The sequence below is a fragment of the Seonamhaeicola sp. genome (assembly GCF_028281565.1).
In the GTDB taxonomy this organism is placed as follows: domain Bacteria; phylum Bacteroidota; class Bacteroidia; order Flavobacteriales; family Flavobacteriaceae; genus Seonamhaeicola.
The window spans coordinates 1-57671 of record NZ_JANQJQ010000004.1; the positions used below are offsets into that span (position 1 = coordinate 1).

The following is a 57671-nucleotide window of genomic DNA, read 5'->3' on the forward strand; positions in this document are numbered from 1 at the left end:
GAGTTAATGTGGGAAGAGCAGGATTCGAACCTGCGAAGGTAAAAACCAACAGATTTACAGTCTGTCCTCGTTGGCCGCTTGAGTATCTTCCCAAAACCGTGGGCAAATATATTATTGTTGAATAATTAAACCAAAGAAAAAAGCGATTACTTTATAGAATCCTACTAAAGCCTGCAAAAGCAAAATTTTGTCATGCTGAACTTGCCTGTGCTGAATTAATTTCAGTATTTCAGCATCTCATGTAACTAATAAAAAAACTACCCGAAGAGACTCTGAATCCAATAGCTATCGGGACAGAGTGACAAATTCATTATAACATGCCACTTTGAAAAAGGGACTATTTTACAAGCAACCCGCTTTTATTTCTTACAATTCATATCGCAACCTGAATGTTACAAACCTGGGCTGTATAAAATACTCTACGGCACTTACCGAAACGTTTCCGGTATTACTCCTGTTTTGTGCTTGGGTGTCTAACAAATTGGTAGCCTTAACTTCAAATTCCCATTTACTATCCTGGTCTTTTCTATACGATAAGGAAGCATTCCAAAATTCAAAATCATTAATGGTTCTATCTTCATCACTAAAGTTGTTATAAGAATAATCCGTTTTAAAGGTAAACTTCTTAAAAATTAAGGCGTCAAACTCTACAGATGGTGCTTTGGTAAAGAATTTGGTTCTGTTGCTCCCCTGGTCATTATCCTGAATGGTATGCCTGTAGCTTATTTCAAAATTAGGGGCGTCCCTAAAATTGGTACTTAACCCGGTTCTGTAAGTATAGGTGTAATTCTCATTTACAGAAGGCATATTATTAATGATCTGGTTGAATTTGTTATAGTTAAAATTACCACTGACCCGCGCTTTGAATTTCCCCAAGGTTTTTTCCAAACGCCCCATGGCGGTGGCACTTTCATCGGCAAAATCTGAATTAAACGGCGTGCTGACTCTAACTACACTACCCGGTTGGAATTGGGAGGTTGTTCTAATTCTATCAACCGTTTTGGAATAACTAAGCCTGGCCATCACATTAGTATAGTTAAACATGTTAAAACTGAAATAGGATAAGTTAAGGTTATGAGCCAGGGCAGCTTCCAACTCCTGATCGCCCGAGAAAATAGCATTGTAATTATTTAACACCAAACCTCTTGCCAACTGATTAACATCTGTAAAGTTTGTTGACATGCGGTAATTAAAAATAACCTGCTCACTATTTTTTAATTGAATACGCGTGTTGAAATCCGGTAGCAACCTGAAAAAATTGTCCTTATAGTTCACATTAAACTGATCGTTCTTGGCACTATACGCATGTGCTGAAAGTCCCGGGGTAAATGTGAAAATTCCCAGTTTTAAACGATAGTGTAACCCTAAATATACATCATTAAATGTATAAGCAATATCATTACCATCCAAACCGTTGGGAAGCGTTGTGGCCGGTTGGAATATGGTTCCATTATCCAAATATTGGAAGATATTGGAGTTGAAATCCTGTTTACTGTAAATAGTTCCCAACGTGAAATTAATATCACTTTTATTATTTAAAATATTCCAGTAATCCAATTTAGCATCAACCTGATTCGATCTTACACGTTTCTCCTGGGCCACATTATAATCTATTTGCGCATTATCCAACCCCAGTGCGTTTGCCGTATTATCATAATTTGCTTTATCTTCTAAAATAGCGTTGTAGAATGGGTCTTCATCCTGTAATAAATGCTGCACTTCCAAAGCAAAAATATTGTTGTCGTCAAGCGTATAATAGTAGTTTAAGTTCTGATTGATGCTGTAGGGCGATGTGTTTTCAAATTGATCTATATCCCCTAAAACAGAAGAAAAATACATTTGATCTTGGGACTCTTTCGAAGTTCTTGCCAATACATCATAATCTACCTGGTTATTAACATTGGGTTTATAGGAGGCACTCAATTTTAGCATTCCCAAATCACTACGCTGTGTGGTGTTACTTTCGGTATCTTCATCGGGAATATTCAAATCGGGATCCGTGTAAGTAATTGACCTGTTTTCCTGTAGATCCGTTCTGCTGTTAGAGAAAATAGCAAATCCGCTTAAATCCAGAGTCTTTTTGGGGGAATAACTAAAATTAGCGGCTCCAAACTTGGTGTTAATGTATTTTGCCCTGTTATTTTGAAGCGTTAAAAAGCCAATATCATTACTCCCTAAATTAATGTTGGTACCACTGCTTCTGCTGGGCGACCTAAATCCACCTGTAAACTTAAAATAGTCCCGTCTTGTAAAAGCAACTTCACCAATATTGTTTAGATCGCCTATAATATTGACACTGTATTCCGGGCTGTAATAAAACAATTTTGGTTGCACCAGGTACAGCGTTTCCTCATCTGAATCTCCTACACCTCCCGTAACCGTGCCGAACCAAAACTTCTTTTTACCTTCTTTAAGTTTGATGTTGATAGCAATATTATCCTGGTTATCAGTCACGCCTCTTAACTGGCCAACCTCAGCATAATTCTTTAGCACTTCAACCTTATCAACCGCATTAGCAGGTATATTTTCCACTGCCAACTTGGAGTCACCATCAAAAAAGTCCTTGCCCTCAACCATCACTTTCCCCACAGTTTTCCCTTCAACTTCTATCTCACCATCATCATTAAGCTCTACCCCTGGAAGTTTTTTAAGAACATCACCCAATTTGCGCTCTGTCCCTGATTTAAAGGAATCGGCATTATAAACAATGGTATCGCCTTTTACGGTAACTGGCATTTCATACACCAGTTCAACGGCATCCAGTGTATTATCATTTTGAAGTGTGAAATTCTTTATTATGGGCTGATCTGTAGTTTCAACTGCAGCCTGGGCTGTTTTCATCCCTACATAACTTACCTGGATAGTGTATAACGTATTTTTTTCAAGTGATAATCTATACCGCCCTTCATCATTAGTAATTCCATAAGAATCCAGTTTTTGGGTTGCCTGGTTTATCGCAATGACATTGGCCAGTTCAAGTGGCGTCCCTATGCTGTCTTTTACAACACCTTCCAGTCGTACTTGCGCAAAGGCTGAGCCTGCTACTAACAGTAGCCCTAATAAAATGAGTTTCTTCATTGGTTGGTAATTATGCTTTGCTTTCTATTGAATTATCCTCTTCTGCCTCCACCTCCCGGGCGACCGCCTCCTCTTCTAAAGTTTTCACGCATCTCTTCCATTTTCTTCTTTGAAATGGCGTCAAACTCCTCCCTGCTTACTTCCTTCCCCTTTGAAGGCACTTTTATAGTATCTTTTTCATCCGGATTCATAATAATTTTGGAACATAAAATGGTGGTTCTGCCTTCATTGATCTCCAAGATCAACCCCGGAAGCCCCCAGTAATCACTTGGACCCTGACTCACCGGAATTTGCGGTGTGTACCATGCTACAACTTCAACAATATTTTGTTCTGTTTCCGGCTGTTCTTCTTTCTTTTCCGTTGTTCCGTCTCCTGTATTAGCTTCTTGTGGCCTTTGCCTTCTGAAATTAATATCCAAACCGTATTTGATCTTTGTCCCGATGGCTTTAAAACAGGTATACTGTCCTATTTGTTTGCTTTCTCCGGTCATTTTCCATTCAAAAGCTGGAATGGAATCCTTTATTAGAAATTTCTTCCCGAAGACTTCCTGCTCCTGTAAAAAAGTTTTGCTTTTAATGTTTTTATATTGATTTCCTACCACAAAGTTTCCTGCCATCATACGTCCAAAACCACTTCTTCCTGTTCCGGGAGCTTCTAATTTTTCATCCTCCTTGTAAATGGACTCTGATTTATTAAAGGTGAGGATATATGTTTTTTCCAACATGCTTTTCATTCTGGCAGCAATTCTCTTTTTCATGTCTTCATCCATTCTTCCGCCACCAAAATTGGCCATATCTATAGTTGTTTTTGACATGTAATACGCTTTTCCCTGAAAATCCTGTGCCTTAATTACATTAGAGATCAATAACGCAAGGCACACTATTGAAAATTTTAGAACTGATGTTTTCATTATGGAAATATTATTTTGGTTAGTTAAGGTTTAATACCCCCTTTAGACCAAAATACTACGTTATAGTTTAAACAGGATTCGTTAATATTAAGTTAAATTATACTTTAATGTTTTACAGTCAAATAGGCTATTTTACCTGGTTCTTCTTCCTAATCTATTAGCTCTGAATTCACGCATTTTTCCGAAAATAATCTGACTGTATTCTTGCTTCGACACAAGTTTTCCCTTATCCGGTGCTTTGATCTCTATCTTTTCTTTTGGATTAATGACAACCTTTGAACACAAAACCGTGGTACCATTATAGCTCACCTCTAAAATAAGCCCCGGTAAACCTGAAAATTCCAATGGACCATGACTAACCGGGATTTGAGGTGTATACCAAGCTACAATTTGTGTCATATCCATAGCTTCAATCTTTGGTTCTTCACGCGTCGTTGCTTCATGGTTACCAGTGGTTTTATTTGCTTGTTCCTTAGCATCTTTGCGTCTCATCTTACTCCATGAAAAAGACCACCACTCTAATTCTGAAGAAGGGACCAGACAAACCGCCTTATAACATGTATATTGACCTATTTGCTTTGTCTCTGTTCCCAAGTTCCAATTAAATGTTTGAATGTTATCATCTATTACAAAACGCTTTCCGTAAAACTCCTGACTTTGAATGAGTCTGTTTTCTTTTACATTCTTATATTGATCACCAGCCCTAAAGTTTTTTCCCCATGAGTCAGTTGCTCCTGAAATCGCATCCAAAACCGCTTCTTCCTTATAAATAGATTCACTTTTGTTGAACTTTAAAACAAAGGTCTTCTCCAATCTGTTTTTCAATCTTGCTGCAATTTGTTTTTTCTGCTGTTGGCTCATCGTGGCACCCCACCTACCCAGTTCCAGAGTAGCTTTAGACTGATAAACTGCTTTTCCCTGAAACTCCTGACCACATGCAGACGATACATAAAATGATACCAGGTAAAGCGCTAAAAATTTAAGTATTGCTTTCATTATAAATATATTTTGTTTAACAAATATACAAAATAATTAAACAAAATATATTTTCCCTGTAATACCTGATTTAATTGGAAAGCTCGTTTTTAAATTAACCCCCTATTCTGATCTCCATTCGGTGTCCGCCGTCATCGCCTCTTCTATGTTCATATTTTTCGGCCTGTTCCTGCATTTTCTTTTCAACCACGGCTTCAAAATCTTTTTGGTTTATTTCTTTACCTTTTGTGGGCTCTTTAACAGCTACTTTCTCTTTTGGGTTGAGCACTATTTTACTACAAACTATGGTTTCTTCACCATTGTTCACTTCCAGGATCAAACCCGGTAACCCATGATATCTGGCCGGACCGGAATTCACAGGGATTTGCATGGTGTACCAAGCGGTAACCGTTACTTCTTTCATTTCCGGTGCTTCGTCATTCAGATCGTTTAGGTCCCTATCACCGTTGATACTAATGCCACTTTCAACAACTGGGACCATGCGTTTCATGGTAGCTTTATGGCAGGTGTAATCGCCAATAAATTTGGTGTCCTTTTTGAGCGTCCAGTCCTGTTTTTCAAGTTGGTCTTTTACCAGGAAGATCTTTCCCAATACTTCACTTTGAGACACATACCTGTTTTCCTTAATGTTCTTATACAGAATGTCAGACCCTCCGGCAGTCATCACCACCATACGCATACCACCGGTTTGAGGCGCTTCCAAAGCTTCATCTTCCTTATAGACTGATGCTTCTTTGTTAAAGGTTAATAAATAAGTCTTTTCAAATTGCTTTTTCAGCATAGCGATCATACGCTGGTGCATCTCAGAATTCATCTGCGTACTATCCAATTGTACATCTAATTTTCTTTTGGTTTTATAGGTGGCAACCCCTTGAAAATCCTGTGCTGTTGCCGATATAAAAAAGGCAGAAAGGATACCGAATAAAATGATTGTTTTTTTCATACGTTTAAATTTTAGTAATTATCTGTTAATAAATTAATTATAAAATTGAGAACGTATGTAATCACTCCGTTCTCACATTAAAATTTTTAAACATTCCCATTTGTAAAAAATGTTTAAAATTTATTAATGTTCGTTTCATCTGTTTTAAATTTTTCTAAAATTCTTTCCGGACATTAAGAATAAAAAGAACTGGCTTATTTATTTTTCAGTTCTATATGCTCCTCCTTTCAATTCAGGAAGCCCTATTTTTTTTCGTTCTATGTTTGTACTGTCAATGTTCTCAATAAATGGTGGAACAATTGAGTTGGTTTTAGGGTCGAATTCATCTCCTGTTCCATAAAGTTGATATTTTCCAAGAGCTTTTTTTCGCATATTGTCAACATACATGGCAAACTTGTTGGGTTCCATGCGTTTTGCCTTTACTTCCTCAAAAAGTAATGTCTGCATTTTTTCAATAGTTTCTTTAGGCGTATGAAACAGAAATAACATGGGGTCAATAACCGAATCTAATTGGGTTTGATTTAACCAACCATAGCTTTTCACTATGTCATAAAGTTTATTTGTATTCTTTAAATCAATCTCTTTTTGAATAGTCCAAAGCGAGTCTTCCTGCTTTTTAGTTAATTCCGATTTATGAGACTGCCTAAAATTTAAATATTCCTGTGTTGGCATATTTTTAGTACTATCAATCAACTTCTGATCAAATGTTCCGATTGAAATATACGACCTGTTAAGTTGGTCCGCTTGTTTCATAGCCTTAAGCTCGGCTATTAACTCTGCTTTAACAGATTCGAACAATTCCAACTTTTTGACTTCCTTAATTTTCTCCTGACAAGACATTACGAAAATTAAAGTGCCTAATACCAAAAGTGTACTTTTCATTCTTTTACTATTGAATTTTATAAAATACTAGTGCTGTACGCTTGAGTTTTTTAAGCCACTTATCGAAGTCTTCTTTTTCATCTGAATTTCCGCTAACTTTCATTGAAAATGAAGACAACTCACCATTAGCCATTGGTTTTCCGGTACATTTCAACGCTATTGAAATAGGGGTGTTTGATCCTACCATTTCAAATATATCTTCTAAACTTTCAATATCTAAAGTATTTAAGTCTTCTACCGAATTAACCGATACACTTAAACTCAAATTTTCAATCGTTACCTTTTCCTTAGGTAAGTTTTTGTTTTGTGCTTCAGCAGCAATAACAAATGCTGAAAGGATACCGAATAAAATAAGTGTTCTCTTCATTTCAATTAGTTTTAAATATGTTATCTGTTCGTTTTTTGATGATGATGAATTTCTATCGCAAATATGAAACATATAGCCCAAACTTAGAGTTAACTAGTGTTAACGTGTGTTAACCGATTGGTTTTTTATAACTGTAACCCATACTTTTGAAATATGAATGAGCAGAAATACAGGTGGTTATTGTACGCAATTATTGTGGTAATTGTTTCTACCATTGGTATTCAGGTGTATTGGAATTACAAAAATTACCTTACCAATAAACACCAGCTTGTAAATGATGTTCAAAGAAGTTTGGATAAAGCTGTTGATGATTATTATGCATTACTTGCTGAGCGCACTACGGTTGGTTTTGCTTTTGAGGGAAACGCCGGAAATCATTTTTTTAAAAAGGACAGCACCTTCCAAAGCGTCATAGACCAAATTGATAAGATTGATAAAGATTTTAAAAACCTGGACAGCATTGATGTTTCGGAGTTGAATGGCGTTACGGTTCTAAGAGGAAGAAAGGTGGATTCGTTATTCACCAAAATTAGCGTTGATACCGCAAAGCATAACCATGACTCTATTATTCAGAGGTTTCATTATCCGTCAAAGCTTGATGATATAAAAATGCTGACCTCCAAAGTGGTCATCTCCATTAAAAATGACACCCTGGTGCTCAAAGAAGTAGATAGTCTTTTAAATCTTGAACTGAACCGAAAAAATATTGAGGTTAAATACAAATTGAGTTTTAAAGATGCCAAAGACAGTATAAAACATTTTAATCGGTTTAAAATACTTAAATTTCCTAATGGCGATCATACTTTAAAGACCTTTTCAAAATCGACTTTTTTACCGGACGGCAGTGAGCTCAAAATAAGTTTTACCAATGAAACCAGAATCATATTAAAGCGTATTTTAGGTGGTATTTTAGTGTCTTTACTACTCATTCTGGCGGTTATTGGCTGTCTGTTTTATCTGTTAAAGATCATAAGACAGCAAAAGCAATTAGCCGAAGTTAAAAACGATCTGATCAGTAATATCACCCACGAATTTAAAACACCCATTGCCACTATTGGTGTTGCCATTGAAAGCATCAAAGATTTTAATGCTATTGAAGATAAGGAAAAGACCAAAGCGTATTTAGATATATCTAACGACCAATTGTCTAAACTTAACGTCATGGTTGAAAAGCTTTTAGAAACCGCCACTTTAGATAGCGATAGCTTAGAATTAAACAAAGAAAGTTACAATCTTACTGAGTTATTGGAACAAATCGTTGAAAAACATAAAATGCAAACCGAAGCCAAAGCCGTTGGTTTTAAAACGTCGTCAGACACCATCCTGGCAAACGTCGATGCGTTCCATTTTGAAAATGCATTGAACAACATTTTAGACAATGCCATTAAATATGGTGGCAACCACATAAATGTCGATATCACTAAGCAGGCATCAAACATTGTTATTACTATATCAGATAACGGCAACACCCTGACCAAATCCAATAAGGATAAGATCTTTGAGAAGTTCTACCGGGTTTCAAAAGGCAACACACACGATGTTAAGGGCTTTGGTATTGGTTTATATTACACCAAAAAAATTGTTGAAAAACATAACGGAAGTATTCATTTAGACCTGAATAACAACCTTACAACCTTTAAAATCTCAATCCCAAATGGCTAAAGCTGTTACCATACTGCTAGCAGAAGACGAACCTGCTTTGGGTTTGATCATTAAAGAAAGTCTGGAAACCAGGAACTTTAAGGTATTACTTTGTGATAATGGCGATAAAGCTTTTGAAACCTATAAAAACTCAAATCCGGAATTACTGGTTTTAGACGTGATGATGCCTAAGAAAGACGGTTTCACATTAGCAAAGGATATCAGGGTCCTTGATGATACCATTCCCATTATTTTCCTAACAGCCAAATCGCAGACACAGGATGTAGTTGAAGGCTTTACCATTGGCGGCAATGATTATTTAAAAAAGCCTTTTAGTATGGAAGAGCTTATTGTTCGGATAAATAATTTGTTGAACAGAACAAAAGTTCAAAAGGCATCAGATTTCCTTCAAATAGGTGATTTTCAATTTAACTTCCCCAAGCAAACGCTTCAGTATAAAACAGACAAATTACAACAGCTCACCCATAGAGAAGCTCATTTGTTGTTTCATTTAATTAAGAATAAAAACCAGGTATTAGACCGTTCTTTGATCCTGAAAAAGCTATGGGGAAATGATGATTTTTTCAGTGCCCGAAGTATGGACGTCTTCATTACCAAACTCAGAAAAAAATTGAGTGCCGATGAAAATCTTCAAATTATAAATGTTCGCGGATACGGCTACAAATTAATTTGCTAAAACCACCTATTTTGTCATGCTGAACTCGTTTCAGCATCTAAAATTCACTAGTCATATTTTAAAAGAAACTCTGAAACAAGTTCAGAGTGACAAATTCATTCATGTTTTTTTAGTGATACTCAAATTGAAATTATTGTAAAGAAAAATGGTTTGATTTTTGTATTTTTCAAACCGCCATGAAACATACTATCCTGTTTTTTTTACTATTTCCGCTTTCAATATGTTCTCAAAATACTATTGAAGCTTCGCTTGTAAAAACTACTGACTTCAATGCAGACCATATCGTTTCTGTTGATAATTTCGGCACTGTTTATTATCTCACCAATAATACGTTCTATAAAAAGAGCACGTCTGAAACCATTTCATATAATAATTTACAATTGGGAGAGGTAACAACAGCGAATGCTTTCAATCCTTTAAAGATCAATTTATTTTACCAGGATTTTAATACGGTTATCATTCTTGATAACAGGTTAGCAGAAATATTTAAAATAGACTTCAACCGTGTACAGCCTTATAAAAACATCACGCATATTTCAAGCGGATTTGACAATACGCTTTGGGTTTTCAATCTGGACAATCAACAACTGGAATTATACAATTACAAAAACAATACAACCCAGGCACGGTCGTTGCCCATTCAAAGCAAGGTGTTAGATCTAATAAGTAATTATAACAGTGCCTGGTTGCTCACCCGGGACTATCTCTACGAGTATAATTACTTTGGAAATTTACTTAAGAAAACAAAAAATGAGGGGTATACGGCGTTAGCAGAAAACAACGGAAACATCCTGTTAAAAAAGGACCAGGCTTTATTCTATTTAAAGAAAGATGCAGATAAAATAATTCCTGTTTCGCTATCAAATTTGTTGATAAATCAGTTTTTTGTAACCAATGAAACCTTGTATATTTACCAGAATCAAAAACTACAACAATTTCAATTAAAAAATTAATTAAATATGCATATTGCGATTGCCGGAAATATTGGCGCTGGAAAGACTACCTTAACTAAATTACTAGCGAAACATTATAAATGGGAAGCCCAATTAGAAGATGTTGTAGATAACCCGTATTTAGACGATTTTTATAACCAAATGGAACGTTGGAGCTTTAACCTTCAGGTTTATTTTTTGAATAGCAGGTTCCGTCAGGTGTTACAAATTCGCCAAAGTGGAAAAGACATTATTCAGGATAGGACCATTTACGAAGATGCCCATATTTTTGCGCCTAACCTGCATGCCATGGGGTTAATGACGAATAGGGATTTTGAGAACTATAAATCGCTTTTTGATTTAATGGAATCTCTGGTTAAAGGACCGGACCTTTTAATTTATTTGAGAAGTTCCATCCCAAACCTGGTATCTCAAATTCACAAGCGCGGGCGTGATTACGAAAACTCCATTAGCATTGATTATTTGAGCAGATTGAATGAGCGTTATGAAGCCTGGATACATGACTACAAAGGAAAATTAGTGATCATTGACGTAGATAATCTGAACTTCGTTGATAAGCCGGAAGACCTTGGAATTGTTATAAATACTATTGATGCAGAAATTCACGGGTTATTTTAGACATAGAAAATATAGCAAATAAAAAAACCACGCTTAAAAGCGTGGTTTTTTGTTAGTTAGTTTTATTTAGTTTAGGTGGTAGTATTAACTCTTTTTTATGGCCTCAATACTGGCTTTTACTTCAGATTCCGGGCCTTCAAGCGTTTCGTAACTTGTAGATTGTTCTCCGTTTTCTGTCGTCACCATAGTCACAACCGCTTTTACGGTGCCATCATCATTATTGGTCATATCCACTTTTATTTCTTTTGAAACTTCAACCATTTCAACTTCGCTTCCCTGATCGTTATAAGCCTGAACTGCTTCATCTGACACCAAACTCGGCGCAATTACTAAAGCCACCACACTCATTAACTTCAATAAGATATTTAAGGAAGGCCCTGAAGTATCTTTAAAAGGATCTCCAACCGTATCACCTACAACAGCCGCCTTATGAGCATCGGTACCTTTTCTACCTTGTTCTTCAACAGTCTTTTTAGCGTTATCCCAGGCACCTCCGGCATTAGATTGGAAAATGGCCATTAATACGCCACAGGTAGTAACCCCGGCCAATAAACCGCCTAACATTTCGGCACCGCCAATGAATCCAACAGCAACCGGAACCGCAAGAGCTAATAACCCAGGCAACACCATCTCTTTAATAGAAGCCGTTGTAGAAATTTCAACACATTTTTCATATTCTGCATATCCATCGGCCTCGTCAAACACCTTTCTATCGGCTTCATTAGCCTTTGTCATATCAGAATCATACTTACGCATAATTTCTAAAGCGGCACGTAATTGAGGGATATCCTTAAACTGACGGCGCACCTCTTCAATCATGGCCATAGCTGCTCTACCCACAGCTTTCATAGATAAAGCTGAAAAGACAAATGGCAACATACCTCCAATTAATAAACCGGCCATAATATCCGGTTGAGAAACATCAATTGCTGTTACACCGGCTGTTTTCATAAATGCAGCAAACAATGCCAGGGCAGTTAAAGCCGCTGAAGCAATAGCAAATCCTTTTCCAATGGCAGCAGTAGTATTTCCAACGGCGTCTAATTTATCAGTGCGTTCTCTGACTTCGCTCGGTAATTCTGCCATTTCGGCTATACCACCGGCGTTATCAGATATTGGTCCGTAAGCATCTACCGCCAACTGGATTCCTGTATTAGCTAACATACCTACTGCAGCAATAGCTATTCCGTATAAACCGGCAAAATGATGCGACACTAAAATTGCTCCTGCAATCAGTATAATTGGACCCGCAGTAGACATCATCCCTACGCCTAACCCGGCAATAATATTTGTAGCTGAACCTGTCTCCGATTGTTTCACAATAGAGTTCACTGGTACCGTACCGGTTCCGGTATAAAACTCTGTTATTTTACCAACACCAAATCCGGCAATTAAACCTGCCAATACGGCCCAAAAAACACCTATTGCACCAAAGGGCAAGCCTTCAATTTGCTCCGGAAGCATTGCTTTAATAATAAAGTAAGAAGCTAATATCATTAAGGCACCTGATCCAAACTCACCCAAATTTAATGCCTTATGAGGCGAACCTCCATCCTTAACCTTAACAAACAAAGTTCCTATAATAGACATGATAATACCAACGGCAGCCAGCACCAATGGCAAATAAACAGCTCCTAAACCTCCAAAGTCCGGGGTCAAAATAAATGCTCCAAGTACCATAGTACCGATAATAGACCCAACAAACGATTCGAATAAATCGGCTCCCATACCGGCAACATCCCCAACGTTATCACCTACATTATCCGCAATTGTAGCAGGATTTAAAGGATGATCTTCAGGAATACCGGCTTCAACCTTACCTACCAAATCGGCTCCTACATCGGCTGCTTTAGTATATATACCTCCACCAACACGGGCAAATAACGCAATAGACGATGCTCCTAAGGAAAACCCGGATAATACATTAAGTACCATAGGAACGTTTTCAGTCCCAGGCCACATCATTTGGTAAATCATAAACAAACCACTCAGGCCTAAAACCCCTAAACCAACAACTCCCAGTCCCATAACGGAACCTCCTGCAAAAGCAACTTCCAATGCTTTGCTCAAAGATGTTCTCGCAGCTTGCGTGGTTCTAACATTGGCTTTTGTAGCCACACGCATCCCAATAAATCCGGCTAATGCCGAACATATTGCTCCAATTATAAATGATGCGGCAACTAATCCGTGAGAACCTTCCTCGGAATTACCTTTAAAGAATAACAAAACAGCTACAGCTACCACAAAAACCGCTAAGATCTTATATTCAGCTTTTAAAAAAGACATGGCACCATCTGCAATGTGTTTTGCTATGTTTGCCATTTTTTCATTACCAACATCCTGCTTAGAAACCCAAACGTTTTTTATAAAAACGAATAATAATGCTAAGACTCCAAACAGCGGTAAAAAATCAACAATATATTTCATATTTTATTAGTTAGTTTTAATTAATATATTTTTTTTGAGGCGCTAAAAATAGCAAAAATAAACCTGATAAAAAAAGCTATCTCAAATTTAAGATAGCTCATTTTTTATATCACATTTTTATCAAATCAATAATCAGATAACAAATGTACGTTTTTTCTTATGTTCGCTGTTTTCATAGCGTTTTACACACTCGTGATAGATCTGAACAGCCTCTTCGGCATTTCCCCAGCCACCAACGTCAACTTTCTTTTCTTCAAGGTCTTTATAAACCTGGAAAAAATGTTCAATTTCCTTCAACCTGTGCGGGTTCAAATGCGATATATCACTTCTGTGACTCCAAACAGGATCTGATACGGGTACGCATATAATTTTCTCATCCGGTCCTTTTTCGTCGGTCATATGAAAAACACCAACAGGCCTTACCTCCATTACTACCATTGGATAAGATGGCTCAGTAGATAATACCAATACATCTAAGGGATCCTGATCCAAAGCTAAAGTTTCAGGTACAAACCCATAATCTCCGGGATACATCATAGAAGAGAATAAGGTGCGATCAAATCGTATTTTATTCAGTGTAAAGTCGTATTCGTATTTATTTCTACTACCTTTGGGTATTTCAATTAATACGTCAAATGTTACGTCTTCTTTCTTACTCATAGTATATAAATTTTGGGCTACAAAGGTACTGAAGAACCCTGCTTTTAACAACTATAAGCTATGGTCTGCTTCAATTTTTACAAAAGCTTAAACTTAAGGTAATTTATAAAGCAATTTCTTAAAAAAACCTGCCAATAATTGCTATATTGTGAGCATTTCTTATAAATGACTAACTCTTTTTTATGCGACTTTCATTATCCCTCCTGATCTCTTTTGCCTTTTGTTTATGTCTGGGCGCTCAAACCCAACCCTGGCAGGGTAAGTTTGAACCCATTGATAATTTGATAGCACCACCAAATAGTTACAGGACTGCCAGTGGTGCTCCGGGAAAAGATTATTGGCAACAACGGGCCGACTATAAGATTAAAGCCGAATTAGATGAAAAAAGCAACATCCTTTCCGGTGAAGAAACCATCACTTATTTTAACAATTCACCTGACGACTTAAGTTATGTATGGATCCAGCTGGAGCAAAACGTTAACAAAAAAGGGAACGAGGATTTTGGATCCATAAATAACAACATGAGAGAAGGCATCAATGCCCGTCAAATGCAATTCCTTACCAGAGCCATTAATTTCCCTGCCGGCTACACCATTAAATATGTTAAGGATGGTAATGGTGATAACATAAGAACCCTGGTAAACAACACCATGATGAAGGTAAAGTTGAATACACCTTTAAAATCGGGGGCATCTGCGGTTTTAAATATCGGATGGTCTTATCACATAACAGACCGCAGTATGTTTTTACTTTCCAGGGAAGGGTATGAGTATTTCCCGGATGATGACAATACGGTGTACCTGATTGCCCATTGGTTCCCCAGAATGGCCGTTTATAATGATACGGAAGGCTGGCAGAATCAACAATTTCAAAAGTTGGGGGAATTCGCTTTGGAATTTGGCGATTATGAGGTTGAAATCACGGTTCCCGCAGACCATGTAGTGGCATCAACGGGAGCCTTACAAAATCCGGAATCGGTTTTAACCAGAAAGCAGCGTAACCGGTTAAAAGAGGCCGAAGCATCATTTGACAAACCAGTCATAATCATCACCAGAGAAGAAGCTGAAGCCAATGAAAAAGAAAAGTCAAACAAAACAAAAACCTGGAGATTTAAAGCCGAAAATGTGCGTGATTTTGCATTTGCCTCGTCGCGTAAGTTTTTATGGGATGCCCAAAACGTAAAACTCCCGACCAATACGGTTATGGCCATGTCTTTCTACCCTAAGGAAGGGTTACCGGTATGGCAGGAAGAATCTACCAAAGCCATCATGCATGCTTTAGAAGTGTATTCCGAAGCCACTTTTGATTATCCGTATCCGGTCTGTATTTCGGTTAACACCTCTAATATCGGAATGGAATTCCCCATGATCAGTTTTAATGGCGGAAGACCCAAAAACGGCCACATGAGCCAGGGGGCTAAAGCCGGTATGATTGGCACTATTATCCATGAAGTGGGACACAACTGGTTCCCCATGATCGTTAGTTCAGACGAACGTAAATGGATGTGGATGGACGAAGGCCTGAACACATTTTTACATCAGCGCACCGTAGCCGAAAGGTATCCGGACTTTAATAGTACCACGCCTAAAAGTATTGTCCCGTTTATGAGTGGTGATAAAAATATTTTACGCCCTATCATGACAACCTCAGATAATGAATTATTAAGTCAATTTGGTGCTAATTTCTACTTAAAACCAACCGTAGGTTTACAAATGCTCAGACATTCTATTATCGGTAAAGAACTGTTTGACGAAGCTTTTAAAGAATATGCTAACCGTTGGAAATACAAACACCCGAACCCATCCGATTTATTCAGAACGTTGGAAGATGCCACGGCTACTGATCTGGATTGGTTTTACAGGGGCTGGTTTTTCACTACGGACCATGTGGATATGGAATTAAGCGATGTGAAATGGTTTAAAGTGTATGAGGAAAACAATAATATTGAAGACCAGCAAAGATCTTCCCAGGTAAAGATCGAAGCCAATGGTAATAGTGCTGAAACCGAAGCCAAAGACTTTTCAAACGGCCCTGAGGTTATTACCATGACCTCAACCCCGGATGCCGCTTATGGCGGATTTTTATCCCGACTGGACGAAGCCGAAGTTAGAAAACAACTATCCGGTAAGAACATTTATGAAGTAACCATTAAAAATGTTGGCGGATTGGTCATGCCCGTTACCATTGAATGGGTTTATGCTGATGGCACTAAAGACATAGACAGGCTTCCTGCCGAAGTATGGCGCAGAAATGAATATGAGATCAAACATACTTTTGTAAAAGAAAAAGAAGCTGTTAAAGTCAACCTGGACCCTAATTTTGAATTTGCGGATACCAACACTAAAAATAATAGTTTTCCTAAAGTTAAATCCGATTCGGATTTTGACGCTTTCAAAAAGAAACAATCGGGTAGTTAACCAATGCCATGTTTGAGCCTATGTTGAAGACCAGTGTTTTAACCGTTTTGATATCGTTTTGCCTCTTTAACTGTAAAGACGCTAAGACTAAATCGGATGTGATTGCTCAAACAACTGCCAGAGTCAGTGCATTGCCAAGAACAGTTAAATCCCCGGTAAATAATCCGTCAACAAAAGCGAAAATCAATTTAGGGCGTTTATTATTTTTCGACCCTGTTTTATCAGGCAATAAAGATGTGGCTTGTGCCACGTGCCACCACCCAAAAAACGGATATGCTGAGTTCAGGGATATTTCAATCGGTGTCAACGGACAAGGCTTTGGAAACAGCAGGGTTTTTAATCAGCCCAATGCTATTCCGTTTGTTAAACGAAATGCACATACCGTTATAAATACTGCTTTTAATGGTATTAATATGTCTAACCATTACGATCCGGAAGAGGCGCCCATGTTTTGGGATTCCAGGGTAAATAGTTTAGAAGCACAGGCTCTGGAGCCTATAAAATCATTGGAAGAAATGCGCGGCACCCACATTTCCGAAACCGATATTTTGAATGAAGTCGTTAAACGCCTCAAAGCCATTCCGGAATACCAAACCTTGTTTAAGGCTGTGTTTGATGAAGCCGAACCCATCACCAGTGAAAATATCGGTAAAGCAATTGCAGCCTACGAAAGAACCCTGCTAACCAATAATTCTGATTTTGATAAATACATGCGTGGTGATGATACGGCCATTTCCCTGGCCGAAAAAGAAGGCTTTGAACTCTTTAAAAAAGTGGGCTGTATTAATTGCCATAATGGCCCTATGTTTTCCGACTATAAAATGCATGTGTTAAGCGTTCCTGAAAATGACAAATTAGATAGCATTGACAGAGGTTTTGAAGACCAATTTGGTTTTAGAACACCTACCCTTCGCAACTTAAGATTTACGGCGCCGTATATGCACAACGGGACCCTGGTGTCATTAGAAAAAGTATTGGAGTTTTATGAGGATCTGAGCTTTAAAAAGTCCCGAAATCCTCATATTGAAGCAACACAGGTAGATACTTTAGCACAAAACCTCACCTTGAAAATGAAAGATATGTCGTTGATCATCTCCTTTTTAAACACACTGAACGATGACACGTTTGATAAAACGGTTCCGGAACGCGTACCAAGCGGATTACAAGTTGGCGGAAATATCAATTGATTATGTGAGAAAAATTTCTATATTTGAAAAGCGTATAAAGCAACCACTATACGAAGAAAAATAATGTACTTTTTGTAAAAGCAAACTTCCCTACAAACGCTTTTAAGACAATAAGTACTGAAAATCCCTAACAGGAACCCATTAATAAATTTTATTTCACTAAAACTTTAAATCATGAAAAAATTTAAACTTATGCTTTTTGCCGCTTTTTTATTTGTAACCGTATTTGCTAATGCCCAAACCGAATATGTCTGGGATGATTACGGGGTTGGTTTCGCTGTAACGGAAGACTTTGATATCAGAGTAAGCAATCGGGATAAATTCTCAGCGGTTAGTAGTGATGGGCTTATTGATATTGAAATTCTTCCCTGGTTAGACGGAAGCATCAATGAAGCCGATCTGGAGGATGCTGTTATCGATTACGCTTCGGATATCTGTCCTATTGCTGATGATATCCTGGTTGACGATTTGAGAATTGATGATTTTACGGGTAAATATTTGGCTGCGCAACTGGTAGACGGCGAAATGATCCTCGTAGCCTGTATGCTTGATACACAAAGCCGTACCAATATTATAGTATTAATAACATTTGAAGAAGGGAACGAAGACGAAGCTGTGGATATTCTGGAAAGCTTCTATGCCTATGATTAATATAAATATCTAACATACTTCTTTTTTATATAAACTGTGCGAAGTTTTCCTCCACTGAGCTTGTCAAAGTAAAACTTCGCACAGTTTATATTTGTATCAGTCGGATTACTAGTAAACCAACCACAAAATCGACAATAGTGTTTCGCCTAGCAAGAAATTGTGCAGCATTTAATTACTAAATGAAAAAACATTATTCTGACAATATCAATTATTTTATTTATTATAATTGAGTTGTATTTATTCTTCTATATAAGTCCTGATAATGAAACTTTCGTTATGAAATATGAATTCAAAGACTTTATATACATCGGGTTGTTTTTTTGCTTCTTGTTTACCGAAAACAAAAAACTTGGATTATTATTCATAGCTTCATATCAAATTGTTATAGGAATGATATACTTTTCTCATACACCTGGAATGGAAAATTGGATTTTGGCTATATTACATCTATTAATAGCTCCTACAATATTTTTCCATAATTGGATTGAAGAAAAAATTCAATTCAAATAACATTGTACGGCGTTGCCCATAATTCGTTTAGTGTTTAATTAAGAGTTCGTACACCTTCGATCACTCCAATTTTCGCACGGAAAATCCTCGCAGCTTTGTTATTTTTGGTTTATAGCATAAAAAACAAATTTTGTATTATGAAAAGATACTTACTAGTGCTGCTTTTTTTAGGTTTTGGTATCCAAATACTACAGGGTCAGCAGATAGATATTCCTTTAGGAAACAAATTCACCATCCATTCTGATATCCTGAACGAAGACAGGGTTTGTTTCATAAATCTTCCTGACACATACAACAACCCGCCCCATACTGAAAAGAAATACCCGGTTTTGATCCTATTGGATGGCTATACTTTTTTTAAAACAGCTACCGGTATTATACATCTTATGAGTTCTGACAGAAACCGCAATTATTTTATGCCGGAAACCATTACGGTGGCTATTGAAAATGTGGACCGTGAAAGAGACTTTACCGTTACAAAACTAAAGACGAAACGCGTCAACACTATGGGAGGCGGAAGGCGCTTTTTAAACTTTATTGAAAAGGAACTCATCCCCTATATTGACAAACATTACAGAACAGAACCTCACAGAACTTTGGTGGGGCATTCGCTTGGGGGCCTGCTTACCTTAAATGCCTATATGGATGCACACAGTATTTTTGATAAGTATCTTTCCATTGATCCCAGTTTATGGTGGGACGAAAAAACCATGCAAAACAAGGTGGATTCCATAAGCCCCGAATGCTTTAACAAAAGACTTTATATCGCTACTGCCAACCAGCAAACCAGGAGGTACGAGAGGAACAAAAAAAGGCATGACCGTTTTTATACTTTGATGAAAGCGAAATCAGATGGACAATTGCACGTCAAAGTTGAATCTTTTGATGATGAAAACCATCGCTCTGTTCCATTGATAGCTTTGTATTACGGGTTAAAATATTTGAATCCGTAGAATTAATTATCTTTAAGAACATAAGACCGGTAATAATAATTTAACGAACAAGAATATGGCAGGCCTGGTAAACAAAGAAACCAATAAAAGCGTCACTGAATATATTGACAGCATAGAGAATGCTTCTAAAAAAGAAGATGCCAGGACATTATTATCAATCATGCAGGAGATCACGGGAAACGACCCCAAAATTTGGGGTGACCATTTTATTATCGGATTTGGAAAATATGAATATAAACGGAAAAACGGGAAAGAAACATTTGAATGGTTTCATGTTGGTTTTGCTCCCAGAAAGACCAAATTGACCGTCTATCTGACTTTTGATATCAGCCAGGAGGAGAAACTTCTTAAAGCATTAGGGAAATGCAAATGGGGCAAAGGCTGTCTGTACATCAATAAGTTAGCTGATATAGACCTGGAGGTTTTAAAAAAATTAATTGAAAAGAGTAAAGACGCCAGGTGGCATTGATAGAATATTTATTTAATAGCCTCACCTCTTATAAACACCGTTTCAACCTGGTTGTCCCCAAACGCATAAGGTATAAAGCCATAAGAATTAATGGGTTTTGTCACTATTAAGTTAGCTAGTTTCCCTTTGGTAATGGAGCCAACCTTATTCTGCAACCCCATAGCATAGGCCCCATTAACAGTAGCAGCATTAATGGCCTCTTCGGGTGTCATGCTCATCTTTACGCAAGCAGCCGACACCACAAAATTCATATTCCCGGAAGGCGCCGACCCGGGATTATAATCCGTTGCCAAGGCCAATGGCAAACCGGCATCCATTAGTTTTCTTGCCGGCGTATAAGGGATCCCTAAAAAGAACGAGCAGCCTGGTAATGCTACCGGCATGGTCTGCGTGCCTTTTAAAGTCTCAATATCTTCATCACGCATTTCTTCCAGGTGGTCTACAGATAAGGCTTTATGCTTAACACCAACCTGAACGCCCCCAATAGCGGTGAATTGGTTTACATGAATTTTAGGGATCAAGCCATATTGTTTGCCTACCTCCAAAATACGGTCGGTATCGTCTACCGAAAAATAGCCGGTTTCACAAAATACATCAATATAGTCCGCTAAGTTTTCTTCAGCTACTTTTGGGATCAGTTCATTAATGACCATATCTAAAAAAGCTTCTTTGTTTTGCCTGTACGCTGCCGGAATAGCATGTGCTCCCAATAAAGTGGCTTTTATTTCAACAGGATAATTTTCCTGCAATCGTTTAATAACCCGAAGCATTTTTAATTCGGCTTCCACAGTCAACCCATAGCCCGATTTGATTTCCACAGCTCCGGTTCCCAACCGTATGACCTCCTCTAACCTGACTTTACTTTGATCGTACAGATCATTCTCTGAAGTTTCCTGTAATACCTTTGCCGAATTTAAAATCCCACCGCCTCTATTGGCAATTTCTTCATAAGTTAGCCCATGGATCCTATCCACAAATTCGCTTTCACGATTGCCCGCATAGACCAAATGGGTATGAGAATCACACCAGGCGGGCAGGACCATTTTTCCGGTGCAGTCAATAACCTGATTAAAATCCCCTTCCGGACATTCGTTCATAGTTCCGAAGTCTGCTATCAGTCCATTGTCCACTATTAAAAAAGCTTCTTTAATAGTTGGTAGAGTTTTCATATCCTGTCCGGCAACAAAGGGAACAGTTTCGGTCCTGACCTGAAGTAATTCTTTGATGTTTTTGAATAGTATTTTCATTAAACCAAATTATTTTGTCATTACAAAATTTTTGAAATTGCTGTGTCTAACCCTCCGAATCCCGATTACCATCGGGATCCACCTCCCTTTAAAAAAGGGAGGAGCCATTAAAATAACTCATTTAAAATAGTGTCGTCTACTAAATTAGGTAAAGTTACTTTTAAATTAGGCGTTCGTTCCATTTCACGTTTAATTGCAAATAAAGCTTCATCATTCCTTGCCCAACTTCGGCGTGCAATGCCGTTATTGACATCATAAAACAGCATACTTTTTAAACGTTCTTCGGCTTCTTCGGTACCATCTAACACCAACCCGAAACCCCCATTGATCACTTCTCCCCAGCCAACGCCTCCTCCGTTGTGGATGGATACCCAGGTAGCCCCTCTGAAACTATCTCCAATCACATTATGTATGGCCATATCTGCCGTAAACTTACTACCGTCATAAATATTAGAGGTTTCTCTAAACGGTGAATCGGTACCGCTTACATCATGGTGGTCTCTACCTAAAACCACCTGTCCAATTTTACCCAGAGCAATAGCATCATTAAACGCCTTGGCAATTTTCATTCTACCTTCGGCATCCGCATATAAAATACGGGCTTGCGACCCCACGACCATCTTATTTTGTTTGGCATTTTGTATCCAGGTGATATTATCCTGCATTTGTAACCGGATCTCCTCCGGGGAATGTTCCATAATGCCCTGCAACACGTCCGCAGCAATAGTGTCGGTTTTATCCAAATCCTCAGGCTTCCCCGATGTGCATACCCAACGGAACGGTCCGAAACCATAATCGAAACACATGGGCCCTAAAATATCCTGCACATAGGACGGATATTTAAAATCAATACCATTTTCAGCCATCACCTCTGCTCCTGCCCTGGAGGCTTCCAATAAAAAGGCATTGCCATAATCAAAAAAATAGGTACCTCTTGACGTATGTTTATTGATCACTGCGGCATGTCTTCTTAAAGATTCCTGCACCTTTTGTTTGAATAGTTCCGGTGCTTCCCGAATCATTCTATTGGATGCCTCATAAGACAGCCCAACCGGATAATAACCTCCTGTCCACGGAATATGCAACGACGTTTGATCTGACCCAACGTGTACAAAAATATCATCCTCATAAAAACGCTCCCAAACTTCAACTACATTCCCAATGTAGGCTATAGAAACTATATCGTTAGCCTCTTGAGCTTTTTTTACCCGGTTAACCAAATCATCTAAATTATCAACCAACACATCCACCCAACCTTGTTCATGCCGTTTGGTAGCTGCTTTAGGATTTACCTCAGCAGCAATAGTAATACAACCGGCTATATTCCCGGCTTTTGGTTGTGCTCCACTCATACCGCCCAGTCCGGCTGTCAAAAAGATCTTCCCGTTGGGATTTTCATCTTTATTTAAAATTTTACGGAACGCATTCATCACTGTAATAGTGGTGCCGTGTACAATGCCTTGCGGACCAATATACATAAACGAACCCGCTGTCATTTGCCCATACTGCGTCACCCCAAGGGCATTGAATTTTTCCCAATCGTCCGGCTGTGAATAATTGGGGATCATCATGCCATTGGTTACCACCACTCTAGGCGCATTCTCAGAGGATGGAAACAAGCCCATAGGGTGGCCAGAGTACAAATGGAGGGTTTGCTCCTCGGTCATAGTTGCCAGATATTTCATGGTTAGCAGATATTGCGCCCAATTTTGAAACACCGCACCATTACCTCCATAGGTAATCAATTCCTCAGGATGCTGCGCCACGGCGGGATCCAGATTATTCTGGATCATCACCATAATGGCTGCAGCCTGCACAGACTTAGCAGGGTATTCCGAAATCGGTCGCGCATATATTTTGTAATCCGGTTTAAACCGGTACATATAAATTCTACCGAATTCCTTCAACTCTCTGGCAAATTCTGCAGCCAATTCTTTGTGCCACGTTTTGGGAAAATAACGCAAGGCATTTTTGATAGCTAACTGCTTTTCTTCAACGGTCAAAATATCTTTTCGCCTAGGTGCTTTGTTAACCCCTTCCGGATAGGTTCGTTTTGGTGGCAACTCCTTAGGAATGCCTTGTAATATCTGCTCTTTAAATGTCATCCTCTTTATATTTTTTAGACCTGCCAGGTTTTTAAAACCTTGCAGGTCTTTTGAAACTTTCACTACCTTAAATTAAACGCCCGGGTTCTTACCAACTCAATCATGGCATCGATGTCCGGTTTTAAAGCTCTGTCGTCTTCCAGTTTTGGTACTTTAGCCCTTATAATTCTAAAGTTCTCTTCTATGATATCTGAAAAGGTATTGGGTCTTCTAAACTCTAAAGCCTGGGCACCGTACATCAATTCAATGGCCAGGATCTTTTCCAGATTTTCAAGGATCTGATTGAACTTTCTACCTGAAATACTTCCCATAGACACATGGTCTTCCTGCCCTAATGAGGTAGGTACACTATCTGCCGAAGGTGGAAAACACAACGCCTTGTTTTCAGTCACCAGGGCTGCCGTGGTGTATTGTGGTATCATAAACCCGGAATTCAATCCGCCGCCACCTGTCGTTAATAATCTGGGCAAACCATACTGGCCTTCCAATAACAAATAGCAGCGTCTATCTGAAATGTTCCCTAATTCGGCGGCAGCCACCGAACAGTAATCAAGCGCCATAGCTAAGGGCTGTCCGTGGAAGTTGCCACCGGAAATCGCTTCGGTATCACTTAACACAATCGGGTTATCGGTCACCGAATTCAGTTCAATTTCGGCCAGTTCATTTAAGTGATAATAGGCATTCCTGGAAGCACCGTGCACTTGTGGAATACAACGCATGGAATAGGGGTCCTGCACACGTCCGCAGTTTTCATGGGAATCGACATTTTGTGACCTATAGAGTAACATAAACATCCGTTCTGCCACTTCAATAGTGCCTTTATAAGGCCTTATTTTATGGAGCTCGTCTTTAAATGGTGAAAAGCTGCCCTGATACCCTTCAATACTCATGGCCCCGGCTACATCGGCCATATCCAACAGATATTGCATCTTATGAAGTCCCACAATGGCATGTGCTAAAATAAACTGGGTACCATTTATCAAACCAAGCCCCTCTTTAGCATGTAACTCCATAGATATTAACTCATGAGCCTTTAACACCTCCGTGGCCGGCTTAATTGTATCTCCAATCCAAAATTCTCCTTCCCCAATTAATGGTAAGAACAGGTGTGACAGGGGCGCCAAATCACCTGAAGCACCTACCGACCCTTGCTCCGGGACAACGGGCAACAAATCATTCTCAATAAAATAAATAATACGTTCAATCAACTCTAGGCGCACCCCTGAAAATCCCTGACACAAGGCATGCACTTTGCAGATCATCATGATTTTCGACAATTGCTTATCAATCGGTTTTCCAACCCCTACGGCGTGCGTTAACAATAAATTTCGTTGCAGAGCTTTTGTTTCTTCCGGCGTGATCTGTACTTCGCATAAAGGGCCAAAACCGGTATTAATACCATAAACCGCCTTATTGCCGTTTGCCATAGCCTCCACCTTTTGCCTGCAAGCCATCACCTTATCCTTAGCTTCCGAGGTAATTTCTGCCTTCAGTGTGCCTCCTGCAATATCCAGAACTTTATCAACCGTAAGTGGCTCTATGCCGTATTTAAAACTCATATCCATTATGCATTTTTCTTTCTTCAAAGTTATTCCTAATTTTAATGCTTAAAAAGACTATCTTTGTTACAAATTGATAACTATGAGTAATCAATTAGAATTAAGACATCTGAAATATTTTCTGGCTGTGGCCGAAACCCTGCACTTTAGGCGCGCCGCAGAAAGACTCTATATTTCTCAACCCGGATTAAGCCGACAAATCAAACAAATGGAAGCGGATTTGGGCGTCACCTTATTTGAAAGACATAACCGAAAAGTGCTATTGACTAAAGCAGGGACATTTCTAAAAAAAGAACTGACCCTAACCTTAAAAAATTTAGATCAAACCTTACAACATGCCAAACTATTGCACGATGGTAAAAAAGGCGATCTGAAGTTAGGCTATGTGGGTTCGGCCATGCAGCAGATCATTCCTGATTTGTTATTGGCATTTGAAGAGGCACACCCCAACACCGTTTTCAACTTAAAAGAATTAGACAACCAAACCCAGATACAGGAATTGTTATCGTTTGACCTGGACCTGGGCTTTGTAAGACTAGAACGCGTTCCGAAAGGCCTGGAAATAAAACCCGTTTTAAAAGAATCCTTCTGTTTGGTTCTGCCCAAAGACTACCCCGTCAGTTCCGAAAACTTTAGAAATCTATCAGCTTTTAAAGAAGCCTCTTTTATTTTATTCGATCCAAAATACAGCGCCTCATATTATGAGCGTGTCATGCAAATTTTTGATGATAGCGGGTTTACACCTATAGTCTCTCATAATACGGTTCACGCCGGTTCCATATATAAATTGGTTGAAAACGGGTTTGGCATTTCCATAGTACCCAAATCTTTAATTACCGAAAACAAAAACATACGATTTATAGAATTAAAAAAGATCCGGCAAAAAACCACCCTTTCTGTGGTCTGGAATAAAAACAACCGCAATCCCATATTGAACGATTTTTTAAATTTGATAAAATAATTCATACAAAATGAAACTAATAGACCTATCCAAACCTATTCAGTACAACAAAGAAGACCCCTGGTTTATGAAAGTTAAGATCAAACATAAGCCTCATAAAAAGGCCAAATGGTTGCTCCGTATTTTAGGCTTACCTTTTAAATTATTTCCCAAAGGGTTTGAAGGCTGGGCCGATGATACCATAAAGAAAATGGGCGTGCATGCTACCACACATATCGATGCGCCCTGGCATTATGCCCCTACCGTAAACGGAGAAAAAGCAAAGACTATTGATGAAATTCCATTAGATTGGTGTTATGGTGATGGCGTTGTAATAGATATGAAACACAAAGCCGATTTTGACCCGATAACGGTCAACGATATAGAAGCGTTTTTAGAAGCACATAAGCTCAAATTGGAACATGATATGATCGTGCTTATTAAAACGGGGCGTGATATCTATAACGGCACTAAGGACTTTCATAAAAAGGGTACCGGTATGAGCGCTGAAGCTACAGAATGGTTAATTGACAAGGGAATCAAAGTGATGGGCATTGATTCCTGGGGTTGGGATCTACCCTTACCTTATATGATTGAAAAGGCCAAAAAAGATAATAATCCCGACTTCTTCTGGGAAGCCCATCTGGTAGGGAACCGAAAAGAATATTGCCATATGGAGCAATTGGTAAACCTGGACGCCCTGCCCTATTCCGGCTTTAAAGTGGCGGTATTTCCGTTAAAGATTGTAGGTGCTTCTGCGGCTCCTGCAAGAGTTGTGGCTTTAATGGAGGATTAATACAAGTTATTATTTGTAAGAATATTTTTGTTTTTAAACACAAAAAAGCTAACTTTGTAATATCAACACCTCCCGGACCTCTCAACGATGTGCACTTTTGGGGGGTTTTTTGTTTTTATAAGCATGCTTAAAGTCACATATAGCAAACTACCTAAAACATTTGAAAACCAAGTAAAGCTTTTAAAAGACAGAGGACTATCCATACCAAATGAAGAAAAGGCGGAAAAAATATTAACTTATATTAGTTATAATAGATTGAGTAATTATTGGTACCCAATGCTTAAAACTCCGAAAGAGGAAGAACTTTTTAAAAGCGGGGCATCTTTTGAAACAATTTTTAAGCTTTATCAATTTGATAGTGAATTAAGAGCTATTACTTTTCAAGCAATTGAACAAATTGAAATTGCTGTTAGAACCCAAACAATTTACCATTTATCGCATCATTATAAATCTGGTTTTTGGTACCAAAAAAAAGAGCCTTTTCGTAATTTCCCGAATTATATTCAATTTTTATCCAAAGTCACAAAAAATCTTCAGGAGACAAAACAAGAATTTATTTTAAAATATCAAAGAAAGTATATACAGTATTTACCTCCTTCGTGGAAATCATTCGAATTGCTAACTTTTACTAACCTACTTTCCATTTTGAAAAACATAAAAGACAATAAACAACTCATTCCCATTTCAAAAAGTTTAGGTATTCATCATAGTTTATTGATTTCCTGGTTAGATAATTTGATTTATATTAGAAATATTTGTGCTCACCATGGTCGATTATGGAATATTATTTTAACCATAAAACCAGAATGGTTAAAATCCCCGAAAGGAAATTGGGTAGATAAATGGGAGAATAATTATGATCCCACCGGGCACACATTAGAAAACGTCGATGAGAATGATAAGATTTTAAAAATCTATGCTTCAATCTGTGTAATCCTATATTGCTTACAATTTATAAACCCTTATAATAAATATAAAAAGCAATTACTTGAACTTATAAATAAGTATCCAGAAGTTGACCTTTATCATATGGGATTCCCTGAGGATTGGAAAAATCAGTCTCTTTGGAAATAAAAAACCTCTTAGAACAAAAGCCCAAAAGCATCTTACTAAGAAACTTTTGGGAACCATCTTAATAGCCATTAATTTATAAGAAAGCGATCAAAACTACTCTGATCTTTCAACAATCTCAGTGATCACAAAAGGGGCTTTATTTCCAGGATGCATAATTTTTACAGCCTTATGCACAATCTCACCTTTTAGGGTTTTTAGTTTTAAACGCACCGGTTTTCCATACTCAGGCGGAATAGGAATTTTAATTGCCTGTGTTTGTTTGCCGCCCACCTTGTAAGTATTGATCTTAATACCTTGCATTGAGGCTTCCAAAACAGCGTCTTTTGAAGTAGATCTAAATGAAAGTTCGGCATCCCATGTATTTACATACACACCCGGGTCTACAAACAGAATTTCATATTTAACCCAGTCAAATGATGTATCATCATCCTGATTTTTTTCAGCACTTCCAAATGTGTTATTTTGATATAAATAATCCCATGGTTTTGTTCGATTCTCATCGGTGGCATCAAAATAACCACTCTTTTGCCCCACACGAATTTTTGGGATCGATCCGTTGTCAACCTTTACAGTTTTTACCGCTACGATCTTTTCACTCGACTGCCCTATCATAATCTCGAAGTCGCCGGCTTCAACCTTGAACTGTTTTGAGTTTGTATCGTAATGCGAAAATGCTTCGTAGGGCAATTTGATGGCCACCGTTTTACTTTCTCCGGCAGGAATATGTAATCGTCTAAATCCTTTTAACGCTTTGGCCGGTACTATGTCCGAGGATGCTACATCACGAACATACACCTGTACAATTTCATCACCGTCCATTTTGCCCACATTAGAAACTTTAGCGGTTAAAACCACATCTTCCATCACTTTTATATGGCTTCTGCTCACATTAACATCCCGAATCTCAAATTGTGTATAGCTTAACCCATAGCCAAACGAATACAAGGGTCTCACTTTGGAATACATATAAGTGCGTCCTGTTTCCGGACCGTAATCATCTTTCCAGGTCTGGACGTTGTAATCATGCATATGTGGCAGGTCATTTTCTGATTTAACCCAGGTCGTACTGAGTTTGCCACCGGGATTTACGTCGCCAAACAATACGTTTGCCAATGCGGTACCTTGCTCCTGTCCGTTAGGCCATGCGCAAATGATACCGGGAATGTTTTCCTGCTCCCACCCTATGGATGTGGATCCACTTGGTATAAGCACAAGGATAACATTTTTATTTACCGCCTGAACTGCTTTAATAAGCTGATGCTGTTTCCCCGGTAGTTTTAGTGACATCCGGTCCCGGGTTTCCGTGGCGGTTGATTCGTCGTTTCCAACAACCAGTATAACATAATCGGAGTTTTTAGCCAAAGCAACGGCTTCGCTAATCTTTTGTTGATCACTAGCATCTCCGGTAACCGAACAACCTTCGGCGAAACTTACTTCTCCTGAGGTACTTTTTTGAATACCCTCAAGCGGTGCTATCTTACTTTTTGGATTCCCGGAATAGATTCCCAACCAACAGCGATTGGCAAAAGGGCCAATAACGGCCAGTTTACCACTGTCTTTTTTAAGTGGTAATATATCATCTTCATTTTTTAATAGCACTATAGATTGTTCCGCAGCTTCTAAGGCCAGTTGCTTATGGGTGTCACATTCCAAAACGCTTTTTGGAATTTTTGAATACGGATTAAGGGACGGGTCATCAAAATCGCCGGTCATAAATCGAAGCCTTAGTAATCTTCTGACTGAAACATCCAATTCCGCCTCAGTTAATAACCCTTGTTCGATAGCCGGTTTAAGAGCTCTTACAAAAGGGGCCGATTTGGTTTTATGCCTAAAACACTCCTGATCTACGCCCGCCTTTATGGCCATGGCAGCCGCTTCTTCCTGGGTTTGTGCATATCGCAGGCGCTTTTCTACGCCCTGGACCGCTGCCCAATCGGCAATGACATAACCCTCAAATCCCCATTCGTTTCGTAACACGTCATTTACAAGCCAGTCATGTGCTGAACACGGAATGCCATTTAAGCCGTTTAAGCCAGTCATAATACCGGTAGCTTCTTCATCAACAATACAGGTTTTGTATGCCGGAAAATAATATTCGTATAGATCTTTCATTCTAACCAGCGAATGGCTGTATTCTCTTCGGGTATCCACATTGTTGGCCACGTAATGCTTAACGGTGGTGACTGTTTTTACATAGTTAGGATCGTTACCCTGCATGCCTCGAATGTACATGCGGGCGATTTCCGACATAAGAAAGGGATCTTCGCTATAGCATTCTTCGTTTCTTCCCCAGCGTGGATCTCTGGCCATATTCACCGTTGGCGCAAACATCATCACTTCTTTTTGTCCTGAGTTTTTTAAAGCTCTGGCTTCATTAGATATGGCGGTTGCCACATCAAACATCAGATCGGGGTTCCAGGTAGCACCCATTGCTATATTTTGCGGGAACTGCGTACAATTCCAGGCTTTAAGTCCGTGAAGCGCTTCACCGTACCATTCAAAATACGGAATATCCAAGCGCTCTATTCCCGGTATACGCGACCCGCAGTAACTTATTTTTTCATCCAGCGTCATTTTAGACAATAGATCTTCCACTCTGTCATCAATACTAGCATTGGGATTTTTCCATACTTGTGCGTTAAAAAAGGCGATGCTTACAAATATTAACAGCGTACTAAACAAGAACTTTTTACTCATTGCAAATGGGGGTTTTAAATAGAATTCTCAAAGATACGATACGGACAAAACATATCTTAAAAAATGAAAAATTTACCAATAAAAAAATCATTTATCTACGAAAACTTTTCGTAACTTTTTTACAAGTTTTAGCAACTAAATATGGAGCAATTTATGAAGCTTGATTTTGCAAAAAATTCCAGCTACTTTTATACTGAGCAACAAAGCATATTAATAATTCTTATTATCTCGAAATAATTAATGGTAATACGCATTTTTATTCCACAAATAAAAAGTTAGTCGCAATTAATCAATGAAATAAGTAAAAAAATGAACTTTAAACCAAATGACTTTTTTATTGGCTTACAAGATTTCTTCACTATCCTGGTTCCAGGTGGAATACTTGTTATATTTCTAATATTTAATACTCCGGAAACAGTAGAGGGCGTATTTAATAAACTTAGTGAATCCGACAACAAATTTCAATTAGCGGTTCTACTATTCTATTCATACATATTCGGACACGTACTCAAGAGAATCGGAAGAATTTTAGATAAAATTTATGACAAACTAATGTCATCTAAAAATTCAGATTTATTGGAGGAAGTCAAAAAGCATAAAAAAGATGATTACCCAAATTTATCAAATTATGAGTGGGCAAGGTTCCTGTTGTTAGAATCTAATTCAAGTTATGTTAATGAAGTAGAAATAGATATGATTAGTTCCAAATTTTTCAGGACCTTGGTAATATGTATTATACCAATTCTGATTTATTATATAGTAGTTGATAATTCACAGACTTCAAAACTCCTAATAATCATAGGTTTAGTTATGCTTATATTGTTCTCATTTTATCAATACCTGTATCTTAGAAAAAAGTCTGTTGAAAAAACGTATAAATATGCTATTTACAGTATAAAGAAAGCCAAGGAAAAAAATGATTAACAATGCAATGAGGCAATGCTTCACTCCTCTCGAACATACTCATACACCAACCGTTAGACAAACTTCCCTAAAAATGAAACCCAAAGGTACCGGTCACCCCAAACTTTCGGGCACCGGGATTATCCAGGTAGTTTCCTCTGAAATTAAAATCTAAACGGAAGACCTTAAAAATATTGCCAATACCAAGTCCATATTCATAATAGACTTTATCACTCGGGGCTATCAAAGGAATATTATAGGGATGGTTTGTGGTGCTCAAGGCTACATTTTCATCGGAGATCTCACCCCAAACCCCACGAACACTGATAATTTCACGTAAATTGAATTTTCTAAGGAAAGGAATTCTGGAGAATAAGCGTCCGTTAAAATTGTGTTCTACATGAAACGAGGTATAGGTATCTGACACAAACTCGTAAAAGTCCAGTTGTGAAAAGGTATTATAAATTGAAAAGTATGACTGATTTCCCGGAATGACACTTAACAATCCAAGTGGCACTTCCCCAAAGGTCTTCCCTGCTTCAATAGACGTTGTTAACCTTCCAAATCCACCTACCTGCCAGGGTTGTACATAAGAAAACTGCACTTTAGTATAATCAAAATCACTATTGAACATACTTTTGTCGCCCCGGCTTACCTGGGCAAAAATACGGGCGTAGTCATCGTTGGCATCATGGCGTTCCACACCAAACCCCGTCATTTTGCGTCCCGGGAAATAGAATAAAGACAAGGAAGTCTCAAACTGTTTGATTTCAGACTCAACACCTGTTGGGGTATTATAATCCAGACTAAAGGTTGGTGACGCCGACTCCAAAGTTCTATAGTTGGCTCCTGCTCGGAAGATCAAATTTCTAAAGGGTTCGGCTTCCAAAGCAAAACTGGTTAGATTAATAGTGGTCAATTTATCATTAGCGCCTGTTCCAACTACTGCAGATGATGCCAAACTTCGCCCTAAAACATCCGTACTGGTTGTTAAACTGGCTCCTATTTGCTCCACATCACGCCGGTTTCCACCTGAAATAATGAGTCGGCTCTTCTTATCCAACAACCACTTCCCGGAAATACCGTATTTAAACTTATCGTCTCTAAAACCATAAGCCAAGAAGCCTTCCAATCGCCATAGATCATTTCGTCCAAAATAAGTACGTCCACCTGTTCTAAGGCGTAAGCCTTCCACTTCATTAAACCCAAAGGTTGAAAAAATGGGACCATAATCCAAAGGCAGCGAATTAAACTCAATATAACCCGATGATAAAATACTCCCTAAATTATAAAGCTGCTTGAATTTTTTGACTGTTTTCAGGGTATCCAGCATTTTGTAAACCCCTTTTTCGTCTTTATTTAAAGCCTCCAGACGGTTCTCCTCCCAGAATTTATCATCTCTGTCATAAACATCCTTATCATAATTATACACTTCGGCTTCATAGAATTTTTTATCCTTTTGAATATCAAATTCATAATTATCATAAAGTGTGGTACGCTTACCATAAACGCCCCTGGATTTTTCCTTTTTACTAAAAGCAAAATCAGACATCATATAATCCCGCTTTACCAGGAATAAAGAATCGTTCAACACCTCAAATTCCTGTTCAATATAGATCTCCTTTACCCAGTTGATATTGGCACTTTTTGAAGCCTGTAAGTTGATCTCCTTAACTGCATAGGTGGTATCGGCCACCCAAAAATCCCCTTTAAAAGTGAGTTCGTTTTTACGCCTTGGATAATACGTGATATTGAAACACCACTTGTTATCGATATAGGCGCTATCGGTCAACACATAGTTATAGGTGTTTATACCAGTTCTTGATAGTGGACTTATAAAACTCTTATCAAAAAACTTCAGGTAGTTATCATACACATTATAATCTGAATACAGGTCATCTACAAAATCAATGATCACCTGGTTGTCATTAAACCCGGAATTCTTGTTTCCCTTTAAAACTTCCTTTTCTTTACTAGTGGTATTGTCCCCATAAACCCGAGAAGCCGCTTCATTAATGAACATAGGCAAATAGGTCTTACCGGTAACGCGAGAGGTATCCACTTCATTAAAAACAAATTCCATCCCTTTAAAAAATTTGCTCTTTATCAAAGCACTATCAATCGTATTGATATCGAATTCTACCTTTTCGTATTTGTCGTATTCGTATTGTTTGAAGCGTTTGAGTCCGTTTTCACGTTTGTGCTCCCAAATTTTTCTAAGGATATCGATCGCGGGATTATTCTTTTTAGACTGTTTCCCGGTCATTAATACCACAGCATCCAATTGCGCTGCTTCCTCCTTTAGGGTGAATTTTAAATTGTAGCTTACTTTTTTATCCAAAGGAATAATCAAGGTTTCATACCCTATAAAAGTGATGGTAAGAGCTTCCCAGGTTTCATTAGATTCCAGATAAAACCTGCCATTTTCATTAGTAGTAGTACCTTCTGTAGACCCCTGGAATATGACATTGGCAAAAGAAACGGGCTCATTATTTTCATCGAATACATGACCACTGACTTTCGTCTGGGCACACACACTAATACAAGTGAAAAACAATAATACACTGAGTAATCTTATGCTCATAATACAAAAAACTTCATCAACACTATGCTAATGAAGTTTATATAACGTAAAAAATATCGATTTATTGATACAATACTTTCTTTACTGCTTTAATAACATCCTCACTATTTGGCAACCACTCTTTTAATAATACCGGAGAATAAGGTGCCGGTGTATCAGCAGTATTTAATTTTACAACAGGAGCATCTAAATAATCAAACGCCTCGGCCTGAACCGAATACGTAATCTCCGTGGCAACACTTCCGAAAGGCCACGCTTCTTCTAGAACAACCAGGCGATTTGTTTTCTTAACCGATTCAATAATGGTTTTTCTATCCATAGGGCGCACCGTACGTAAATCTATAATTTCACAGGAAATGCCTTCTTTTTCTAACTCGTCAGCGGCTTTGTAAGCTTCTTTGATAATTTTTCCGAAAGACACAATGGTCACATCATCTCCTTTTCTTTTAATATCCGCCACACCGATCGGAATTAAGTACTCCCCTTCCGGCACTTCGCCTTTATCACCGTACATTTGCTCACTTTCCATAAAAATCACCGGATCGTCATCACGGATTGCCGATTTTAATAAACCTTTAGCATCAGCCGGATTTGATGGCACTACGACTTTTAATCCCGGTGTATTGGCAAACCAGTTCTCAAAAGCCTGGGAGTGTGTTGCACCTAGCTGGCCTGCAGACGCCGTAGGGCCACGGAAAACAATAGGGCATTTAAACTGGCCTCCGGACATTTGCCTGATCTTAGCAGCGTTGTTTATAATTTGATCAATTCCAACTAAAGAGAAGTTAAAGGTCATGTACTCTACAATAGGCCTGTTTCCCGTCATGGTAGACCCTACTGCAATACCTGCAAAACCAAGCTCTGCAATAGGCGTATCAATAACACGTTTAGGTCCGAATTCATCTAACATCCCTTTTGAAGCTTTATACGCTCCATTGTATTCCGCTACTTCCTCTCCCATTAAATATACGCTTTCATCTCTGCGCATTTCTTCACTCATGGCTTCACAAACAGCCTCTCTAAATTGAATTGTCTTCATTAAATCTATTTTATTCGAGATGCAAAAATAGGAATAATTGCTTATAGTTTAGCATAAAAACCAACAGTAAAATCATCAGGCTTTTAAAATTAATAATTTTACAGAAATTGTATGGGAATAATGAAAAATTGATAGTGCAACGAAGTTCTGATTATTTTATTCATTCCTCAGTTTATCAACCAAAGTGTTATAAATTCGTAAAGAAAGACTACCGATTACCCAATTTTATACAAATTTTTTAAAATTTTATTATGCATGCATAGTATTTTTTCGAAATAAAATAATTACCTTCGTAACCTCAAAAAACATACTTCTTTTAATATAAAATACTATGAAAATATTAGTGTGCATTAGTCATGTTCCTGATACTACTTCAAAGATTAATTTCACGGAAGACGATACAAAATTCGATACCAATGGCGTACAGTTTGTCATTAACCCGAACGATGAATTCGGATTAACCCGCGCCATGTGGTTTAAAGAAAAACAAGGGGCCCATCTTACGGTTGTGAACGTTGGTGGTCCTGAAACCGAACCAACACTGCGAAAAGCCTTAGCGATCGGGGCCGATGCTGCCATACGTGTTAACACGGTGGCAACCGATGGTTTTTCGGTGGCTAAACAATTAGCGAAAGTAGTTACCGACGGTGGTTATGATTTAGTGATTGCCGGTAGAGAGTCTATTGATTATAACGGCGGTATGGTTCCCGGCATGATCGCCGGCTTAACTGATGCCAACTTTGTAAACAACTGTATTGGCCTGGAAGTTGACGGTACTACTGCTACAGCAATCAGGGAGATCGATGGTGGTAAGGAAACCGTTTCTACATCGCTTCCTTTAGTTATAGGCGGCCAAAAAGGATTGGTTGATGAAAGTGACTTGCGTATTCCTAACATGCGTGGTATTATGATGGCGCGCCAAAAACCTTTAACGGTGGCTGACCCTGCGGAAGCTAACCAGGAAACGTCTTCGGTTAAATTTGAAAAACCGGCTCCAAAAGGTGCTGTTAAGTTAGTTTCGGAGGACAATCTGGATGAATTAATTAATTTACTTCATAACGAAGCAAAGGTAATCTAATAACCAAATTTCAAACACCAAATTCCAACTCATTGATTTTTGGGATTTGTTTTTTGGAATTTACATTTTGAAAAAATATTATGTCAGTTTTAGTATATACAGAATCAGATCAGGGAACGTTTAAAAAAGGCGCTTTAGAGGTAGCTTCTTATGCCAAAGCGGTAGCGGACCAATTAGACACAACGGTTACCGCAGTAAGTATAAATGCCGGTGACACCTCAGCATTAGGGACTTATGGTGTTGATAAGGTTTTAAATGTTTCAAACGATGCTTTAAAGGCGTTCAACGCCAAAATATATGCCGATGTCATCAGGCAGGCTGCGGAAAAAGAAAATGCCCAGGTTGTTGTTGTGAGCTCCAGTGCGGACAGCAAATATTTGGCTCCCCTTTTAGCAGTCGGTTTAAATGCCGGTTATGCCACCAATGTTATTGAAGCACCAAGTAGCACTTCGCCATTTACAGTAAAAAGAAATGCCTTTACCAATAAAGCTTTTGAGGTATCACAGATTAATACCGATGTTAAAATTGTTGGGGTATCCAGTAATGCCTTCGGATTGGTTGAAACCGGTGGGAATGCTTCCGCGGAAGATTTTTCACCTGCCATTGCAGAATCAAGTGTAACCGTAGAGTCGGTTGATAAAGCCACCGATAAGGTGACTATTGCCGATGCCGATATTGTTGTTTCCGGCGGACGTGGCTTAAAAGGCCCTGAAAACTGGGGTATGGTAGAAGAACTAGCTGATGTTTTAGGAGCCGCCACAGCTTGTTCCAAACCGGTATCGGACCTGGGCTGGAGACCACATAGCGAGCACGTTGGGCAAACCGGTAAGCCGGTGGCTTCTAACCTCTATATTGCTATCGGTATATCCGGGGCCATTCAACATTTAGCCGGTGTTAATGCTTCTAAAGTAAAAGTGGTTATCAATACCGATGCTGAAGCTCCCTTCTTTAAGGCGGCAGATTACGGCGTTGTAGGTGATGCCTTTACCGTAGTTCCAAAACTCATTGAAAAATTAAAAGCTTTTAAAGCACAACAATAATTTTTTTTATAACTTGTATTTTTAAAGAACTGTTTAATTTGGCATAATTATAATTAAATCTGCCTTAGGCAGTTGGTAAATTCCGAATTTAAACAGTTCTTTGCCTTTTTATAAATTATGAGTTTAGTAAGATTAAATATTAAGGGGATATCCTATAGCCAAACCCAAAATGGCGCTTATGCACTGATATTGAATGAAGTAGACGGAGACCGCAAACTCCCTATTGTGATAGGTGCTTTTGAGGCACAATCTATTGCCATAGCTTTGGAAAAGGAAATCAGGCCTCCAAGACCCTTAACTCATGATCTTTTTAAAAATTTTGCTGACCGATTTGATATTGTGGTCAAGCAGGTTATCATTCATAAATTAGTTGACGGCGTTTTTTATTCCAGTTTAATTTGCGAGCGCGATAAGATTGAAGAGATCATTGATGCCAGAACCAGTGACGCCATTGCTTTAGCGCTTCGCTTTGATGCTCCTATATTCACTTATAAAAACATTTTGGACAAAGCCGGTATTTACTTAAAGGTGAATCCTTCAAAGGATGAAGAAAATGCCCCTAAGGAAGACAGTATTTTAGTGGATGATGTCATTGCCAGTGAAATGGAGCCCAGTGCACCAAGAGAGAGCTATAAGGGAAAAACGTTAGAAGAACTGCAAACCCTCCTTGATGAAGCCGTTGCCAACGAAGACTACGAAAAAGCAGCTCATATCAGGGACGAAATGTCCAAACGCCAATAAACACGTATTATGAAACAACCACTTTTTCTGTCTTTTCTGGCTATTTTTTTAGTTTTTACCACTTCAATATTTGCACAAGAAACAGAAAAAGTAACCCCTCAGGAAACAAGTATCGGGGTACCTCCGGTTGAAGCAGATGATAGGCCCAATACCACTTTGGTAGATCACCCCGTTGAAACCAAAATTGAAGCACAAGCCACAAATAGTTCAATAATTCCCAGTCAGGGATTTTCTTTTAATAGCATATGGCGAGGCATTCTGGGCATGATCTCATTAGTCTTTATTGCGTTCCTTTTTAGTAGTAATAAAAGAGCTGTTAATTGGAAAACGGTAGGCATTGGCCTGGGGTTTCAACTTCTCATTGCCATTGGGGTTTTAAAGGTGCCTTTTATTCAATATACCTTTGAAACTATTGGCAGGTTATTTATAAAAGTATTGGATTTTACAAGAGCGGGCAGCAAGTTTCTGTTTGAAGGCTTGGTAGTTGACATGGATACTTTTGGGTTTATCTTTGCATTCCAGGTATTGCCAACTATCCTGTTCTTTTCAGCCTTAACCTCAGTATTGTTTTATTTAGGGATCATTCAATGGGTAGTAAAAGCTTTCGGTTGGTTATTGACCAAATTACTTAAAATTTCCGGCGCGGAAAGTTTAAGTATCGCCGGTAATGTATTCTTAGGTCAGACCGAAGCCCCGCTTTTAATAAAAGCTTACCTGGAAAAGATGAATAAATCTGAGATGCTTTTGGTAATGATTGGTGGTATGGCAACCGTTGCCGGTGCTGTATTAGCAGCATATATAGGCTTTTTGGGAGGCGATGACCCTGTTTTACGCTTACAATACGCAAAACACTTGTTAGCGGCTTCAGTAATGGCAGCTCCTGGAGCCATTGTTATTTCCAAAATATTATATCCGCAAACCGGGAACGTTAATACCGATGTTAAAGTATCCCAGGAAAAAATAGGGTCTAATTTTTTAGATGCTATTGCTAATGGAACCACTGAAGGATTAAAACTGGCTGTTAACGTAGGCGCCATGCTTTTAGTGTTTTTGTCATTTATCGCTATGATAAATTATATTCTGCTCAAGGTTGGTGACCTATCAAGTTTAAATGCTTTTATTGCTGAAAATACAACCTATGACAGCTTATCGATAGAATTTATTTTAGGTTATGTATTTGCACCTCTAATGTGGCTCATCGGCGTTGCCAAAGAAGACATGGCCCTTATGGGACAACTCCTAGGTATTAAATTGGCGGCCAGTGAATTTGTGGGCTATATTCAGTTAGCCGATTTAAAAAATATTTCTAATGCCGTTCATCTTAAATATGAAAAGTCTATAATCATGGCTACCTATATGCTTTGCGGGTTTGCTAATTTTGCTTCTATTGGTATTCAAATAGGCGGCATTGGGTCTTTAGCCCCGGGACAACGCAAAGTGCTGTCACAATTCGGCATGAAAGCCTTAATTGGCGGTACCATTGCCTCCCTGGTTTCTGCTACTATTGCGGGTATGATCATTGGGTAATATATTCCTGCCTTTCGACTCCGCTCAAGATAAATTCCAACAGGAATCTCTTAGAAGACCAACCTAAAACATTTATTGGGAAAGCACTTCGCCGGTTAGTTTTTAATCATCACTCCCTACTTAAGCAAGAATTTAAAAACCGTTAATAACTTTTTTATATTTATCCTTTTCCAAACTAAAATCTTACTCTAGTTTTTCTTTAAATTCGTTTCTGCTATCATTTTGCTGATTGCCACTTAATTTTAACTTATTATGAGATTCCTGTTGTCACAGGAATAATGCCTATGAAACAATATCACGACCTAGTAAGACACGTTTTAGAACATGGACATGAAAAAGGGGACCGTACAGGAACCGGCACCAAAAGCGTTTTTGGCTACCAAATGCGTTTTGATCTGAGCGAAGGTTTTCCCATGGTTACCACTAAAAAGCTCCATTTAAAATCTATAATCTATGAATTACTCTGGTTTTTAAAAGGTGATACTAACATTAATTATTTAACCGAAAACGGGGTTAGGATCTGGAACGAATGGGCCGATGACAATGGGGATTTAGGTCCGGTATACGGGCACCAGTGGCGCAATTGGAACAGTGACGAAATAGACCAGATAAAAGAGGTTATAGACACTATAAAGCACAATCCGAATAGCCGTAGAATGCTGGTATCGGCATGGAATCCTTCGGTACTTCCGGATACTTCCATATCGTTTAGTGAAAATGTGGCAAACGGCAAGGCCGCTTTACCACCATGCCACGCGTTTTTTCAGTTTTATGTTGCCGATGGAAAATTATCCTGCCAACTCTATCAACGTAGTGCCGATATCTTTTTAGGGGTTCCTTTTAATATTGCGTCTTATGCCTTATTCACCATGATGATGGCCCAGGTTTGCGGGTATCAACCGGGAGAGTTTATCCACACGTTTGGTGATGCTCATATTTACAGTAATCATTTTGAGCAGTTAGAACTACAACTCTCCAGGGAACCAAGACCTTTACCAAAGATGATCTTAAACCCGGACATAAAAGACATCTTCGACTTTACATTTGAAGACTTTACCCTATTGGATTATGATCCGCATCCACATATCAAAGGGGTTGTAGCTGTATAAGTTTTATTATGAAAAATACAATTACAATACTAATGTTAAGCATTAGCACCTTATTTTTCGCTCAAAAAAAATCCAATAATAAAATTTTCGAGGTTATTGAAAATGTCCCTGTTTATAAAGGCTGTAATAAAAATGACACCAATAAAGAATTAACCGAATGCATGACCCAAAAGATTGCTGAGTTAATTTCAAAAAACTTCAATACTGGTATCGCTTACGAAATTGGATTGCAAGATGGGCTTGTGGAAATTCAAGTTATTTTTAAGATAAATTCACATGGAGAAGTTACAGATATAAAATGTACTGGACCTCACTCTCGTTTGGAAGAAGAAGCAAAAAGAGTTATTAGTTTAATCCCCAATATGGAAAGGCCTGCACTTCAAAAAGGAAAAGCTATAAATGTACCTTATGTTTTTCCTATCCAGTTTATTGTTGGTAATACTAGAATAAAGAAAAAATAAACCTCCGCGTTAGGGATTGCAACGGCATCCTTTTTATTGTGGATTCCTGCCTTCGCAGGAATGACAGAATGAAAAGATATAGTGGAAAGCCCGACCCGACAGGGTAACGCCCAAAAACTAAAAAAAACGCTTCCAAAAAGGAAGCGCTTTTAAATTAAAATATTTTCTAAGCTTATACAGTTACTACGCTGTTTTCAGCACCTGCAAAATCGTTCCATAAATAAGAATCAGCAGCAGAATCGTTTACATATTCACCATCTACTAAATACTTAAACTCATAAGAGTTGTCTTTGTCTAAATCGATAGTACCTTTAAACACACCACTCTTTAATTTTTTAAGAGGTGCTTTCTTAGCATTCCAGTCGTTAAAACTTCCTATTACAGACACTTTTTTTGCGTCCTCAGCTTCGATAGAAAAAGTAACCTTACAGATTGGTTTACTTTTTAAATATTGTTTTTTAATAGCCATAATTATAAATTTTTGCGTGTTGTTTTATGGGGCAAATTTATGAAACAATCCCCTACAGCACTACAATAAATGTGGTTTACCATAAAGAATTATCAATTTGGTAATATATGTTAACAATATTTTAAAGTATAGAAAAAAATTAAGTAAAAAAATATGGTATTGACAACAAAAAAACAGATGTTTTAACCCTGATTTTCAGCTATTTTACTACTAAATCGTTTTCGAAAAACCAACGTTATTGTAACAATTTACCCAAAAAGGTCTCATATAAAAACAGTAACTTTACAATCCTTATTTTACAAGCATGTTCGGAAAAAAGAAAAATATTCCTGAAATAGATAAAGATCAGTTAGAATTAATTCAAAATGCGCAAAAACGCATTAGGCAAAAAAAGCGCTTATATGTTCATTTTGTTTTATTTCTTATTGGCTCCATATTTATAATAGCAGCCAATACGGTTTTAGGTATTGGTAAGGGCGTTCAGTTTTTTCAAATAGACTGGTTTGTCTTTGCTATTTTGATATGGCTGTTCCTGTTACTCTACCACACCTTCAATGTATTTGTCACCCATAAATTTATGGGAAAGGCCTGGGAACAAAAACAGTTAGACAAATTAGTAACCGAACAAAAAATAAGAATAGAAAAAATTAAAAACGAACTAAAAAAGGAAGCTCCTCATATTGCTGAAAGTGACATCTATAATGAAGAACTTGCCCTAAAAGATAAAACCTGTGAAATAACCATTATTGTAGCCGCTGCCGAAAACAACGCTATTGGAAAAGACAATAAACTTATCTGGCACTTAAGCAACGACTTAAAACGATTTAAAACGCTTACCAACGGGCACCATATTATTATGGGACGAAAAACGTTTGAAAGCTTCCCCAAGCCACTGCCAAACAGAATCCATGTGGTTATTACCAGGCAGCCTGAATACAAAGCTCCGGAAGGCGTTATTGTTGTAAATAGTTTGGAAGCTGCTATTGAAGCTTCAAAAAACGATTCGCAACCGTTTATTATTGGTGGTGGCGAAATTTATAAGCAGGCCATGGCTATGGCCGATAAAATTGAGCTCACCAGAGTTCATGAAACTTTTGAAGCCGATGCCTTTTTCCCTGAAATAGATCCTGCCATTTGGAAAGAAACGGCCAATACCTTTCATAAGAAGGATGAAAAGCACGATTATGAATTCTCATTTTTAACTTACGTAAAGAAGTAATTAATTTAACCGGTCATCAATCATGTGCATGGTCCTTTTAAATCTTTTTACAAATTCATAAGCTTCATCAGTGTTATAACGGGCAAAACCTATTCTAATAGCGTTGTGCCCCACATTGGCCATATCATATCGTTTCAATTCAACAAATAATAATTTCTGTTGTCTGGCCACTTCCGTAACCTGATCCCAGGAGTACTTTTTGTTTAGGGTTACCCAGATAGCCATGCCTCCTTTAGGTATTTCAAAGGAAATATAAGCTCCTAAATGTTCCTTGAGTAACTTACAGAACAAATCCCTTCGCTCCCTGTAAATCTTAACTGCCTTTCTTGTATGTCTGTCTAAAGCTCCGTCTTTTATAAATTTTGCAAAAGTGATCTCTAATATAGCATCGCCTTGTCTGTCAACAAAACGCCTGAGCCTAGCACATTCATCTACAAAATCTTTTGAAGCCACTAAATAGCCTACTCTAAATACCGGTGCCACTGTTTTACAAATGGACCCTACATAAATCACATGTCCTGAAGTATCATGACTGGCCAAAGGCAAAATAGGGGCCTGGTTATAATTAAAATCGTAGTCATAGTCATCTTCTATGATGGCAAAACCATGTATTTTAGCCAAATTTAGTAACTGTAGCCTCTTTTGAGCAGACATCGTTACCGTTGTTGGATGGTGGTGATGAGACGTGGTATAAACGGCCTTAACCGGTTTGGTTTTACACAATGCCTCAATAGCCTTTATGTCTAGCCCATCATCTCCAACACCGACTCTCAAAATAGTTGCTTTGGAAAATTCAAATGTGGTATCTGAAGCACTATAATTGGTCTCACCTACAATGATATTTCCGCCTTCATCAAACAACAACTGTGAAGCCAAAAACATACCCATTTGACTCCCTCTGGTAATCATGATATTATCAACAGATATATTGAGTCCCCTGGTTTCATTTAAATAATCAACCAAAGTTTCTCTCAGTTCAAAACTTCCGTAAGTAGTACCGTATGAAAAATGTTCTAAACTACTTTTCTTTCCTAAAAGCTTTCTGTAAATAATCCCTATTTCAGTAGCTGGTGTTAGACGCTCATCGTTGACACCATCATTAACATACATGTATGTGTCGTCATAATCCTGTGGAAATTCTCTATCCAAAGTGTTATCCCTCTTAAAAAGAAATCTGGCAGTCTTATTACCAGTACCTCCTGTAAGTTCTTCTAATTTCTGTTGTTTTAGCTCAGGTAAATTGGCATGTATAAATGTTCCCTTTTGCGGTACGCTTTCTGCCCAACCCTGTAATATTAGCTCTTCGTAGCAAGCCACTACAGTCTTTCTATGTAAGCTCAATAAGTCTGCTAAAGTCCTGCTTCCGGGTAATTTGGCTTCAGGCAACAATGTTCTACTTTTTATTAGCTTAATAAACTGGTTGGTTAACTGGATGTATATTGGTATCCTGCTTTCCCTGTCTATATTAATGATGGTTTTATAAGGAATCATAACTGGACTATTTAAAAAATAACTTCTGGATGACTATAACAGACCATAAAGCTATTAATTTTGATTTAAAATAGTCACCTAAATCATTACAAATGGAATCTTACAGCACATCAGAGCTCAACAAAGTCATCAGAGGCTCTAACAGGGCTACATACGATACTAAAACCATACACACTATTATTGATGCCGGTTTTATAGGCCATGTTAGCTATGTTTTTGAAGGCACACCCATTTGTATACCTATGGCCTATGGCAAAATTGGAGATAAAATATACTTGCATGGTTCATTGAAAAACAGAATGCTTTCATCAATTTTAGAAAACGAACAAATGAGTATGACCATCATGCATTTAGACGGGCTGGTATTAGCACGCTCAGGATTTCATCATTCCGTTAATTACCGGTCCGTTACTCTTTTTGGTAAGGCTACCAAGGTCGAAGATGACAAACTAAAAACAGAAGCTTTGAAGTGTGTCATTGACCAAATGATTCCAAATAGATGGGATTCATTGCGCCCCATGACAGAAAAAGAATTAAATGCCACCTTAGTCATTGAGATAGCCATTGAAACGGCTTCGGCAAAAGTGCGGGCCGATGGGGCTATTGATGAAAAATCAGATTTGGAATTACCTGTTTGGGCTGGCGTGATCCCTATTAAACAGGTAGCAAAAGCACCCATTTCTGATCAATTACTGGAAGATACCGTTCAAATCCCGGCACATGTGAAGGATTATTATGTCAAAAATAAAAACTAATTAGTATTTTGCATGGTATCTAATTAAACTACCATGCAAAATCAACTAAATCGTTTAAAAATTTATAGTTTTAGCTTCTTATTAGTTTTACTTTTTTCATGCAAATCAGACTCACAAACTTTAGATTCTCAAATTAAAGATCGGTGGATCGATAAAGATGAAGACGAAAACTACACGGCACGCCACGAATGTTCTTTTGTGCAGGCCGGAGATAAATTCATCATGTTTGGAGGCAGGGAATCAGCTCAAAAACTCGATATATACGATTTTAAAAACAATTCCTGGACATCGGCAAAAAGCAAGGCTCCGAAAGAGTTCAATCATTTTCAGGCTACTTTTTACAAAGGTTTTGTTTGGGTCATTGGCGCTTTTAAAACCAATAAGTTTCCCCGTGAAATTCCTGAGGATAATATCTGGTTATATCACCCACCCTCTGATACCTGGATCAAAGGGCCTGAAATTCCTGAAGACAGAAGACGTGGTGGCGCTGGTTTAGTAGTCTATAAAGACAAATTTTACCTGATTGGCGGTAACACGATCGGGCATGATGGCGGTTATGTAAACTGGTTTGATGAATACGACCCCATAAATAATACCTGGACCGTTTTAAAAGACGCCTCTCAGGCCAGAGACCATTTTAGTGCTGCCGTTATTGGCAATAAGCTTTACGCTGTTGCAGGCAGGCATTCCGGTGGTGAAGGCGGTGTATTTGCACCGCTTGTCAGCATAGTAGATGTGTATGATTTTGATACTAAGAAATGGTCAACTTTAAAAAGGGATTTGCCTACTCCGAGAGCAGCTCCCGGAGTGGCTGTTTTTAACAATGAATTATTGGTTATGGGTGGCGAAGGAGAAAAACACGGACCAGCTTATAAAGTTGTGGAAGCATATAATCCAGAAACCGGAAAATGGTCTAAAAAAGCCAGCATGCACTATGCAAGACATGGTACCCAGGCTATATTATCCGGTGCGGGTGTTTATATTGCCGCGGGGTCTCCAACCAGAGGCGGTGGCAGGCAATTAAACATGGAAGTTTATAATGAAGATAAGCCAAGCGGAACTGCTTTAACTGCATCGCATTTAAAAGCACCTGAAAAAGTTGAAATAATTAAAGGGACTTCTACTTCTATAAACATTACAAATGAAGGCGGAAACACAGGGACTTTCATAACTTCTTTGAAGTTACTTGGAACTGGCAATGATGCTTTCAAAATAGCATCGGACTTAAACCTGACTTTGGTTGATGCCAATAGTGATTTCAATATAAAAGTAAAGCATCTTTCAAAAGCATCCGGTGAAACAGCCAGCCTGGAAATCACTTATAACGGTAATGCTAAAAAGGTGATTGAACTTATTAGTAAATAAAATATCTAAGTCTGTCATCAAAAGCGATAGTATTCCCGATTTTTTCATTTAGTATTTATGAATTTATAAATGAAAAAATTCATGTACTTTTGCTGCATTAAAAACGAATTATAATGAATGCATATATATTTCCCGGCCAAGGCGCTCAATTCTCCGGAATGGGTTTGGACCTTTATGAAAACTCAGCTGACGCTCAAGAGTTATTTGAAAAAGCAAACGATATCTTAGGTTTTAATATAACCGATATTATGTTTGAAGGTTCTGCCGAAGATCTAAAACAAACCAAAGTTACCCAACCCGCTATCTTTTTACATTCAGTCATTTTGGCTAAAACTTTAGGTGATTCTTTTAAACCGGATATGGTTGCGGGACATTCGCTTGGGGAGTTTTCAGCCTTAGTAGCCAATGGGGCTTTAAATTTTGAAGACGGATTAAAATTGGTATCTCAACGTGCCTTAGCCATGCAAAAGGCTTGTGAGTTGCAGCCAAGTACGATGGCAGCTGTTTTAGGGTTAGATGATGATATAGTTGAAAAAGTATGTGCTACAACCGAAGGTATTGTAGTGGCTGCTAACTATAACTGCCCGGGGCAATTAGTTATTTCCGGAGACATTGATGCCATTAACAAAGCTTGTGAAACTTTAAAAGAAGAAGGTGCACGCAGAGCACTGGTGCTACCTGTTGGTGGCGCATTCCACTCACCTTTAATGGAACCGGCACGTGAAGAATTGGCTGCCGCAATTGAAAGTACTACATTTAGTAAACCAAATTGCCCGATATATCAAAATGTTACTGCCAATGCGGTCATTGATGAAAGTGCCATTAAAACCAATTTAATTTCACAGTTAACGGCTCCGGTACGTTGGACACAATCTGTGCAACAAATGATTGACGACGGTGCTACTTTATTTACCGAAGTTGGTCCCGGAAAGGTATTACAAGGCCTGGTTAAAAAGATTAACAGGGCCTCTGAAACGGTTTCCGCAACGTTTGAAGGCAGCTTATAATGAAGATATCACGTCGTTCCGTTTTTATCATTGTAACCATCATAGCTACTATTGCCATTGATCAAATTTCCAAAGTTTGGGTTAGAGCCAATGTGGGGTTACGCACCGAAACAGATCCCGGGGAAGTAAGACCTATTATAGGCGATTATTTCACTTTAATGAATGTGAACAATAAGGGTGCTTTTTTGGGAATGGGTAGCGAACTTAATGAAACCTTAAGGGTGCTTTTATTACTGGTGCTGCCGGTAGTTGTTCTAGGATTTGTTCTCCGATATGTTTTTAGAGATAAAAACTTAGGTAACTGGTCGCTTTTTGCTTTTTCAAGTATTATAGGCGGTGGTATAGCTAATGTATTTGACAGATTTGCTTATGGAGAAGTGACTGATTTTTGGCATATTGATTTAGGTGGTGTTTTTAGAACCGGAATTTTCAATGTGGCCGATGTATTCGTTACCACCGGTATGATCATACTTGTGTTTGTTACCTTTTTTAAGAAGAAACCCGCTAAATAATATTAGCCGGAACAACCAAATTGTTCCGGCCAATAAAAAGAATTGAATAGCTTAGTTATTTAGTTTATTTGAAAAGCAATAACTTCTCCTGATTCATGATCACCATTACGGGCAACAATTACATTGCCGTTATAGGTTAAAGTATAAGGGCCACCGCCGTCTCCAAATAAATCGCCCATTAAAATTTGATAAGATCCCGGCGGTAAACAAAGGGCTTTACTAAATGAGGTTTGATCAGGATATGGGCCACCCTCAAACAAGACCACATCATTGGCATCCAAAATTTGCCAATATTGTTCTTCCGGATAATCATCAAAGGTAATGTCTAAAATAGTTTCAGGATACGGGCAAACCTGAGATAAATTAATTACTAATGGCTCTCCTATTAACAGCCCTTCCTGTGAGGAGATCTCAAGAATTAATACGCTACCATCAGGGTCAATCTTTGAGCCTGTAACAGTTAACTCTATAGCACCTTCATTAGAATCTGCCGGTATTGTAATAGTTGATGAAGATATAGAATACCCCGTTGGGTCTGCTGTAGTACCATCTTCAACTACACTTATATTAAAGGTTCTGGCGGCACTTGTAATAGTTGATACAAAAATACTTATTTGCTCAGTGGCTGTCCCCGTTGGGTCTACACCAAAATTGAATGCAGGCTCAAAAGAGACATAATTAATCTTGCTAACCGTAATGCCGTCTTCGTTCTTTTCACAAGCAGCAAACAGAAACAGGGCTAACAAAACAGGTAAAAATAAAATATGTTGTTTTTTCATGATTAATCGTTTAAGAATTAAAGTGAGTCATTTCTCTTAGTTATTGATACTATCATCCATATTGGGGTTGGCATCTATCTCCGATTGTAGGATGTTTAAATAAAACAATTCACTATCTGCCGGTACTGTTAAAGGGACTCTATGCTCAGGGTCTCTTACTATTGGCAACCGGTACCTTTTGGCATCAAACCATTCAACGCCTAGCTCGCCATAAAGCTCCTTTCTACGCTCTATTAATATTTCATCCAATAAAGCTTGTCCCGTATTGGTAGAAATAACGGCATTAGGGTCCCTGTCACTTTGTAAAGCGAAAAGCAATTGTCTTGCGCCATCTTCATTCCCCAGATGATACTGTGCCTCAGCATCGATCAATACCATTTCAGACTTTCTCATAAGCGGAACATCTGACGCAAATGTGAATGCAAATTTGGTGGTAATGAATTCTCTGTACGGAGTAGCTGACTGGTATATATCAAAGAATAAGTTTCTTTTATCAGTATTAGAAAAACGATCCCTGAAATGTGTATTGATATAGGTTGCCTGGTATGACAATGTTAAATGGTCTGTCATGGCATGTGGCGACAACCAAAAGAAGTTGGTTTCATTTGACCCGTCTTGAAAATGGCCCCACAACCAGTCCTGATCTGATAAATCATCAAACCCTCCGCCCCAGTTTGTTGAAACAACAGCGCTTGCGGCATTACCGCCATAAGCAGCTCTTGCCGACGAAGATGCCAGCGCCCAATCATCCTGAGTTACCAGTAAAACCCTTGCTAAAATACCATTAGCTACGGCTTTGTTAATATAACTTTTACCTAATCTTTCTTCGCGTAAATCCGGAATAGCCTCTTTAAGGTCTGTTAAGATCAAATTATAGACATCACTTAACGGACTTGGTGGGTTTCCTTCTGAAGATCCGGTAGCCGGTTCTGTATAAACAGGGATTCTTGCCACACTTCTATCATTGTTATAGTTAGGCGCAAACTCTAAAGCCAATTGAAAATAATGGAACGCTCTAATGGCTTTACCTACGGCAATGAATTCTCTTTTTGTAGCGTCATCCAGATCACTGCTATTTTCAACCCCACGAATTAAAACATTGGCATAATTAATAAACTCATAATTAAACTTCCATGTAAAATCCACGCGTCTAAAAGTAGCACCTCTATTCTCATGGGCATAGTCAAATAAAAACCAACTTGGGGCTTGTATTAAGTCATTTCCTTTAATAGTTCTTGCAAAATACATGGCATATAAGCCTCCGGTATCAACATTGGAATTGTTTACGCCATCTGTGAGATCATCATCCCACTGCCCTTTGTACCGGTCATACATTCCTGAAACAAACGACTGTACAACACTTCTATCTGAAAATACTACAGATTCTGAAAGGCCCGCAGTATTTTGAGGCTCCTCTAAAAATTCTTTGGAACAGCTTGATAGTACTACCAGAACTAACACTAAAACTGTTCTTTTAAATATGTTTTTTGTTTTCATTTTCATAATTTTTTAAAATTCTAAAAGAATACCAGATGTAATGGTTTTTGATAATGGCGATCTGTTATTGGTTAACCCATTAAATGCCTGCTCCGGCTCAATGCCCTTATGGGATTGCCAGGTGAAAAAATTGTCAGCCTGTAAAAACAACCTTAGTTTGCTCAGACCAATTCTATCAAGTGTAGCCTCCGGCACATTATACCCAAACGTTAAACTTTTAAGCCTGACATAATCGTTCTTGAATAAGAATCTTGTAGATCTTGATGCGTGATCGTTATTACTTGCTAATAGCAACGGAATATCTACCAAATCCCCCGGAGCATTCCAAGCGTCAAAATTATCGGGATGTGCACTTGTTCCCGGGCTTTCAAACGGATTGATCAGTCTTGAATAATCAGTATCTAATAAATAAGCACCAAAGCTAAAATTGAACAGTACGTTTAAATCAAATTGTTTGTACTTTATGAATGACGTGAATCCTCCCTGAATATCCGGCAGTGATGTTTTACCCTGCTCATATCTGGTAGCTTCATCATAGTCTTTTGTCGTGACTCTGCCAATAACTTCACCCTGAGCATCTAATTCATCCATAAACCACATACCTCTACCGTCGCCAGGGTCAACACCGGCCCATTCTCTGATATAGAAATCGAAAATGGAGTTTCCTACTTTCCAAAGCTTAGAGCCATTTATGATCTCATCCTGAGGCAACTTGGTAAATTCGTTGTCATCTAAAGAAAAGTTAAGCCCTGTAGACCACGTTAAATCGTCTGTACTAATGTTTATTGACCTTAATGAGAATTCCCATCCGTAATTTCTAATAGACCCTATGTTTGTAATAATTTTGTTAACTCCTAATGAAGAGGCAATAGGTTTTTCTAAAATAAGATCAACGGATTCTTTATCGTAATAATCAACGGTTCCGGAAAGTCTGCCATTGAAGAACTCGAAATCCACACCAACATTCAAAGACTCTATCTTTTCCCATCTTAAATTAGGGTCTGAAACCCCTTCTAATAATATTCCGGTATTCCCTTCATTTACAAACCCTGTTTGAAAAACCGATTGATACGGAAACAGATTGGTCGTTCTGTTATTTCCAAGTTCTCCATAAGACCCTCTGAACTTTAAATAGGTTAGTGTATTGTTATCGCTTAGGAAATTTTCTCTTGAAACCACCCAGCTGGCGCCTCCCCCCATAAAGGTTCCCCATCTGGTATCTTCCGAAAATCTGGTGGACCCGTCCGTTCTGATTGAAAATTCGGCAAAATACTTTTGGTCGAAATTATAGCTTGCCCTTCCCAAATAACTATTTATTCTTTCGGAAATGATATTACCTCCAACAGCTTCCGGAACTGTACTTCCGTTCAGGTTTTGTACTCCGGGTAAAAAACCGGTTCCCTGAGACAGTAAATCATCCTGAGTCTGCGTATACGCTTCTGTTATGGCATCAACAGATATATTATGTTTACCAAAACTATTCGTATAATTTAATGACTGAATAGCATTGAGGGTTGTTGTTAAATCTCTATCCTGACTTACACGCCCCTGAACATTTGACGCCGCTCCAATGACATCATCATCAAAACTAAAGGAATCAAAAAGGTAGTTTTCAAAACTTATTTGTGTTTTAAATTTTAAGCCTTCAAATAGATTAACTTCCGCAAACGCATTTCCTACATAATTGGTTCTTACTATACGCTCTTTTCCTAGTAATAGACTGGCCAAAAGGTTTTCCCCATTATAAACCGGCCTTGTACTGTTTACAGGTTGCCCTGAAATTAATCCGTTACCCAGGTCATAAATGCGTTCTCCGGCATCATCCAGGATTAAAGCACCGTTGGCATCTCTTGCATAAATTGGATAAATGCTCGACAATCCATAAATCCATGAAATGGCTTGTGTAGTACTACCGGACGTTTGATCCGGGTTGCCGGAACTAGATCGTGAAAAACTGGTATTTAACCCAATTTTAAACCAATCTGTAATTTGAGTGGTTAAATTTAATCTGGCAGAAACTCTTTCAAAACCTGATTGAATAACCGGTCCATCTTCATTTAAGTAATCAATGGACATAAAATAGGTAGAATTTTCGCTTCCCCCGGAAACATTTAAATTGTGATTAACTCTTAAGTAATCTTGTCTTATAACCTCATCCTCCCAGTTTGATTGCCATAATAAATTAGCACCGGGAACTAAATTCCCGTTCTCGTCAATTGGGTTAGAAACGCTGTAAGGGTTATATCCCAAATAATCTACTAATCCACTGGTCGCATTGGCCGCTGCATCCATTGCAGACTGTCCGTTTTCATATTGATTGGTATTTCTTAGAGCCCTCCATGTAAGCCTTAGATAATCTTCAGGATCGGCTAAATCATGTATCCCTATAGTTGGGTTTGATATCCCAATTTGTGATCTGATCGACACTTTGGGTGATTGATTTCTATTACCTTTTTTTGTGGTTATTAATATCACACCTCCAGCGGCCCTGGATCCGTATAAAGCAGAAGAGGCCGCATCTTTCAGTACTGAAATGGAGCCTATCTGATCCTGACTTATGGAATTAAGATTTCCGTTAAATGGTGCCCCGTCTACTACTATTAAAGGTTCCTGATCTAAATTAACACTGGCAAAACCTCTAATTCTAATGGAAGGATTATTCCCCGGTTGACCACCGGCAGTAAGAATGTTAACCCCCGGCACGACTCCTTGTAATGCTCTTAAAGGTGATGTTACCTGCTGTGTTTCAATAACATCATCTGATACCAAACCAACGGAACCTACAATAGATTGTTTGGTTTGTGTACCATAGGCTACCACAACAACTTCCTCTAAAGAAGTGGCATCTTCCTGTAATACGGCATTAATAGTACTTGAAGTGCCTACTACAACTTCTCGCGAAGCAAAACCTACAAAACTAAAAACAAGTGTTTGACCTTCACTTGCGTTAATTGAATAGTTCCCGTCAAAATCTGCCGATGTTCCCGTTGATGTGTTTTTAATTAGGATCGTAGCTCCCGGTAGTGGTAAGTTATCCTTATCAACAACTTTACCTGAAATAGTCCTTTCCTGTGCGAAAGATACAGACACAAAAAGGACCAAAACCACCAACAATAAATAGTGTTTTTTTACTTTCATGAATAATTATTTTTGTGAGTTAGTCTAATGCAGATTGAAAAGGAAGGCAGTAAAGATTTTTTTTAAGTGACTAATTCAAAAAAATTATACTTTACTAATGAAATCTAAAGTTTAGTGAATTCTAAGTGATATTGTAAAGCTCTTTAACTGCCTTACCTTGTACAATTGCAATAGTAAAGCAATAGATAATTCCTATGAAACCGGGAAAAACTTATAATAGTTTACTTGTCCGAAGATTAATTACCTTGAATTTACTTGTAATTATTCCTGATTTGAGATTGAATGAATTCTGAAGGTGTAACAGACATTTCCTTTTTGAAGGCCTTATTGAATGTCACCTTATTATTATAACCAACCTCGTAGGCTATATCAATAATATGTAAACTCCCATGAATGTCATCCTTTAAAATATTCACGGCCTCTTTTATCCTGAACTTATTAATTAATTCAAAAAAGTTCATTCCGAAATGTTCATTAATAATTTGAGACGTGTTATGCCTGGTGGTATTTAACTTATTAGATAATATTTCAAGACTTATATTGTTTTCTTTATAGACCTTATCCTGGATGAGTAACTTAATTAAGTTTTCCTTAAGCTCATTTGACAAGGCATTGGTAAGTCCTGATTTTTGATACTTTTCTATAAGATTCAAATGGTTTCTTCTGAAAATTTCAGGTTGTACATAGGCCATTTGGGCTATATAGACTACCATTAACGACATAAGGGCGATCTGAAAATGAGAAATAAACGTTGACCAACTCCCCAACACATCAAAAATGGAGGCTCCATAAACCAAATATGAAACAATATAAGCTATATGTAACATAAAAATATTCCGCTTCCATTTACTGGTATCATCTTTTTTAGGCACTTCATTTTTTGATTTGGAGAACAATAATTTACCTATAAAAAAAGCATAAATACTAAGGGAAGTAACTTTTGAAATAAATATGCTAAAATCATATGTTTCTTTTAAAGGGTTTACACCAATCATCAATTTCAACTTTTCCAATGGTGTCATTGCATACAGCGGAAAAAACAACGTTAAAAACACCAATGCCGGCAAAAAATGCAACACATCAACCATTTTGAATTTATGGTATTTTAATATAGATCTAAAATAAAGAAACAATAAAGGACCAAATAATAAAGCAACTGTAGATGAAATGCGATAGGTATGCGGGAATTGAAGTCGCAGGTTTGTCATAAACAAAACAAACTCAAGAATAAATAAGGAATGAACACCTACAAAACAACCAATAAAAAGTTTGGCATTCCTACTGGCATTTTTAATAAAGTTAATGACCACCATAAAGTAAAAGCCTATAAGAGCCGCACAAAAGTAAACGAAAGACAAAATGGTAATTTGAGGCCGATACTTTTTATTTAAAACATTATAGGCATCTGTTCCCTTTATAGCATCATAAGACCCATTCTTTAAAATTGAAAAATCTAAGGTATTTCTGATATACTTTTCTGTAAACTTTAAAGCATCTTCAGGCTGCTCTAATTCGGCATTTAATATGGCTAAGTTTCTAAAAATGTTAATAGAATCCGCATGCTTTTGCTTCCAGGCATTTTGATAAAGCACTAACAATTCCAGTTGCGTCATATCATTGTTAATACTTTGCTCCTTTATTAAACTATCTATCTGGGTTTGCCAGAAATTGAAATCATGCTTAACAGCCGCAAAACCACACATTATATTTGTTAACAAAACAAATAAGCATATAGCATAAACCACGCTTTTAGGTTGATTTGGCATTATTTAGATTTCTTAAAATGGTGTGCTTAATTGAAAATTAAAAATATTGTCGATGAAAACTCTTAAAACTATCTTAAAAAGGTAACATCCGATAATAGTTTACCTGAAATTTCAACGAATAAGCACAAAACCAAAGCGTTGACAGAAAAAAAAGCTGATTAAATTTCTTTAATCAGCTTTTTAAATATGGTGGTGAATACTTTTTATTCTTTGCCCCTAACTTTTTGTTCCCATTTCCAGGCAGAAAGCATAGCATCATCTAAACTTAACTCTGTTTTCCAACCTAATTCATCATTAGCCTTATTAGTATCAGCGTAAGCGGAAATAATATCACCTTCCCTTCTACCAACAATCTTATAATTAAGTTTTTCACCGGAAACGCGTTCAAAGGCATGGACCACTTCCAGTACAGAACTTCCTTTTCCGGTTCCTAAATTAAAAGTCTCATAACTTTCTTTATTCTTGTTTTGAAGTAACCTTTCCAAAGCAACCACATGCGCTTTTGCCAAATCAACTACATGAATATAATCACGGATACAAGTACCATCCGGAGTAGGGTAATCATCTCCAAAAACAGACAGCTGCTCGCGAATTCCAATAGCCGTTTGCGTAATAAATGGCACTAAATTCTGAGGCACTCCAATAGGCAGTTCCCCAATTTCAGCAGATTCATGGGCTCCAACCGGATTAAAATAACGCAGCGCAATAGCTTTTAAGCTGGGCACTACTTTACAGGTATCTCTAATGACTTCCTCACCTATTTGTTTGGTATTTCCGTAAGGGGACTCAGCTTGTTTTACCGGGGCGCTTTCGGTAATTGGTAATTCATCAGCTTGTCCATAAACAGTACAAGATGAGCTAAAAATAAAACTGGCTTCCGGTAACTTCTTTAGTTCCTTTAGTAAATAAACTAATGTCCCGATATTATTTTCATAATACAATAATGGTTTAGTAACACTCTCCCCAACAGCTTTGCTGGCTGCAAAGTGAATAACTCCTTTGACGTCGTTGTGCTTTTTGAAAAAGGCTTCAACAGCTTCCTTTTCTTTTAAATCAATTTTTTCAAAAATCGGTGTTTTCCCCGTGATTACCGTAATACCATCAAGTACCTTTTCGGAAGAGTTTGATAAGTCATCAATAATAACAACTTCGTAACCTGCCTCTTGTAATTCTACAACGGTATGCGATCCTATAAATCCTAATCCACCGGTAACTAATATTTTATCCATTTACAAATTTTATAACAGTTGATGTAATATATGCTATTTGTTCGTCATCTAGTTCCGTATGCATAGGTAACGAGATAACTTCCTGAACCAGCTGGTTAGTTACTTTAAAATCGTCTTCATTATACCTGTCATCAGCGTATGCTTTTTGTTTGTGCAACGGAATTGGGTAGTACACGCCACAAGGAATGCCATTCTCATTTAAATGCTTTGCCAGAGCATCTCTGTCAACACCTTTTACTTTTAAAGTATATTGATGGAACACATGATTGTCTTCGGTTCCGTATCTGTAAGGCGTTTCGATATTAGAAACAGTTTCAAAAGCCTTATCGTATTTATCGGCTGCTTCCCTTCTGCTTTTACAGTAATTATCCAAATGCGGTAATTTAGCATCCAAAACGGCAGCCTGAATACTGTCCAGGCGGGAATTAACACCAACCACATCATGGTGGTAACGCACATACATACCATGGTTGACAATACCCCTTATCGTATGTGCCAATTCATCATTATTGGTAAAAATGGCGCCTCCGTCACCATAACATCCTAAATTTTTTGATGGAAAGAATGATGTGGCTCCTACATCACCAATAGTTCCAACTTTTACCTTGGTACCATCGGCATATGTATAATTAGCCCCAATTGCTTGCGCATTATCTTCAATGACGTATAAATTATGTTCCCTGGCAATTTCCATAATGGCTTCCATATTGGCACACTGACCAAATAAATGGACCGGAACAATAGCTTTTGTTTTAGGTGTAATTGCCGATTTAATTGCGTCGATATTGATGTTGAAATCATCTTCATTCACATCAACTAAAACAGGCGTTAAATTAAGTAAGGCAATCACCTCTACAGTAGCAGCAAAAGTAAAATCTGCCGTTATCACCTCATCACCGGGCTTTAAACCAAGTCCCATCATCGCAATTTGCAAGGCATCCGTACCATTGGCACAAGGAATGACATGTTTTACGCCGAGATAGTTTTCTAAATTCTTCTGAAATTCGTGAACCTTAGGGCCGTTAATAAATGATGCGGTTTCAATTACTTCCTGGATAGAAGGGTTTACAACGTCTTTAATCCCGTTATACTGACCTTTAAGGTCAACCATGTGAATTTTCTTCATTTGAAAAAATTATAACTCAATTTGTTTTACATCTTTTAGACTCAATCTATTGAGTTTT

General features: G+C 38.1%; 46 protein-coding genes and 1 tRNA gene. 24 read left to right on the plus strand and 23 right to left on the minus strand.

Translation table 11 applies throughout. The annotated features are described in order from the left end of the window. Positions 1 to 9: 9 nt before the first annotated feature. From Q0983_RS00465 to Q0983_RS00495, 7 genes are all read right to left on the minus strand, one after another. Positions 10 to 92, minus strand: a tRNA-Tyr gene (locus tag Q0983_RS00465). A 274-nt stretch (positions 93 to 366) separates the two neighbouring features. Further along, positions 367 to 3078: a TonB-dependent receptor gene (locus Q0983_RS00470; protein WP_299547068.1), complete on the minus strand. Its 2712-nt coding sequence runs from the start codon at positions 3076 to 3078 to the stop codon at positions 367 to 369. A gap of 32 nt (positions 3079 to 3110) precedes the next feature. Then, positions 3111 to 3989 (minus strand): GLPGLI family protein, encoded by an 879-nt coding sequence (locus Q0983_RS00475; protein ID WP_299547070.1) that lies wholly within the window; start codon positions 3987 to 3989, stop codon positions 3111 to 3113. A gap of 132 nt (positions 3990 to 4121) precedes the next feature. Then, entirely contained in the window at positions 4122 to 4985 is an 864-nt protein-coding gene (locus Q0983_RS00480) for a GLPGLI family protein (RefSeq protein WP_299547073.1), read from the minus strand. 94 nt (positions 4986 to 5079) lie between these two features. Further along, on the minus strand, positions 5080 to 5928 hold the full coding sequence (locus Q0983_RS00485) for a GLPGLI family protein (protein ID WP_299547076.1): 849 nt from the start codon (positions 5926 to 5928) through the stop codon (positions 5080 to 5082). 198 nt (positions 5929 to 6126) lie between these two features. Beyond that, entirely contained in the window at positions 6127 to 6810 is a 684-nt protein-coding gene (locus tag Q0983_RS00490) for a hypothetical protein (RefSeq protein ID WP_299547079.1), read from the minus strand. Positions 6811 to 6817: 7 nt separating this feature from the next. Continuing rightward, on the minus strand, positions 6818 to 7177 hold the full coding sequence (locus Q0983_RS00495; protein WP_299547082.1) for a hypothetical protein: 360 nt from the start codon (positions 7175 to 7177) through the stop codon (positions 6818 to 6820). Positions 7178 to 7330: 153 nt separating this feature from the next. Here Q0983_RS00495 and Q0983_RS00500 point away from each other — a divergent pair, with 153 nt between their 5' ends. The 4 genes from Q0983_RS00500 to Q0983_RS00515 all read left to right on the plus strand — a co-directional run bounded on the left by Q0983_RS00500 (position 7331) and on the right by Q0983_RS00515 (position 11086). After that, positions 7331 to 8839: an ATP-binding protein gene (locus Q0983_RS00500; RefSeq protein ID WP_299547085.1), complete on the plus strand. Its 1509-nt coding sequence runs from the start codon at positions 7331 to 7333 to the stop codon at positions 8837 to 8839. After that, the gene (locus Q0983_RS00505; protein ID WP_299547088.1) at positions 8832 to 9515 is read left to right on the plus strand and encodes a response regulator transcription factor; all 684 of its coding nucleotides are present in this window, start codon (positions 8832 to 8834) and stop codon (positions 9513 to 9515) included. Before Q0983_RS00500 ends, Q0983_RS00505 begins: the two co-directional genes overlap by 8 nt. A gap of 176 nt (positions 9516 to 9691) precedes the next feature. Continuing rightward, entirely contained in the window at positions 9692 to 10468 is a 777-nt protein-coding gene (locus Q0983_RS00510) for a hypothetical protein (protein WP_299547091.1), read from the plus strand. A gap of 6 nt (positions 10469 to 10474) precedes the next feature. Further along, positions 10475 to 11086, plus strand: coding sequence for a deoxynucleoside kinase (locus tag Q0983_RS00515; protein WP_299547094.1), 612 nt, complete (start codon positions 10475 to 10477; stop codon positions 11084 to 11086). An 84-nt stretch (positions 11087 to 11170) separates the two neighbouring features. Here the strand turns inward: Q0983_RS00515 and Q0983_RS00520 are convergent, their stop codons facing one another. Both Q0983_RS00520 and Q0983_RS00525 read right to left on the minus strand, forming a co-directional pair. Beyond that, complete coding sequence (locus Q0983_RS00520) at positions 11171 to 13513, minus strand: sodium-translocating pyrophosphatase (protein ID WP_299547097.1); 2343 nt, start codon at positions 13511 to 13513, stop codon at positions 11171 to 11173. A gap of 132 nt (positions 13514 to 13645) precedes the next feature. Continuing rightward, positions 13646 to 14173 carry an inorganic diphosphatase gene (locus Q0983_RS00525; protein WP_299547100.1) on the minus strand — a complete coding sequence of 176 codons (528 nt, stop codon included), beginning with the start codon at positions 14171 to 14173 and terminating at the stop codon, positions 13646 to 13648. Between the two features lie 182 nt (positions 14174 to 14355). Here Q0983_RS00525 and Q0983_RS00530 point away from each other — a divergent pair, with 182 nt between their 5' ends. The 5 genes from Q0983_RS00530 (at position 14356) to Q0983_RS00550 (ending at position 20360) form a co-directional block, all read left to right on the plus strand. Then, positions 14356 to 16590 carry a M1 family metallopeptidase gene (locus tag Q0983_RS00530; RefSeq protein WP_299547103.1) on the plus strand — a complete coding sequence of 745 codons (2235 nt, stop codon included), beginning with the start codon at positions 14356 to 14358 and terminating at the stop codon, positions 16588 to 16590. Between the two features lie 20 nt (positions 16591 to 16610). Further along, positions 16611 to 17777: a cytochrome c peroxidase gene (locus Q0983_RS00535; RefSeq protein ID WP_299547106.1), complete on the plus strand. Its 1167-nt coding sequence runs from the start codon at positions 16611 to 16613 to the stop codon at positions 17775 to 17777. Between the two features lie 174 nt (positions 17778 to 17951). Then, a complete protein-coding gene (locus Q0983_RS00540) occupies positions 17952 to 18428 on the plus strand; it encodes a hypothetical protein (protein ID WP_299547109.1) in 477 nt (158 codons plus the stop codon). A gap of 647 nt (positions 18429 to 19075) precedes the next feature. Then, positions 19076 to 19891: an alpha/beta hydrolase-fold protein gene (locus Q0983_RS00545; protein WP_299547112.1), complete on the plus strand. Its 816-nt coding sequence runs from the start codon at positions 19076 to 19078 to the stop codon at positions 19889 to 19891. A 55-nt stretch (positions 19892 to 19946) separates the two neighbouring features. Beyond that, positions 19947 to 20360, plus strand: a complete 414-nt coding sequence (locus Q0983_RS00550; protein WP_299547114.1) for a DUF1801 domain-containing protein — start codon at positions 19947 to 19949, stop codon at positions 20358 to 20360. A gap of 8 nt (positions 20361 to 20368) precedes the next feature. On the opposite strand, the gene hutI is transcribed toward Q0983_RS00550, so the two are convergent. The 3 genes from hutI to hutH all read right to left on the minus strand — a co-directional run bounded on the left by hutI (position 20369) and on the right by hutH (position 25271). Next, positions 20369 to 21607 carry an imidazolonepropionase gene (gene hutI, locus Q0983_RS00555; RefSeq protein ID WP_299547116.1) on the minus strand — a complete coding sequence of 413 codons (1239 nt, stop codon included), beginning with the start codon at positions 21605 to 21607 and terminating at the stop codon, positions 20369 to 20371. 107 nt (positions 21608 to 21714) lie between these two features. Continuing rightward, positions 21715 to 23712, minus strand: a complete 1998-nt coding sequence (locus Q0983_RS00560; RefSeq protein WP_299547119.1) for a urocanate hydratase — start codon at positions 23710 to 23712, stop codon at positions 21715 to 21717. A 62-nt stretch (positions 23713 to 23774) separates the two neighbouring features. Beyond that, on the minus strand, positions 23775 to 25271 hold the full coding sequence (gene hutH / locus Q0983_RS00565) for a histidine ammonia-lyase (RefSeq protein ID WP_299547122.1): 1497 nt from the start codon (positions 25269 to 25271) through the stop codon (positions 23775 to 23777). 82 nt (positions 25272 to 25353) lie between these two features. Between hutH and Q0983_RS00570 the strand changes: the two genes are divergently transcribed. From Q0983_RS00570 to Q0983_RS00580, 3 genes are all read left to right on the plus strand, one after another. Further along, a complete protein-coding gene (locus Q0983_RS00570) occupies positions 25354 to 26232 on the plus strand; it encodes a LysR family transcriptional regulator (RefSeq protein WP_299547125.1) in 879 nt (292 codons plus the stop codon). Positions 26233 to 26242: 10 nt separating this feature from the next. Further along, positions 26243 to 27007, plus strand: coding sequence for a cyclase family protein (locus tag Q0983_RS00575; protein ID WP_299547128.1), 765 nt, complete (start codon positions 26243 to 26245; stop codon positions 27005 to 27007). A 123-nt stretch (positions 27008 to 27130) separates the two neighbouring features. Further along, the gene (locus Q0983_RS00580) at positions 27131 to 28081 is read left to right on the plus strand and encodes an Abi family protein (RefSeq protein WP_299547131.1); all 951 of its coding nucleotides are present in this window, start codon (positions 27131 to 27133) and stop codon (positions 28079 to 28081) included. Positions 28082 to 28174: 93 nt separating this feature from the next. On the opposite strand, the gene Q0983_RS00585 is transcribed toward Q0983_RS00580, so the two are convergent. Continuing rightward, entirely contained in the window at positions 28175 to 30778 is a 2604-nt protein-coding gene (locus Q0983_RS00585) for a glycoside hydrolase family 3 C-terminal domain-containing protein (protein ID WP_299547134.1), read from the minus strand. A 309-nt stretch (positions 30779 to 31087) separates the two neighbouring features. Here Q0983_RS00585 and Q0983_RS00590 point away from each other — a divergent pair, with 309 nt between their 5' ends. Beyond that, complete coding sequence (locus Q0983_RS00590) at positions 31088 to 31702, plus strand: hypothetical protein (protein ID WP_299547137.1); 615 nt, start codon at positions 31088 to 31090, stop codon at positions 31700 to 31702. Positions 31703 to 31769: 67 nt separating this feature from the next. Here Q0983_RS00590 and Q0983_RS00595 read toward each other — a convergent pair whose 3' ends face one another. Next, positions 31770 to 34265, minus strand: a complete 2496-nt coding sequence (locus Q0983_RS00595; protein WP_299547140.1) for a DUF5686 and carboxypeptidase-like regulatory domain-containing protein — start codon at positions 34263 to 34265, stop codon at positions 31770 to 31772. A 61-nt stretch (positions 34266 to 34326) separates the two neighbouring features. Continuing rightward, positions 34327 to 35304 carry a pyruvate dehydrogenase complex E1 component subunit beta gene (locus Q0983_RS00600; RefSeq protein WP_299547143.1) on the minus strand — a complete coding sequence of 326 codons (978 nt, stop codon included), beginning with the start codon at positions 35302 to 35304 and terminating at the stop codon, positions 34327 to 34329. A gap of 331 nt (positions 35305 to 35635) precedes the next feature. Here Q0983_RS00600 and Q0983_RS00605 point away from each other — a divergent pair, with 331 nt between their 5' ends. The 6 genes from Q0983_RS00605 (at position 35636) to Q0983_RS00630 (ending at position 41260) form a co-directional block, all read left to right on the plus strand. Next, positions 35636 to 36382, plus strand: coding sequence for an electron transfer flavoprotein subunit beta/FixA family protein (locus Q0983_RS00605; RefSeq protein WP_299547145.1), 747 nt, complete (start codon positions 35636 to 35638; stop codon positions 36380 to 36382). 80 nt (positions 36383 to 36462) lie between these two features. After that, positions 36463 to 37422, plus strand: coding sequence for an electron transfer flavoprotein subunit alpha/FixB family protein (locus Q0983_RS00610; protein WP_299547148.1), 960 nt, complete (start codon positions 36463 to 36465; stop codon positions 37420 to 37422). A 117-nt stretch (positions 37423 to 37539) separates the two neighbouring features. Beyond that, positions 37540 to 38163 (plus strand): bifunctional nuclease family protein, encoded by a 624-nt coding sequence (locus Q0983_RS00615; protein WP_299547151.1) that lies wholly within the window; start codon positions 37540 to 37542, stop codon positions 38161 to 38163. 9 nt (positions 38164 to 38172) lie between these two features. Further along, positions 38173 to 39690 (plus strand): nucleoside transporter C-terminal domain-containing protein, encoded by a 1518-nt coding sequence (locus tag Q0983_RS00620; RefSeq protein ID WP_299547154.1) that lies wholly within the window; start codon positions 38173 to 38175, stop codon positions 39688 to 39690. 284 nt (positions 39691 to 39974) lie between these two features. Further along, complete coding sequence (locus Q0983_RS00625) at positions 39975 to 40799, plus strand: thymidylate synthase (RefSeq protein ID WP_299547157.1); 825 nt, start codon at positions 39975 to 39977, stop codon at positions 40797 to 40799. 8 nt (positions 40800 to 40807) lie between these two features. After that, positions 40808 to 41260 (plus strand): energy transducer TonB, encoded by a 453-nt coding sequence (locus Q0983_RS00630; protein ID WP_299547160.1) that lies wholly within the window; start codon positions 40808 to 40810, stop codon positions 41258 to 41260. Between the two features lie 172 nt (positions 41261 to 41432). On the opposite strand, the gene Q0983_RS00635 is transcribed toward Q0983_RS00630, so the two are convergent. After that, positions 41433 to 41729, minus strand: a complete 297-nt coding sequence (locus Q0983_RS00635; protein WP_299547163.1) for an isoamylase early set domain-containing protein — start codon at positions 41727 to 41729, stop codon at positions 41433 to 41435. 304 nt (positions 41730 to 42033) lie between these two features. On the opposite strand from Q0983_RS00635, the gene Q0983_RS00640 reads away from it, so the two are divergent. Continuing rightward, positions 42034 to 42948 carry a dihydrofolate reductase gene (locus Q0983_RS00640; RefSeq protein ID WP_299547166.1) on the plus strand — a complete coding sequence of 305 codons (915 nt, stop codon included), beginning with the start codon at positions 42034 to 42036 and terminating at the stop codon, positions 42946 to 42948. On the opposite strand, the gene Q0983_RS00645 is transcribed toward Q0983_RS00640, so the two are convergent. Continuing rightward, positions 42949 to 44439, minus strand: coding sequence for a PLP-dependent aminotransferase family protein (locus Q0983_RS00645; protein WP_299547169.1), 1491 nt, complete (start codon positions 44437 to 44439; stop codon positions 42949 to 42951). It lies immediately after the preceding gene. A gap of 92 nt (positions 44440 to 44531) precedes the next feature. On the opposite strand from Q0983_RS00645, the gene Q0983_RS00650 reads away from it, so the two are divergent. The 4 genes from Q0983_RS00650 to lspA all read left to right on the plus strand — a co-directional run bounded on the left by Q0983_RS00650 (position 44532) and on the right by lspA (position 48078). Continuing rightward, the gene (locus tag Q0983_RS00650) at positions 44532 to 45194 is read left to right on the plus strand and encodes a pyridoxamine 5'-phosphate oxidase family protein (RefSeq protein WP_299547172.1); all 663 of its coding nucleotides are present in this window, start codon (positions 44532 to 44534) and stop codon (positions 45192 to 45194) included. Between the two features lie 33 nt (positions 45195 to 45227). Further along, complete coding sequence (locus Q0983_RS00655; protein ID WP_299547175.1) at positions 45228 to 46559, plus strand: kelch repeat-containing protein; 1332 nt, start codon at positions 45228 to 45230, stop codon at positions 46557 to 46559. A gap of 113 nt (positions 46560 to 46672) precedes the next feature. Next, positions 46673 to 47566 carry an ACP S-malonyltransferase gene (fabD, locus tag Q0983_RS00660; RefSeq protein WP_299547178.1) on the plus strand — a complete coding sequence of 298 codons (894 nt, stop codon included), beginning with the start codon at positions 46673 to 46675 and terminating at the stop codon, positions 47564 to 47566. Beyond that, entirely contained in the window at positions 47566 to 48078 is a 513-nt protein-coding gene (gene lspA / locus Q0983_RS00665) for a signal peptidase II (protein ID WP_299547181.1), read from the plus strand. Before fabD ends, lspA begins: the two co-directional genes overlap by 1 nt. 59 nt (positions 48079 to 48137) lie before the next feature. Here the strand turns inward: lspA and Q0983_RS00670 are convergent, their stop codons facing one another. From Q0983_RS00670 to Q0983_RS00695, 6 genes are all read right to left on the minus strand, one after another. Then, positions 48138 to 48857: a hypothetical protein gene (locus Q0983_RS00670; RefSeq protein WP_299547184.1), complete on the minus strand. Its 720-nt coding sequence runs from the start codon at positions 48855 to 48857 to the stop codon at positions 48138 to 48140. A 36-nt stretch (positions 48858 to 48893) separates the two neighbouring features. Continuing rightward, complete coding sequence (locus Q0983_RS00675; RefSeq protein WP_299547187.1) at positions 48894 to 50354, minus strand: RagB/SusD family nutrient uptake outer membrane protein; 1461 nt, start codon at positions 50352 to 50354, stop codon at positions 48894 to 48896. Positions 50355 to 50366: 12 nt separating this feature from the next. Further along, positions 50367 to 53492: a TonB-dependent receptor gene (locus Q0983_RS00680; protein WP_299547190.1), complete on the minus strand. Its 3126-nt coding sequence runs from the start codon at positions 53490 to 53492 to the stop codon at positions 50367 to 50369. 251 nt (positions 53493 to 53743) lie between these two features. Then, on the minus strand, positions 53744 to 55258 hold the full coding sequence (locus Q0983_RS00685) for a helix-turn-helix transcriptional regulator (protein ID WP_299547193.1): 1515 nt from the start codon (positions 55256 to 55258) through the stop codon (positions 53744 to 53746). Positions 55259 to 55461: 203 nt separating this feature from the next. Then, positions 55462 to 56487, minus strand: coding sequence for a UDP-glucose 4-epimerase GalE (galE, locus tag Q0983_RS00690; RefSeq protein ID WP_299547196.1), 1026 nt, complete (start codon positions 56485 to 56487; stop codon positions 55462 to 55464). Beyond that, entirely contained in the window at positions 56480 to 57613 is a 1134-nt protein-coding gene (locus Q0983_RS00695; protein ID WP_299547199.1) for a DegT/DnrJ/EryC1/StrS family aminotransferase, read from the minus strand. Before Q0983_RS00695 ends, galE begins: the two co-directional genes overlap by 8 nt. Positions 57614 to 57671 lie beyond the last annotated feature (58 nt).

Excerpts from the sequence above, each read along its gene's own strand:
- Q0983_RS00625 (WP_299547157.1), top strand. The coding sequence starts at position 39,975 with ATGAAACAATATCACGACCTAGTAAGACACGTTTTAGAACATGGACAT.
- Q0983_RS00680 (WP_299547190.1), bottom strand. The coding sequence starts at position 53,492 with ATGAAAGTAAAAAAACACTATTTATTGTTGGTGGTTTTGGTCCTTTTT.
- Q0983_RS00480 (WP_299547073.1), bottom strand. The coding sequence starts at position 4,985 with ATGAAAGCAATACTTAAATTTTTAGCGCTTTACCTGGTATCATTTTAT.
- Q0983_RS00525 (WP_299547100.1), bottom strand. The coding sequence starts at position 14,173 with ATGAGTAAGAAAGAAGACGTAACATTTGACGTATTAATTGAAATACCC.
- Q0983_RS00495 (WP_299547082.1), bottom strand. The coding sequence starts at position 7,177 with ATGAAGAGAACACTTATTTTATTCGGTATCCTTTCAGCATTTGTTATT.
- Q0983_RS00685 (WP_299547193.1), bottom strand. The coding sequence starts at position 55,258 with ATGCCAAATCAACCTAAAAGCGTGGTTTATGCTATATGCTTATTTGTT.
- Q0983_RS00545 (WP_299547112.1), top strand. The coding sequence starts at position 19,076 with ATGAAAAGATACTTACTAGTGCTGCTTTTTTTAGGTTTTGGTATCCAA.
- hutI (WP_299547116.1), bottom strand. The coding sequence starts at position 21,607 with ATGAAAATACTATTCAAAAACATCAAAGAATTACTTCAGGTCAGGACC.
- Q0983_RS00515 (WP_299547094.1), top strand. The coding sequence starts at position 10,475 with ATGCATATTGCGATTGCCGGAAATATTGGCGCTGGAAAGACTACCTTA.
- lspA (WP_299547181.1), top strand. The coding sequence starts at position 47,566 with ATGAAGATATCACGTCGTTCCGTTTTTATCATTGTAACCATCATAGCT.
- Q0983_RS00550 (WP_299547114.1), top strand. The coding sequence starts at position 19,947 with ATGGCAGGCCTGGTAAACAAAGAAACCAATAAAAGCGTCACTGAATAT.
- Q0983_RS00470 (WP_299547068.1), bottom strand. The coding sequence starts at position 3,078 with ATGAAGAAACTCATTTTATTAGGGCTACTGTTAGTAGCAGGCTCAGCC.
- Q0983_RS00485 (WP_299547076.1), bottom strand. The coding sequence starts at position 5,928 with ATGAAAAAAACAATCATTTTATTCGGTATCCTTTCTGCCTTTTTTATA.
- Q0983_RS00605 (WP_299547145.1), top strand. The coding sequence starts at position 35,636 with ATGAAAATATTAGTGTGCATTAGTCATGTTCCTGATACTACTTCAAAG.
- Q0983_RS00570 (WP_299547125.1), top strand. The coding sequence starts at position 25,354 with ATGAGTAATCAATTAGAATTAAGACATCTGAAATATTTTCTGGCTGTG.
- Q0983_RS00500 (WP_299547085.1), top strand. The coding sequence starts at position 7,331 with ATGAATGAGCAGAAATACAGGTGGTTATTGTACGCAATTATTGTGGTA.
- Q0983_RS00615 (WP_299547151.1), top strand. The coding sequence starts at position 37,540 with ATGAGTTTAGTAAGATTAAATATTAAGGGGATATCCTATAGCCAAACC.
- Q0983_RS00675 (WP_299547187.1), bottom strand. The coding sequence starts at position 50,354 with ATGAAAACAAAAAACATATTTAAAAGAACAGTTTTAGTGTTAGTTCTG.
- Q0983_RS00600 (WP_299547143.1), bottom strand. The coding sequence starts at position 35,304 with ATGAAGACAATTCAATTTAGAGAGGCTGTTTGTGAAGCCATGAGTGAA.
- fabD (WP_299547178.1), top strand. The coding sequence starts at position 46,673 with ATGAATGCATATATATTTCCCGGCCAAGGCGCTCAATTCTCCGGAATG.
- Q0983_RS00650 (WP_299547172.1), top strand. The coding sequence starts at position 44,532 with ATGGAATCTTACAGCACATCAGAGCTCAACAAAGTCATCAGAGGCTCT.
- Q0983_RS00590 (WP_299547137.1), top strand. The coding sequence starts at position 31,088 with ATGAACTTTAAACCAAATGACTTTTTTATTGGCTTACAAGATTTCTTC.
- Q0983_RS00580 (WP_299547131.1), top strand. The coding sequence starts at position 27,131 with ATGCTTAAAGTCACATATAGCAAACTACCTAAAACATTTGAAAACCAA.
- Q0983_RS00535 (WP_299547106.1), top strand. The coding sequence starts at position 16,611 with ATGTTGAAGACCAGTGTTTTAACCGTTTTGATATCGTTTTGCCTCTTT.
- Q0983_RS00655 (WP_299547175.1), top strand. The coding sequence starts at position 45,228 with ATGCAAAATCAACTAAATCGTTTAAAAATTTATAGTTTTAGCTTCTTA.
- Q0983_RS00630 (WP_299547160.1), top strand. The coding sequence starts at position 40,808 with ATGAAAAATACAATTACAATACTAATGTTAAGCATTAGCACCTTATTT.
- Q0983_RS00505 (WP_299547088.1), top strand. The coding sequence starts at position 8,832 with ATGGCTAAAGCTGTTACCATACTGCTAGCAGAAGACGAACCTGCTTTG.
- Q0983_RS00540 (WP_299547109.1), top strand. The coding sequence starts at position 17,952 with ATGAAAAAATTTAAACTTATGCTTTTTGCCGCTTTTTTATTTGTAACC.
- Q0983_RS00510 (WP_299547091.1), top strand. The coding sequence starts at position 9,692 with ATGAAACATACTATCCTGTTTTTTTTACTATTTCCGCTTTCAATATGT.
- Q0983_RS00575 (WP_299547128.1), top strand. The coding sequence starts at position 26,243 with ATGAAACTAATAGACCTATCCAAACCTATTCAGTACAACAAAGAAGAC.
- galE (WP_299547196.1), bottom strand. The coding sequence starts at position 56,487 with ATGGATAAAATATTAGTTACCGGTGGATTAGGATTTATAGGATCGCAT.
- Q0983_RS00585 (WP_299547134.1), bottom strand. The coding sequence starts at position 30,778 with ATGAGTAAAAAGTTCTTGTTTAGTACGCTGTTAATATTTGTAAGCATC.
- hutH (WP_299547122.1), bottom strand. The coding sequence starts at position 25,271 with ATGAGTTTTAAATACGGCATAGAGCCACTTACGGTTGATAAAGTTCTG.
- Q0983_RS00560 (WP_299547119.1), bottom strand. The coding sequence starts at position 23,712 with ATGACATTTAAAGAGCAGATATTACAAGGCATTCCTAAGGAGTTGCCA.
- Q0983_RS00530 (WP_299547103.1), top strand. The coding sequence starts at position 14,356 with ATGCGACTTTCATTATCCCTCCTGATCTCTTTTGCCTTTTGTTTATGT.
- Q0983_RS00645 (WP_299547169.1), bottom strand. The coding sequence starts at position 44,439 with ATGATTCCTTATAAAACCATCATTAATATAGACAGGGAAAGCAGGATA.
- Q0983_RS00695 (WP_299547199.1), bottom strand. The coding sequence starts at position 57,613 with ATGAAGAAAATTCACATGGTTGACCTTAAAGGTCAGTATAACGGGATT.
- Q0983_RS00490 (WP_299547079.1), bottom strand. The coding sequence starts at position 6,810 with ATGAAAAGTACACTTTTGGTATTAGGCACTTTAATTTTCGTAATGTCT.
- Q0983_RS00610 (WP_299547148.1), top strand. The coding sequence starts at position 36,463 with ATGTCAGTTTTAGTATATACAGAATCAGATCAGGGAACGTTTAAAAAA.
- Q0983_RS00595 (WP_299547140.1), bottom strand. The coding sequence starts at position 34,265 with ATGAGCATAAGATTACTCAGTGTATTATTGTTTTTCACTTGTATTAGT.
- Q0983_RS00640 (WP_299547166.1), top strand. The coding sequence starts at position 42,034 with ATGTTCGGAAAAAAGAAAAATATTCCTGAAATAGATAAAGATCAGTTA.
- Q0983_RS00635 (WP_299547163.1), bottom strand. The coding sequence starts at position 41,729 with ATGGCTATTAAAAAACAATATTTAAAAAGTAAACCAATCTGTAAGGTT.
- Q0983_RS00475 (WP_299547070.1), bottom strand. The coding sequence starts at position 3,989 with ATGAAAACATCAGTTCTAAAATTTTCAATAGTGTGCCTTGCGTTATTG.
- Q0983_RS00620 (WP_299547154.1), top strand. The coding sequence starts at position 38,173 with ATGAAACAACCACTTTTTCTGTCTTTTCTGGCTATTTTTTTAGTTTTT.
- Q0983_RS00670 (WP_299547184.1), bottom strand. The coding sequence starts at position 48,857 with ATGAAAAAACAACATATTTTATTTTTACCTGTTTTGTTAGCCCTGTTT.
- Q0983_RS00520 (WP_299547097.1), bottom strand. The coding sequence starts at position 13,513 with ATGAAATATATTGTTGATTTTTTACCGCTGTTTGGAGTCTTAGCATTA.